Genomic DNA, 41,452 nt, shown 5'->3' with positions numbered 1-41,452 from the left:
CCATTTCGCTTGTTTTAAAACGATTGTATCTTATTTAAAAAGAACTGACTATAGTTTATCAGATATCGCAGTATTAGTTAGAACTAATAGAAGCTTGGATTATTTAACTAGACACCTTAAACTGCCCTTCCGAGTTTATAAAGATGATATTCTAAGTTCCATAAACTCGAAGTACACTAGATTATATTCGGATTTATTAAAGTACTATTTCGATTCAAGCGTCTTAATAAGTGATATTTTAGAGTTTTCGAATAGTAGGGATTCATTAACTAAATCTAAATTAAACTTAGTTAGAAAAAAAATTATAGAGTTACGCAGTACTTATGTAAACGACTTGATTTTAGCAATTCAGGAAATTAGTTTCATTCTTATAGGTGAAGTTAGTGGCGAAAAGGATATAGAAGCACTGTATCAAATATTATCTAATGAAGAAGAGTTAAAGCAATATAAGCCAAAGATAAGTAACGAGTTGCAAGTAATGACTCTTCATAAATCTAAAGGGCTAGAGTTCGAGATTGTAATACATTTAGATTTATGTGAGTGGATATTCCCACTAAGAAGACCCTCCGACGACTTTAATAAACCTCATTATATAGACTGGGACCAGGATTTAAACTTGCATTACGTTGGCATCACTAGAGCTAAAAAGGCATGTATTCTAGCTTACAGTTCAAGAAGGTTGAATTCATCAGGTTATAATAAACTCGGAGAACCTTCTTCACTTTTAAAACTTGAAGGTCTAAGTGGTTTATATCTTCAGTAATTAGGTACTCTTAACCCATTGCTCTATAAAAGTGTATTCTTGAGCTTAATACCAATGAATGAGCCATCAATGTACGGTTTGGAAGGTATCACTCAAAAGCTGAAAGATGATAGAAATCTCAAATTCGAATGTGACCTCTCACAAAAAAATCAAATTTATTAAGTCAAATGTTGAATGGGTCTGTTTGCTCACGACATCTTCGATTACTTTCAAAACTTTAAACAGCAGTACTCAAAAAGTCAATTGGCTTGTGATTTCAAAGTCTCTGCGATACGCTATGGAAATATTCTAGAAAAGGGGTACCCATGGTTGCTATATCACCATCTTATACTAAAGAATGGCATCATACCGTCGATAGGGAATCAGAAGACATCGCCCACAATGGTGGCAAGCCAGTTTTACAACTAGGAACTGAGGTGATGAAGAGTTATACCAAACCGTTATAGAATTCTTTAGCTAGGATGATGGCTCTGACATCATAAATGTGGTAGGTAAATTGCTAACGGTTTTTGATGGGCTCAAGAGTAACATACTGGATATCGAACAGCCATCAAAGCTACATAATCTGATTAAAGTAATTGCGCGGGTGGAATTTCTTTACGAGAATAAACACTGTAATATCGAAACTGCGAAAGTATCCACAACTCTGTGGATACCAATTACAAGCAGCTACCAAGTATGTATAACACACTTTATGCTATCTTCTCATTTATAAAAAGCGAGTAAGATATACAAGGATTAAGGCAAATATTAACGCCAAAGATGTAAGAATTTGATGGCAGAGTCGTCCTGACTAAGCCCAAGCACATGGTGACTTCTATACCGCTTTAACGACATTTTTTAATGCTATGAAAAACACTCTATAATAGGTATCCTCCTGCGAAGATAAATCACTCGATAGTAAGACTAATTTTTATAAGCAGTATTTAAAAGAATTAAATAGGATTCTCCATGATTACAAAAATTAAAGTTAATAACTTCAAATCTTTAGTAGATTTTGAGATAGGTCTAAGTGAGTTCAATTGTCTTGTTGGATTAAATGGTTCTGGCAAATCCACTGTATTACAGTTTTTAGACTTTTTATCTCAACTTATGATTGGTAATGTTGGAAGTTGGTTGGAAACTAGACAATGGAAAGCTGCAGATCTCAACTCGAAGGTTAGTAAGAAAAGCAATATCGATTTTGAGGTTATAGTACAAATTAATAGCAGTAACGTAGTATGGAGTGGTAGTTTTAATAGAACATCCTTGAGCTGTACGCAAGAATCTATTTATGTAGACGGTCAGCTGTTGCTTAACGTTGAAGATGGGAAGTTTACGATAGATGGCATCAGTTACGATATTATATTCAAGCACCAAGGTTCTTTGCTTTCAGCTTTAAAAGATAGAGAAACATATAAAGTGTTAGCTATATTGAAAGATATTGTTATAGATATTCGTTCTTTAGAGTTGCTCAGCCCAGAGCTATTGAGAAGTAAAAGCAGGTCTTCTGATGGAAGACTTGGAATAGGAGGAGAAAAACTCTCTGCCTTAATACATGAGTCAGGCTCTCATGTTACAAGTAATTTAGTAACCAATTTGAAAAAGATATACCCACAGCTTGAAGATATCAAAACTAAATCCATACGTTCAGGATGGAAGCAGCTTGAAATAATTGAAAATTTTGATGGTAAAAAAATAACCTCCGTTGCTCGCCATATGAATGATGGAATGCTTAGATTAATGGCTATTTTATTACAAATAGAAACAAGTGAGTCTTTTCTACTATTCGATGAAATTGAGAATGGAATTAATCCTGAATTAATTGAGTATCTAGTAGACATGTTGGTTAGGTGCGAAAATCAAATTATGGTAACAACCCATAGTCCAATGATTTTAAATTACTTAGAAGATGAAGTAGCTAGAAAAGGTGTAATTTATTTATATAAGAATAGTAAAGGAGCCACTCAGTCAATACGTTTGTTTGATATACCTTCAATGGCAAAAAAACTAAAATTCATGGGCCCTGGGGAAGTGTTTGTTGACACAGATCTCACAACCTTATTTAAAGAAATAAGTAGTGACAGTCTGGAAGTTAAATAAGGATAATAATGTGTATCTGATTTTAAGTGGTGAAGGTAAAAGCGATATAGGCTATTGTAATAATTCAACGGGATGTTGTGAAGCTACTGAATTTTCACCTAGAGCGATGGCAATAGTTGTTGACCAAATTATAGATTTGTGGTTAGAAAAAAATCGTGGGTATGAATTTTCTTGTCTGGACAATCAACAAGTTACATATATTTCAGAATCTCACCTTGGAGATATAAAGCCATCAAAAGAAAAAAAAATTTCTTTACCTGGTAAACGGCGTTCTCAAGAGACTAAATATTTTTACGAAAATGCTAGAAGCTTAGCTAACTTTGCAAATGAAAAGAAGGCAGTGTTGAGTACTGATGCTCACCAAGCTGAAGTTGTTGCAATTCTATTTCGAGATGCAGATGGTACTGCTTCTAAAGGACGTGGTGAGTATTCTGCTAAACGTATTTCAATGAAAAATGGTTTTGAGAAAGAAGGTTTTTCCTACGGTGTTGCTATGATACCAAAGCCTAAATCTGAAGCGTGGTTGCTCTGTGCAACACAAGATAACCCTTATATAAGTTGCTCACGTTTAGAGAATGCTTCAGGTAACGATAAGAGCCCGAATTCACTAAAGACTCAGCTTGATGATGCTATGAGTAATTTACCAGACGGAACTACTATCGAAGATTTACTTATCAATAAAAAGATTGATATAAATAAAATAAATATGCCTTCTTTTAATGAGTTTAGAAATGAATTAGAACATGTTTTAAGTACACTTTAAAGCAGATGAAATATACATTGCAGTAAAAAAGCCAAATGCAGTGGCTTTTTTAATTATATTTAATGAGCTCTAGCCCTTATCTTATTATTCAACCACTCTGCAATCTCACTCTCTACCCATCCTACACGTCCTTTTGATAGCTTGACCTGAATAGGAAAGGTGGAATCATAGCGGTTTGATTTTTTATCTAGCATATCGTAAATCGTTGTACTGCTAAGTCCTGTGTAGTGTATGACTTGCTTTAGCGGTAGTATGCGAGGTATTTGTGGCATGCTTGGTATTGAAGTGTTGTTCTGAGTACTTGTATTTAAATTTTCCATGACTAGCTCCTTATGAGTGAATGAGAGCATTTCCTCTCATACAGTTACGGAGTCCCATATTTTTTTACGGCGTCCTATACAGGCCGCGCGCACTCCTTATCAATCACATAAAAAAAGGAGCTGAATAATCAGCTCCTTTTTTATGCCGTATATCCTTACCACTGCTTCAACTTATAGCTGTCACACTCTCCCTTAGGCCTCTTTCAATATTACCGACATTGTAGGGAGCAATACCATTTTGCGACCCTCCTTGATGATGCCTACTAGCCTCATCCGTCTCTACTGGATAAAACTCTTCTGCCACATCCAATAGATTATCGTCATCAACCTCAAAGCAAGAATTGACATAGCCTTGCTTTGCAGCCACTTCTAGAGCTGCTTGGTCAAAACCGTGTTCACTTAACTCTGCATCAATGGCACCAGCATCTTGTACCGCCTGTTTGAGTGTCACATCATCACGTAGCGTCAAATCCACAAAGTAGATTGGAGTACGATAGCTCTGCGTGGTGCTTTTGCCACGTAACGTTAATTGGAGTGGTAGACAGGACAGCTTATTGCCTGATACCGCTGCAAAGTAACTAAGCCTTGCTGACAAGGTACGAATGCTATTGAAACCTGTCGTACGAAAGATAAACGTGCCAAGCTCATCGTCTTCACTCAGATTAACGTAAAGCCTACCATAGGGCTTACAAGCACCGCCTTGGGCTAGTGGACAGCGATCTGGCGATGGGCATGGCAGCTGCTCAACACCGTTACTCGTTCGACGCTGGCAATATTCACCATCGCCTACGCAAAGTGGGCGTCCAGTTTGCCTATCAAATAGCGTGTATTCTGCTCGTAAATTCAGCTCAGGGTCATTGAATAGCAGTCGCACTGGTATTTGTCTGAGCTTACCCTCACTACGTGCGCGGAGCTTTTCATCAAGTGGGTGATTGATCCAGCCATCCTTGTTCTGAACTTGGCTAGTAATCGTGAATTGATCGTCTTTAGCAGGCAGACGTTTGCCATCTTTTACGATAATGCGTCCGATGCTGATGCGACCTAGAACTGGTGGGGTAATCGTTAGACCTTTAATCATGAGGGTATTCCTTATGTGTTTTGATTAGCCATAAAAAAGCCCACCTGTGATAGGTGGGCTTTATGCGCTTAAAATGGTTGTTTGTTGTATGTTGATGGTTAAGTGATTGATGGCTTAGTCATCTAAGATAACGAAGCGACGACTGCCTTGCTTTGTTTTACCAAACTGTGTGAGTAAGTCAGGATGTGCCTTGATAACCGCTTTACTATCAAGGCCGATACTGTCTTTCGAGCGTTTCCATGAAATAGCGCCTTTATCAAACACGGCGACTTCATTATTGGCAATTAGCGTTTGCAGTTGGTGCTTCACTTGATCATGACGCTGCTCTAGCTCTTGCATACAGTCACGATAGCTCAGCAGTTGCTCAAACAGTTTGTTAGCGCCAGCATCTTCGCGCAAATCGACCTTGGTTGATGGCTTAGCGGTTGGATAAAGCAATTTTAATGCTCGCGCAGCGGATTCACTATGATCAGGGGTTGGCGGTGTATCTGTATCTACGTATTGCCAGAATAGACGCTCGTGCTCAGTGATAGACTCTATTAAGCGCTCATCGCGCTCAACCTTATAGATTTTGGCTTCGTGTCCGCATAGCAGCACGCATATATGCGCTGCTTGCTTACCCGTGACTGCCAGTTGATGCTGTACTTGGCAGGTGACATAGAGCGGTACGCCATGCTTCCATAGCTTGGCACCATGTTCCCCTGCTGTTTTGCACTCTAAAATCTGTACCTCATCACTACCTGTAATGGCATAGTCTAAATTCGCCAGCATAAAGTGCTTGTCAGGATGCTGCAAGACGGCATTCACCCGACGAACCTTATTACCAGTGTGTTCTTGATAATATTTAGCCACCATTGGCTCAAGCGTATTGCCCCAATACAGTGGAGAGTAACCCTCAATATCGTTATTACTACTGGCATCAATGTTTGAGGTCATGCGTCCCGTCTTAATCATCCATAGCTCAAGCATGGAAAGGTAAGGATGGATACCGCAAGCCGCAGCCGCATCAGAGCTACCAATACCTTGTCTGCGAACGGCTAACCAGTCCTCACGGCTCAAGTTTTTGGTACTGATAAGACGTTTAGCGTTGGTTGATTGAGCCTTTGACACCAAAGGCGTTGAGTGCCGAGTATTGGCTTTCATGTTTGAAGGTAGGCGCGTTGTTTTGGCTTTGACAGTTGAACGCTTCGCGCGTCTTGGCTGAGTTGTCGTGTTTAATGCGATGGTTTCCATGATACATTCCTTATAAATGGCTTCATAAATTAATGCGGCTCGTTAAATAACGGGCATAAAAAAACCACGAGCTAAGGCGTGGTTGATCGTTTGACAGACATTGAACATCGCTGATTAAGCAAGCATCAGTAATGATTCCTCTAAGCCTTTTTGCTTCAGCTTAGCCCCAGCACCGAACCATGCTGAATTAAGACGATTATCAGTACTCATGGCTCGACGTTCATGGTCAACGTATTCTGTGATAGAGCATAGCAGTCCATAGGCTGTGTCACGGGCAGCATCTAAATCAGCACCGCGCCCTTGACCGTTAAACATCTGCATCACCTGATTCATCGCTTTAGCATTAGGAACGGCCTCTTTTTGTTTTTTAGCAGGGTTAAACAGAATGAGGTCATTGTCCTGATCATTGAACACACGGCTTAAATAATTGGCCGCTTCTGCTTGAGTGACTCGGCGCTCTGATAATTGCTTCATCTCATAGCTATGCTCCTCCCACTGCTTCACCGACACGCCTAATTGCTGCTTGACGCTATCAGCATCAAAGGAGGTGCTATGCGGCACTTTGACCACACCGCCACTTCCGTTGGCTAAGCTAACAGCAAGCGTGTTATTACAGACCACACGAATATTAGTGAACTGTGCTGTGGTCGCAAGCGTCCCATCACAAGCCGTTGCTAGTAATAGATAGCCGTTACTAACATCACCGCCACGAAGCGTTGCTGACTGGCCTGTACGGGCGAGTGCCCATAGCTTACGACCGCCCTTTAGTACACCAGCCGTTTCCAGCTCGAAATCCGACTGTTCTGTGAGATCACGGTAGAACTCTAGAATCTCACGCGGTTGTACTTCTTGGTAGCGTTGACTGACGACTGATAACGGCTCTAAGTTGTCACTGCGATAGAGCACCTTGTTCTCAGCAAAGGGCATGATGAGGTTATGCCCTTTGTCATTGCTTGACATGTAGCTGACGTCCGATGACTCAATACGCCAATCAAGACCTGCCTCTTTTGCCCAAACCTCTAATGGCTGCTTAGGTGATAGCTCATTGCCAAGACCATGCCAAGGGGTTTCGCCGACGTACGCCATACTTTCGATTAAATGTGCCATGATGATTTTCCTTTTTATTGATAATTAAGTGAAGTGGGTTAAATGGATTAATGAAAAGTGGTGAAGACATGCGTGCAGTCATCACAGCGATATTGCTGATTGACTAGCATCGGTAGCGCTTGATGAGACTGAGTCATCTCAATAAGCGCTGCGACTGTTGTGCCTGCAACCACGCCTATAGCAGGATGAACCTTAAGCGTCTTACACAGACTAACGCCAAGACTGACGAGAACCGCAGGAGACAACAGCTGGTCAATCAAATTGATACTGATGCCATCAGTCATCTCATAGACCGCAGCTGACTGACAACATGGACAGATGGTTTTCATAAACACTCCTTTTATTTTAGGCATAAAAAAGGCCTGCATGAGGCAGACCTTTAACGGATAAAGTAGGATAAGCATTAGGACGGTAATGCTCAATCTCATGAGGGTAGTATGTATCTGAAATTATTTTGATATAGGTGGCAGACTACGACGCTTCTTAACGCGGTAAATACCATGACCAAAGGTGCGCATGCTAGGTACCCATAGTTTTAAGTGCTGGTTTCTCTTGTCAGGTTTGGTTAAGTATAGAGAGGTACAAACGGCATTCTCTACTTGCTTTGGTTTATCACGATGGATCATACCAATTCCTAATTTACCATTCTTCTCGTAGCCCTGTTTACGCTCAGTGTCATGGTAACTGTAGTAAGCCCCTATACCACCAGTAATACTCTGCCATTTTTCACCCACTTCTTTAGCCAGATGGTAATCCTTTTGGCGTTTGGAACCATCATAGATTAGCAATAAGTGACAATGAAGACCGCCGTTCTCATCCCCTTGCTCTAATGCCCAAGCATTGCCTTGCAAATACTTAAAGCATGTTTTTTTGTTTCCAATGAACTCTCTAAGCTTATTCATGTGTGTATTGAAATCTTCGATTGTTACCAAGTGACTACTTTCTTTCAGATATTTTAAGTCAATCCTAATGAAGACCAATCTTGAATAGTGATTGATTAAGTTTTTGACATAGCGCTCAAGGTTTTGTTTATTTTGGCACTCTTGATGATATCGTGCATTGTCTTCGAGTTTGATATCGTTTTCATAGCAAGATATGATTTTGATAAACTGCTGTGTCTTCTCATGATCCCAAATAACATTAGATGGGTCTACGTCACCGACAACCGCATAAGTACTGTAAACAAATGAATCGATAGTTTGAGAATAGAATAGATCAGGATCAAAGCTGTCCATGAAGGAATGATAAGACTCATTCAAACGGTCTTTGATATCTTCAAAACGGATAGGGTGAAATACGACGTCTCTTACGAGCTTATCGATGTTAGCGATGAGTTGTGATTGGTTAACGAGTGACTGTGACATGGTGATGCTCCATTGATTTTTATGTTTGAGGTTGGCGTACATAATCATCAATGAAACGTGTTGTTCTTTACTGACAGCTATTAAGTAGTAGTTAATAATATAAATAACCCATCAAGCAGACGACGTGACAACGGAGTCTGCTTTTCATTGTTTATCGTTTGGAGGCGAGTGAGACTAGAGATAAGGGAAATGTATAAAGAATGGAGTTAGCTATCCAGATATACTTAGAAAGCTTCGTTTAAAAATAAAATCTGATATCGTCTTATTATAATAGTGAAAGTTTACAATAGCGTATAATAACAAGTAAAAAGCACTATACTTATACTATCAATAGACTATTTATTCACTAAATTATTTCTACTATCAAACCAATGTTTCTTATAGAAAAATATTGTTTTAGTATCAAAAAACTATATTCTATCTCCTTATTCTTTATTAAATACTAAAATTTTTATGAAAAAAATACGTAATAAAGTAAAGCTATCTGATCTTTATCTAAGAGATAACAAATTGGTGAACTGTAGTAAGATCGTTGATAGGCTCACTGTTGATGAAGCTAGAGTTCTTCTATATATTAAATATAAACTTAATAATAATTTAAGTAGATACATATTGCATGATCAGGAAGATGTACATGATTTATTGCTTGCTAAACTACTCGAGAATCAAGTGAGCCCTGATTATAATCTAGATGTTTTAATGGTTAGGAAAGCGAGCAGTACTATTCCTTCTATTTATTTTGAATGGGTCGTAAATGATTTAAGAAAGGCAATATATGTGGGGGAGTTGATTATAAAATCAGTCATTCCAATACCTTCTTCAAGTAAGAATAATTATTTAGAATTTATTAGGTTGATGCTTAAGTTTAACTTTCCTAATCCAAATGATGATAACAGCCCAATTCAAGAAATTGATCCAAATCATGCACTTGATATTAAAGAAGTACAACGACAGTTTCTTGGTTTGAGAGAGCATTATTATCAAACTAAAGTGAGGCAAGTATCTGTTAAATGGATAGATGAAAATAATGGAGATCAGATTAATTGGTTATATAACTATCTAATTGAAGCAGATAAGATGTGTCTTAGAGATGTTTTTATACCAAGCAATTCTGCAGAACAGTATGTGCAAATTTTGGCATCGCTCGATATTTTGCCTGTTACGCCAAATACTGTAGAATTTAATGTTCTTCCTTTGAAAGATGGGAAAGTGAGGCTAGCAAAAAGTATAAGAGGATACTATATCAAGACCATGAAAAATGCATGGTATGCTAAAGTCTTTCACAAAGATAAAGCCGTTGAAAAAAGCAAACGCCAAATCACTACCACACAAGATAATTTTACTAGGCTCAATGCACTAGCTAAACGTTATGACAAATCACCTAATAAAATCATTAATGAGCTAATAGCTAATGAGTATAACGAATTGGAATGGGACGTTGACATAGAGGATTAGTTTAATATGAAAGTAATCTCAAAATATGTATCTTAGTTTTTAGTTTTGAGAAATTTCTGTATATCCTCAGGTCTGAGACCTTTATTTATCAAAGCCTGTATTAAGGCATCACTATCTATGTCTGATAGTGATGCTTGATGCTGCTTAGTCAACGATTTTTCAATCTGCTGTCGCGCTGTCTGAAAATCTACAACCTCACCTTTGTCTCTGAGCAAGTCTAAAAAGTCTGCCCAGACTTGCATGATCTTGCGGCGCTCCTCCAAATGCTGCGCGTGATTATAAACCGCGCGGATGCTGCTTTTCTTATCATGTGCCATCTGTTTTTCAATCGCATCGCCCATGTAGCCAAGCTCGTTCAGATTGGTTGAAGCGATGTGGCGAAAGCCGTGTCCTGTCTGTTTACCAGCATATCCTAGTATATCTAGCGCGTTATTGATGAATTCTTCGCTATACGGCTGATGCATGCCCGTATGATAGAACACGTATTCATATTGCCCTGTGATGGCTTTCATCTCTTCTAGCACTGCGAGCATTTGATCTGATAGTGGTACGACATGCTTACGCGCAATTTTAAGATTGTCGATATCAACACGCCATAGACGGTTAGCAAAATCAATGTGTGACCATTTCATCATACGTAGCTCAATAGTGCGACAAAATGAATAGGCTAAGAATTTCATACCCAATCTAGTTTGGTCGTGACCATGATAATCTTCGATAGCTTGTAGTAGGGCAGGAAGATCACTGATATCGACATGCTTCATGTGCTGACTTTTGGCTTTAGGGTAGAGTTCCTTTAGATCATCGATTGGGTTTTGCTCAATGAGACGTTCACGTTTGGCACGCCTTAAAACATTAGCAACCAGATCGATAGTGCGTCTGGTAACCTCACGCGGTGGCTCACCGTTTTTGTTCACACGCTTTTCGATCTCATCTGCCATTGCTCGGCAATCCTCAAAGCTCACATCTTTTAGTGCAATGCCATCAAAGTGTGACAACACGTCTTTATGCATACGATTATAGTCTTGCTGATAGGTACGCGGCTTGACGTTACGCTGACGTTCAGCAAGCCAGTCTAATGCGTATTCATTGAATTTTTGCGCGTGGATATTGGCAAGCTTGTCTTGACGCTTTTTATTTTTTGGATCGATACCATCTGCTAGTAGCGTTTTAATCTCAGTATTGGCTTGTCTGGCTTCCGCGAGCGACATGATTGGATAAGTACCAAGTGTGAGGCGTGTTTGCTTACCATCAAAGCGATAGGCGCTTATCCATGTCTTTGTGCATGTATTGCGTACCAAAAGCTGTAGTCCTTGTTGGTCACTGTATTTATCAGGACGTGAAGGCGTGCATTTTTCACTGGGTTTGAGCTTGCGAATCTTACTATCGCTTAACATGTTGGTCTATTCCCTATGGCTACAAGCTATATGAATCAAGCAATACAACAAAAACGTTGGTCTAAAGCTGAATCATAGAGCTTAAATGTTGGTCTTTTTGAGGTCTAATGAAATCATAGACCAACAGATAGACCAACACAAGCCACGGGATAGGTGGGTCACGTTGGGTTGAATTGGGAAAACAGCAGGCATAAAAAAAACGCTAGACGCGTTATTTATAAAGGATTACAGAGGTATATGGGAGTGTTTGGGACAAGGTGGGAAAACTAGCATTTGATAAGATTGGCGGTGAAGGAGGGATTCGAACCCTCGATACGCTATTAACGCATACACACTTTCCAGGCGTGCGGTTTCAGCCACTCACCCACTTCACCGTTTTTAGACGGCTCAGTATAGCGGATACTGTCTAGAATGTCACGACTTGCACCTTATCTTTCTTTATTTACAAACGCCTGCTACGATAGCGTATACGTAATGACAAGCATAGATGGTTGAAAGTTGAATGATAAGTTTCGGTAGGCTCAATGCCCGTTTGAAAAACAGTATTACAATGACCGTGATGGCGGTGGTCGTAAGTATAACTTCAGCGCATGCTGATGACTTTACTCAGTGTAGCGAGTCCTTTTATGGCGGTGTCTATCCTGAGTTTATCAATACCAAGCTAAGCAACAAAACCCAAGCTTTATGTATGGATGGTTTTGCCGTTATGTATTCTGGCGTGTCGCGTACACCGCTTTGGTCGGCAGAATATTTGGATCGCAAGCGTTTACAACAAGCCAAAGAAATCGATCGTGAAGACAGCTTTCATGAAGAAAGTAGGTTACCAAAATCCGCACGCGCCTCATTGTCCGACTATTCAGGCTCTGGCTATGATCGCGGGCATTTAGCGCCCAATGCCGATATGGCGAATCGCAGTCAACAATATGATAGCTTTAGCCTTGCCAATATCGCCCCGCAGTCACCGCGCAACAATCGCTATATCTGGCGTAATATTGAATCAGCCACTCGCTATTTGACCCAGCAATATGGAGAAGTTTATAGCATTACAGGAGTAGCCTTTACTGGCAAAACAACCAAGCAACTGGCAGATCGTGTACTGGTGCCCAGTCATTTTTTTAAAGCCGTCTATATACCAGCGATTAATCAAGCAGGGGTCTATTATGCACCCAATGATGAGTCGGAGCGCATAGAGGTTATTAGTGTTGATGAACTCTCGACTAGAATTGGTATCGATGTGCTGCCCGTCTTGGATGCCAAAACCAAAACACAGGCATTTGATCTGCCATTAAAGGCGGGTGAAAGCTCCGAGTTGCCCGATGAGCCAACAGAAGAGCCGGCTTGGATGCTGTTTGTTTGGGCGATTCTTGAGTGGGTAATCGCCCAATTGCAAGCATAATGCCTTTGTGACACGAGTCTATATATAATAAAAGGCACAAAAAATCCAAAAATTACGCAAGATATTGTTAATAAAAAGGAGAATCAAATGATTGATCCATTTGCCAATGACCACCAAAGTATGCAAATCGGTGAGCTTATCATCGAAAACCAAACAGATAAAATTATTATATATGGCGATATTGATTTGACTCTTGATGCTACTGGATATGAGCAAGCGCAACAGTTACATGAACTAACAAGCAAGATTCTTCAGGCGTTTGAAAATAATTCCATTTACAATAATAGTCAGCATAAGTCAAAAGAAAAAGATGACCGGTTGGATAAAAATATCGACAATCCTTTTTTATAACTATTTGATATAGTTCAATTTTTATAGAAATAATAAACTATAAAAAAATTACTAGGCAAAAGCTTAAAATTGCTTATAATGAGTCAAGACATCGCTTATGTCGTATAAAATTTTGATGAGCAGTTTTTTTAGATGCGATAACCACTCCCAAAGAGTAGAAAGTCGCATAGCTGTTAATAGGAATTTTAGCGAAGGATAAGCCTAGGAGATCAGAAACATAACGTTTCGAGTAATCATTGTATGAAGGGAATCAGTCTATGAAATTATTTACCAAAACCACTCTAGCTGTTGCAGGTATCAGTTTAGCAAGCATGGCATTCGCCGCTGATCCTTTGGCCAATACCACGTGGCAGACATTTGATGAAGGTAAGCCAAAAGGTACCGTAAAGATTACTGAGTCAAACGGTGTACTAACAGGTACGCTTATCGCTACCAACTCAGCCAAAGGCAAAAAGCACGTTGGTACGACCATTATTAAAGGTTTAAAGTCTGATGGTGGTGGCAAATATAGTGGTGGTACGATTACTGATCCTGAAAAGGGCAAAGACTATCGTATGACCGCAAACTTGAGTGGCAACACCTTAAATCTAAAAGGTTATATCGGTCCATTCTCACGCAGTCAAACGTGGAAAAAGAAATAAACCTATCGTTTATTTTTAGTATTAGACCTAATATTGATAAATAAAAATCCCGCAATACCTTTTGGTAATGCGGGATTTTTAGTACATATATTTTAATATTGGCTTCAGAGCTTATCTCACAAACTCAGGATATGCTTCCATACCACACTCTGCTATATCCGCACCTTCATACTCATCTTCTTCAGATATACGCAGACCAATCACTAATTTGATAACCGCCCAAGTGATTAAGCTGGCGATGAATACCCAAGTAAAGATAGTGGCTGCACCAGCAATCTGACCTACGAACGATGCTGCTGGGTTGGTAATTGGTACGATAAGCAGACCGAACAGACCGACTACACCATGAACTGAGATAGCACCCACTGGATCATCTATTTTTATTTTATCCAATGCTAAGATAGATAGCACAACGATAACGCCAGCGATCAAACCAAACAGTGTTGCTTGTAATGCAGATGGGGTTGAGGGTTCTGCCGTGATAGCGACTAATCCTGCGAGTGCACCATTTAAGAGCATGGTTAAGTCAGCTTTGCCAAAGATGATGCGTGCTATTATTAAAGCACCAATTGCACCGCCGGCCGCTGCTGCATTGGTATTCAAAAAGACCATAGCAACCGAGTTGGCGCTGGCAATATCACCCAGTTTTAGCACCGAGCCGCCATTGAAACCGAACCAACCCATCCAGAGAATAAGTGTTCCAAGCGCTGCCAGTGGTAAGTTAGCACCTGGAATGGCGCGTATTTCACCATTAGGGCCATACTTGCCTTTACGTGCACCTAATAATAATACCCCTGCTAATGCAGCCGCAGCACCCGCCATATGGACGATACCAGAACCTGCAAAATCAGAAAAACCCATGTCGCCTAAATTGAACATACCAAATACATCATTGCCACCCCACGTCCAGCTACCCTCTAATGGATAAATGACACCAGTCATCACCACAGCAAATAATAAGAACGACCACAGCTTCATGCGCTCAGCCACCGCTCCTGAAACGATCGACATACAGGTTGCAACAAACACCACTTGGAAGAAAAAATCAGACGCAGCGGAGTAAACAGAATCACCATCAAAGCCGTTTTCAGCGGAGGCTGCTAGGGCATCTGCTACCAGCGTTTCATTACCCGCGATACCGCTCAAGAATAGGTTGCCACCATACATAATGGCATAGCCGCATATCATGTACATGGTACAAGCGGTGGCAAAAAGTGCGATATTTTTGGTTAAAATCTCAACGGTGTTTTTTGAGCGGACAAGTCCAGCTTCTAACATAGTGAAGCCTGCTGCCATCCACATGACGAGCGCCCCGCACATTAAAAAGTAAAACGTGTCAAGTGCGTACTGGAGCTCGAAGATTTGATTTTGCATGTTAATTCCCCCTTGAATTGATGCAATACAGCTATCGGTATGATCTATAAATCTGTGTCTATATGGCCTTGAGCGTTAGATAGCGTCAGGGCCTGTCTCGCCCGTACGAATACGAATGACTTGCTCGAGTGCAGTGACGAAGATTTTTCCATCACCAATCTTGCCCGTGCTAGCGATGCGAGTGATGGCTTCGATAGCAGGTTCGACCATCTCATCAATAACAGCCACTTCGACTTTTACTTTAGGTAAGAAGTCCACCACGTATTCTGCGCCGCGATAGAGTTCTGTGTGACCTTTTTGGCGACCGAAACCTTTGACTTCAGTAACAGTGACACCTTTAACACCGATGTCAGAAAGCGCTTCACGTACATCATCGAGCTTAAACGGTTTTAAGATCGCAGTGATTAGCTTCATAAAATATTCCTTATTTGTGTGATGCCGCAGGTTGATAGAAGCATTGTGGTGCATTGTATCGCTGCCATGCTTACTATTAGTCATTCAAGAACTGTGCCAATTTACTCAAGGGGGATAGGTAAGATTGGATTTGTTTGTTCAAAAACAGCCATAGTTATGGCAAAAAATACTGGTTATGCTGCAATGGTATAAACCACCGTTATGAGCATAGAGAATGCGAATTAACCTTTAGCGTTGAACTGACGAAAACTTTATTATAACCAACTTTTTAGGTGCTTGGGGAGACCATCCATCTATTTCCTGTGATGATTTGCTAACCTAGTTTGGTATATGAAACGAATCACTTGAGGAGAAAGTAGGGAAAATTGTGTAATACGGTAAGCGGCAGAGCTTAACATGGATGTATAGGCTCTGCGCTCAAAGAGAGAGGAGTGGCTGTGTAGATCGGCTAAAGCCTATACCTTTGGGAAGAGTAGGTAGGGGGTTTTGGTGCTACCGAGCAGCTTTTTTGTGTCGCTACCTTTTAGAAGTTCACGCAGACGAGATTGGCCAAAGGCACCGGTCATTAGCATACCGATATTATTTTCATTTTGATAATAATTCAAAGCCGAAGTGACATCGCGGCAGTCCAGCAAGGCTTTTTTAGACTTGATGCCTGCTTGTTTGAGCCGCGCATAAGCTTCGCGTAGCGCATCGCAATTTTCAGAATTTTCTTTACCGACCATCACGATATGAACGGTTAATGCGCGCACCAGTGAGGTTTTGCAGAGCCAATTGAGCAATTTATGTGAAGTAGGACTGTTGTCAAAAGCAAATAAAGCGGTCGTAGGGTGCAAAAATGGTGCATGAGTCACCAAAATGGGGCAGTGACTGACTCTAATTAACTGGCTCAATGTCGATTTGCAGGTGACATTGTGACCTATAACGATCAATTGTGCTTTGTCATCGACGTAATCGATACTTTCATTGAGGTGTTCATGGCGATGCAGGGTATATGTTTTTAGTTTTTGTCGCTGCTGTTCGCAATAGGTGGTAGCTTGATGAAGCAAAAGCTTGCCTTGGGCTTTTAGCTCACAATTACTCAAGTGCTCCTTGGTGGTGAATTGCTCAAGCAGCATGTTTTCATCATCGATATTTAGGCAGCCTGAATAATTCACAGCCGCTTTTTGTTGTAAGCTCGGTACAGAATGCAACAGTCCAACAGGTGCTTGTAGACGAGTCGCGGCCCACATGCTGGCTTCTAACACTGCTTGCACGTGGTCTGGGCAGTCCAAGCAGGCAATCACACTATCTGGTTTCAAATTACTCATAAGACCACCACATTATTCCAATATTAAAAAGACAGAATAAAAAGACAGCTGCTTAGCTCAAGGGTGGGGCGATAATGCTTATGCCCAACCCTTTGCACCAATGCAGCTGTTTATTCAACTGTTTATTTATGAGCGGTTAATCAATATTAGCTCAATAAATAGACGTGGCTTTGTTTAATCCAATAAGCCAATATCTCGGCGATCGTGGATAGAGAAGCGATCAATCAGTGTTCGGCTCGCATTATTGAGTCCCACCACTTTGACATCAATGCCCTCACGTTGCAAGCGCATGACCAGTTTGTCCAAGGTGTCTACGGCACTGACATCCCAAAAATGCGCTTGGCTGACATCAATTTGAATACTGTCCAAAGCTTCTTTGGTATCGAAGCTGTTTAAGAACTGAGTCGTAGAAGCAAAGAATACTTGTCCTTGCACATAATAATAACGGGTATTAGTACTCTCATCATACTCACTAAATACCGTTAAGAATTGACCAATTTTATTGGCAAACGCCAGCGCCGATAGCAGCACGCCCACGCCCACGCCATAAGCTAGGTTGTGCGTAAATACTGTGGTCAAAACAGTCGCTAGCATGACAATGTTAAATGACATCGGATGCGTTTTAAATTCGCGAATAGACTGCCAGTTAAAAGTACCAATAGAGACCATAATCATCACAGCGACCAGTGCCGCCATTGGAATTTGACTGACCCATTCACTTAAGAACACTACCATAATGAGCAGTACGATACCTGCCATCAAAGTGGACAGACGCGTACGTCCGCCAGATTTGACGTTGATCATAGATTGACCAATCATGGCACAGCCTGCCATACCACCGAAGAAACCTGATACGACGTTGGCAATCCCTTGACCACGACACTCGCGGTTTTTATCGCTTGGCGTATCTGTCAAATCATCGACGATAGTCGCTGTCATCATCGATTCTAATAAACCAACGATGGCAAGTGCGATAGAGTAAGGCGCGATGATCAGTAAAGTATTTAGGTTCAAGGGAATGTCAGGTAATAAGAACATCGGTAATGAATCAGGCAAATCGCCCATACTGCCGACATTACGAATATCAAGATTCATATACATGGCGACAGCGGTCAAACCAACGATACAGATCAGCGGTGACGGAATCACGCGACCGATTTTAGGAATCAGCGGAAACAAGTAGATAATCGCTAAACCCGCCGCTGTCATGATATAAACCGTCATGCCAACGCGTTCGGTCATGGGATTCAACTCTGGTAGCTGAGCGGCAAATATCAATATCGCGAGCGCATTGACGAAGCCAATGACTACCGAGCGCGACACAAAGCGCATCAAGTTACCAAGCTTTAAAATACCCATTACAATCTGAATCCCACCGCACAATAAGGTGGCAGCTAGCAAATACTGCAAACCATGCTCGGCGACTAAGTCAACCATCACCAGTGCCATTGCCCCAGTTGCTGCCGAAATCATGCCTGGACGACCACCGACGAAACTGATCACGACCGCGATACAAAATGAGGCATACAAGCCGACTTTTGGATCAACACCCGCGATAATAGAAAAGGCAATGGCTTCAGGAATCAGCGCTAAGGCAACAACCAAACCGGATAAAACGTCGCCGCGAACATTGGAAAACCACTCGTCACGTAAGTTATCAATAAAAGATGTCATAAGTAAACTGCATAGGGTTAGAGGCAAAAAAAGTAATCATTACTCATTCATAAAATGATCGCATCGCTATAAAAGTAGCTATTCATCTTTCTTTTACGGCAACATGTGCTGTGTCATATTGCGGTATTGAGTTATTAAAGATCAGTAATAAGTAGGTCTATTGATTTACTTACTGGTATCGCTAATACGCTCACCAATAATTGATATGATGATAAATTCAGTGAGATTACCTAAAAAAATAGTTAAAATAAGGTGCTTAAAGCAGGGCGTTTATAAGAGCACCTACAGTAACGAATAGCGTCAGCAATGATATGCTGCGGTAGAGGGTAATAAATAATTTATCAAATAAAAATAGCCGCTCGACATGACCCGTCTATAGTAGTAACTTTGCCAAACAGAAGTGACAATAGCGTGCTAACTGTGACAACATGCTAAACTAAAATGCTTGGGTAAATACCCAGTCACTTACAGATTAAGGCAACTATTATAGCATTAGCCACTTAATATAAAAACAGGCGCATAATAGCACATCGTCATAAAAAACCAGTACCGAAATCTGAACGATACCGTTATGATGCGTCTCATCTTGACGGCATCATTTTGCTTCTTTATATACTAGGTTTGTTTGATGCCATTTTGCTCGTCCAACAGAAGGAATAAATATGACCACCAACGCTGCAACAGACGCCTTACTTCACAAAGGCAGTGGTCTACAAGTCGTGGTCGGTTTGGGACAATCTGGGTTATCAGTTGCGCGCTATTTGGCCAATCAAGGCTATCAGGTTGCTGTTACTGATACTCAGGTAACACCTAGCTTAGCAGATCAACTACCCGCTGAGATTAGTATTCGCCAATTTGGTGCGATTGACGCCGAGCTCTTGCAGCAAGCGGCACGTATTGTTATAAGCCCCGGTATCTCTCTTGCTACCGAAGCCGTCGCCGCTGCTCGCCAAGCGAATATTCCAGTGGTTAGTGACATTCAGCTATTTTGTGAGGCTTGTACCGTACCGATAGTGGCGATTACTGGCTCTAATGCCAAGAGCACCGTGACCACCTTGGTCGGGCAAATGGCCGCGGATGCTAGTGTCAATGTTGGTGTCGGCGGTAATATTGGCGTGCCAGCGCTGACCTTGCTTGATAATCCTGATATGGAGCTGGCAGTGCTTGAGCTGTCGAGCTTTCAGTTAGAGACGGTGACCAATTTGGGTGCGCAAGTGGCGACGGTTCTAAATATGTCACCTGACCATCTAGATCGCCATGGCGATATGCTGGGCTACCATCAAGCCAAACATCGTATCTTTCAGGGTGCTAAGTCCGTGGTTATCAATCGCGAAGACGCATTGACGCGCCCGCTCGTGGCTGATAATTTGCCCAGAGTGAGTACCGGTATACATGCTCCTGATAAAGGTCAATATGGTCTTATTACTACTCCTGAAGGCCAGATTTATCTTGCCCACGGTACAGAAAAACTACTGTCGGCAGATAAACTGTTGATTAAAGGTCGTCATAATCTGCTCAATGCACAGGCAGCCTTGGCATTAGGCGAACTTGCTGGTTTGCCATTGGGCAGTATGTTAAATACCTTACAGCAGTTTACTGGACTTGAGCATCGTTGCCAGTATGTGGCAAATGCTGCAGACATTGATTATTTTAATGATTCAAAAGGCACCAATATCGGCTCAACGATGGCAGCTATCGAAGGGCTGGGCGCAGTCTATGCACCAAAGGATGGTAAACTACTATTGATTTTGGGTGGACAAGGTAAGGGTCAACAGTTTGGTGAATTGACGCCGTTTATCAATCAGTATGTTAGCCAAGTACTGTTTATTGGTGAAGATGCGCCGCTGATTGAACAGCATCTGCGCGCGGCTAAGATAAGCGCCGATGTGGCGTTACATCAATGCCAAACTTTAGAAAATGCCTTTACAACCATTCAACAAGTCACGACAAGCAGCCTATCGCAAGTGCAAGCGGTGCTATTGTCACCTGCTTGTGCCAGCTTTGATCAATATAGTGGCTACGCAGCTCGCGGTGAGCATTTCAGTCAGTTGGTTGGTCAATTAGCAACTGAGTCGTCAGATATGATGACTGCGGAATAAAAGGTTTGGTGATTTAAGCATTTGCATGATAAGTGCTTAGCGAATATCAGCATTTAATAAAGAGCTCATGTATTTAATAAAGAATAAGGGCAATGCAATAGGGTTGCCCTGAATTGACTTTTATGATGCGCGCGCATTTTCTGTATAAATGATTGTTTTGCTTATAGATTGCTGCTACTGTCAATCATAGCCAGTCAGCAACATGAATGGTCAGCTTATTTGCTTAGTAATCTGTCTGGTACTGTCTATTTTCTATTTTTTAAACGGTGGCGTTTAATAGACGCCGTGTTTTTTCGTTCGTTAGTGTATATAAAATTATGGCGCTCTCTTCTCTTTTTCGTTCCTCGTCCCAACCGAAGCAAGCATCTGGCTCAGATGGTATTCTTTCTATGCCGTCAGCACGCGCCATTCTCCTATCGAGTGTTGGCTGTATGTTGGTGCTCAGTTTATTGATGGTGGCTTCCGCTTCTATTCCTTTTGCCCTCAGTCGCGGCATGACAGAGCTGCACTTTTTCAAAAACCAGCTGCTGTATATGATGATCGGTTTGACGGTCGCTACGGTTTCTTATTACAGCGTGTCTTTGCGAACACTATATAAGACTGAAACCCAATTTATCCTATTGGGTATCACTGGCATGCTGCTAGTGGCAACCCTATTCAGTACGCCTATTAACGGCTCCAAGCGTTGGCTGAACCTAGGGGTATTTAATTTTCAGGTGGCAGAGTTGGCCAAGTTGGTGATGATTGTCTTTGTCTCTGATTTTGTGGTGCGTCGCTCTTTTGAAGTTCGTAACGGCTTAGACGGTTTTTTACGGATTATGTTGGTGGTGGCACTCATCACCATGCTGCTATTGTCACAGCCTGATTTTGGTTCTTTTGTCGTTATTTTAGGTACCATCTTTGCGATTTTTTATATCGCTGGTGCGCCTTACAAGCACTTTTTAGCACTGGGCGCGGCTGCCATCGGTGGTGCGGTATTGATGGTGACGACAGCGCAGTACCGATTGGTACGTGTGATGTCATTTATGGATCCGTTTGATGATGTGCAAGACACGGATTATCAGCTGGCACGCAGTTTGATTGCCTTTGGTCGTGGACAATTTACAGGCGTTGGTTATGGTGAGAGCGTACAAAAACTGTCGCATTTGCCTGAGGCACATACTGATTTTCTACTAGCCATTACAGGGGAAGAGTTAGGCTTTGTTGGGGTTACTATGGTACTGGTGCTCGAAGCGCTGATTATCGGTAGCGCGATGCGTATCAGTTATAACGCGCTCAAGCGTCGGCAGATGCGTATGAGTTATACCGCCTTTGGTATCGGTGTGGTGTTCATAGCGCAGACAATTATCAATGCGGCGATGAATATGGGCGCGATTCCAACCAAAGGATTGACCATGCCATTCTTCAGTTATGGCGGCTCTTCGATGTTGATTAGTTTGGTGATGGTTGCGTTATTGCTAAAAATTTATAAAGAAAGCCCTGAAATCGAAAAAAGCCAATGCCGTTATTATTGATAGGTTGAGCATTAGTGATAGGCTCGATGCATCATGACTGGCATTATCCAAAGAAGCGTCGCTAAATAGTGGCGCTTTTTGCTAGCTGGCTTTTATCCACTGTGCATATTTAACTGTTGCTTGCCTTGTAGCGGCGTACTGTCCCATTGAGCAATGGCTTGCTTTAACATACGAGTAGGTGTGTCTCTATCAACGGCTGGTTGCTGTAATAGTTGTAAAGCATCGGCGATAAGTTTACTTGGATCTCGTGTATCAATTGGTTGTGCTAGGTTTTGCTTGGAGAGTTTTTGTCCATCAGCATGACATATCAGTGGCAAGTGATACCAGTGATTGATGGCAGGCAAGCGTGCGGCATCCATGATGCTGATTTGCGCTGTCGTCATGGTTAGGATATCTAGACCGCGCATAATATGTGTCACCTGTTGCAGTCCATCATCAAGGCTGGCAGCCAAAATATAATTGATCATACCATCTTGGCGACGCACCACCATATCACCCAATGTCTGCTGAGGATTATCCCACTGCAATCCTTGAATACCGTCGTTAAAACCAATCTTATAATTCGGTAGCTGTATGCGTAGCTTATGTTGCTCTCTATCAAGGTCAGCGCTGACGCAGCAGCGTGGATAGCGCTTCCTGTTTGGTTGCAATGGCTTAGCATCATAAGCTGGGCTCAGCTCTTCTTGCGCCCAGTATTGCTCTAAATCTTTACGCGAGCACTGACAACCATAAGTGAGCGGATGCAGGGCTGAGTGTAGATAATCATTATAAATATCAATACGCTCAGATTGATAAATGATATCACCGTCCCAGTACAATCCAAGCGCTTCCAAATCAATCAAGATTTGCTCAGTAAATTGCTGATCACAGCGTTCGGTATCAGTGTCTTCAATACGCAGTAGCCATTTACCACCAATGGATTTTATATGGCAAAAGCTGGCAAGCGCGGTCGTCAATGAGCCAAGATGCAGTTCACCAGTCGGTGAGGGAGCAAAACGACCAATTGGCTGTACTGGTATGATTGGAGTGGGCATAGGAATAAGGTTAGTTTTCAAAGTAGGAAATTATCGGTAAAAAAGGTAGAAGATAGAATAATAAGTATATCCGTAAAAAGATATTTGTGAAATGAGTCTGTTTTGTTAGCAAATCAATATAAGCAAGCTTAAAGCTCTGTATCAGCCATGATTCATTGACTAAAAACCAGCCAGCTAAAACGCAATAAGCGACCATATTTTGGTCGCTTATGCTTGCATTCTACTATTGAGATGAGTTGTAACTCGTTTAAGCGCCTTGATTTTGGCGTTCTTTAATCTCAGACAGTGTTTTACAATCGATACATTGGGTAGCTGTTGGGCGTGCTTCGAGACGACGCAAACCAATCTCTACGCCACAAGTTTCACAAAATCCATAATCATCATTTTCAATTTCTGACATAGATTTATCAATTTTGCGAATGAGCTTACGTTCACGGTCACGCGTACGCAATGCGAGGGCAAACTCTTCTTCTTGGGTGGCGCGATCATTAATATCTGGCATAGCACTGGACTCGTCTTGGATATAAGTCTTGGTGCGATCCGCTTCGCCAATCAGTTGGCTCTTCCAATCCAATAATATAGCCTTAAAGTGCTCTAACTGCGCATCAGACATGTACTCTTCGTCTTTGGCAGGCACATAAGGAGTAAACTTAGCTTCACTTGGATTCGTGGTCAGGGTGCTCATATGGGTATCCTACTTTTTTCAAATTAATTCAATAAAACGACGTATCAAAAGACAAGACGCTATCAATGTCATAAACGCTATAATTTGTCCCTTTATAAAACGTTTTACCACTTGGTAACACAAGTAACACAGCGGATCTAATAGTACAGTTATCTGATATGCTCAAAGCAATCTATCAATGGTCAGGTATATGGTTATGCATATTTTTATTTAAATAGCGTTGTCTTAATAATGCGACAAATCACTGACTGTGAAGACTTAGCTGTGATCGATTTAGCCATCCTAGCTATTATAATTCTACCTAATACCAGATACTAGGCAGTCCTCATTTCGTTTTATACGTTGTATCATTGTTTCTGACAATAATGAAGTCATTTTTCATCATCATGTCGCTTTTACCATGCCAGTCATTGTATTCTGAACTCAGAAATATCAGTCAATAGCTTGAGGTATAAGGGCTCATATCAGTATTGGTGCCAATAAATCTGGGCGTCAAGTATCCAGTCTTTCTACCCAGCTTGCAACCTTTCCATTGTTGGCTAATTGCAACCAACGGTAACCGGGCGGGACGCTTTTATCATAGGAAAAATCATTCTCATAAGGCTTGAACTGGTAGCAAGTAGATGGCGTACTATAGACCGTGACTCCTTGACGATGGCGAACCTGCTCTTGGTGCGTATGACCACTGATAATGACCTTGAGATGGTCAAATCCTAACAGATGCTGCCAAAAGGCCTCACTATTCTCTGCCATATGCGTGTCAATCCAGTCAGAGTCTACGGGAATGACATGATGATGTAGAGCAATCAGCGCAGGCTTATCACAAGCATCGAGTCTCTCGCATACCCAGTCAATATCGGTAGGCGTTATCTCGCCCTCGACTTTACCCGTGATGGATGAGTCTAATAACAGCAGCTGCCAACGATCAGTCTCAATGACATGCCGGCTTAGCAAGCGCGGGTCGGCAGGTTGAGCAATCAGTTCGCGCTCAAAGAACGGCAAGTCACTGCCTATCTCATCCGTCACATCATGATTGCCTGCGATGCAAGCAAAAGGAATATGGGTCGCTTGCAATACCTCAAAAATATGATCGTAAATAGCGGGTTTTACTTCATTGACTAAGTCGCCAGTCACGATAATCAAATCGCAGCGAATGTCGCTACTCAATGCTTGCTGTAGTACTGTCTCAAAGCACTGCTGACAGACAGTGGCTTCGCTATTGTTAGTATCGCTATCAACACTAGAAGAAACGGGCGTTGATAAATGCAAATCTGTGATTTGTAGTATGTTTACCTGTTCATCTGGTGTGCTAATGTTATTAACAGGATAGCTTAGCATTGGGTCAGTCCCTCATCGAATCGAAACAAGTGATGCTGTTAAAACGAATGATAGATAAATGGATGTCCTGCATCGAGTAGACTAATGAATTTTGGTCTGACCAATATGTTTTTTGGCTTGACGCCGCTAGTATGTCGATGATATTAGGGCAAGTTTATAACATAAAGTCAATGAAAGCTCTATCATATTGATGAAATAAAGTTGGATAAGAGGATAAAAAACCAGCGACTTTATGTGTACTATAATGTGTCTAGCGGCGCGCTGACCAAATTTTTGCAGTGCTGAGCTTTGAGAAAATCAGCGCGATAAAAAATAAAATGGCTAATATTAATACGATAGCAAGTCCTGTCTGAATATCTAGCCAGATGCTTCCCCAAACGCCTAGCGTCACGCCAAGCTGTGCGATCAGTAGCGATATAACGACCATTTGTTTTGGCGATGATGACCATAAACGTGCCGTCAATGCTGGTAATACCAATAAACCGCTGATTAGTAAACTACCAACCGCTTGCAGGGCAATCGCACAAAATCCCGCCAATACGCCCATAAAGAACAGCCGCTGGCGTGTCGGATTAACACCTTGAATACGCGCCAGTGCTTCATGAGTGGCAAGCTTAATTTGTGCAGGCCATATATACATAAGTAGACCGAGCCCTACCAGCACACTACCAGCAAGTAAGGGTAAGTCTGCCCAATCAAGCTCTAGCAAATTACCAAACAAAAACCCCAGTACGTTTGCTTGTTGGTCAGTCAACTGGGTCAAAGCCAATAAACCTAAGCATAATAATGACACCGCCACGACCGCCAAAACCGCATCGACAGGCAGGCGCTCATCATCGATTAATACTAGCCCTAGCACCACCATGACGCTGACCAAGGCAATGCCAATGCCCATAGGTAATTGCCACCATACTGCTAAAGCCACGCCAAGCAAGGTACCATGTGCTAAAGCATCAGCAAAAAAGGCCATGCGTCGCCACAAGACTAAGCACCCTAAAGGCGCTGATAGTAGCGCTAAAATACTGCCAGCGATCCAAGCAGGGGCAATGATGGCTAACCAAGCAGTCATAATAAATATCCGTAAAAGTTTTTATAAAGCTCAACGCTCGATATGTGTTTGATGTATCAAGCTTCGATATATTTCATATTTGTGAATGTTCAACGCGCCTTAATGATTATAGTTCGCTTGGGGCGTGATGCTCACAGGCATGCGGTTGATGCACATAAGGCTGCTCATAATGATGCCCAAATAGCTTTTGAAACTCACTACTAATGGCAAGCTCGCTTGGTTGTCCCTCACAGCAAATATGCTTATTAAGACAAATCACGCGTCGACTGCCTTTCATGACCCAATGCAGATCATGCGATACCACCAGCATGGCACAACGCAAAAACTCCGGCAGCTCATCAATAAATTGATAGAGCCAAACCTCAGTATCAGGGTCCAGTCCTTGCATCGGCTCATCTAAAATCAATAAGTTGGGTTTGTCTAACAATGCTCGCGCGAGCAAGACCCTTTGTGTCTCACCACCCGACAGGTGCAGCATTTGTCGCGATAATAAGTGCGTCAATGACAAGTTATCAAAGATAAATTGACGCTGCTCAGACGTTAAGCGCCTTTTATCCGCTTGTGCCAATAAATCGCAGACTCGTAATGGCAATATCGGCGGTACAGCAAAGCGCTGCGGTACATAGCCAAGCTGTAACTTTTGATGAGAGTTAATGTGCCCTTTAGTTGGCTCAATCAATCCCAAAATAAGTTTGACCAACGTTGACTTACCAGCGCCATTAGGTCCAATAAGACTGACTGTTTCATTAACCGCAATGTCAATATCAATATGTGAGAGTAAGCGTTGATGCCCAATGTCGTAGCTGACATCGCTTAGGCTCAGCAGTTTACTCGCAGTGTTAATGGTGTTGCCATCAACAGCGGAAAAGTTCGGTTGATTAGACGGTGAGGTAGACAGGCTCATAGTATGACAACCAATAAGTGAATAAGTAATACAAATAAAAAACGGATGACAAAGACTTACGCTTCAGTGGTTAGGGTGTGTTACTGGCACGCTTGGCAACGACCACTCAGCTCAATCACACTGCGTTCCACAATAAAGCCAACGTCTTGCTCAGCAAAACTCATCATTTCCTGTACGGGCACACTGCTACATTCTTGTACACGCTGACATTGACCACAGATTAAAAATGCTGCGGTATGCTGGGCGCGTGGGTGACAGCAGGGCACATAAGCATTGATAGAGGTCAATTGATGTATCAAGCCTTCACTCAATAAAAACTCCAGACTGCGATAGACAGTGGGTGGCGCGACATTTTTTGGCGCTTGTTTTTTAGAGCTAATTTCTTTAGATGCTGCTTTCATTGGGTGCTGTTGCGAGCTAAGCGCTTCGCTGCTGTCATCATTGTTATTAGGCTCTGATAAGCGCATTTGCTGCAATTGCGTGATCAAATCATATGCACCGATAGGTTTATTGGCTGCCAATACCAATTGATATATTTGCTGGCGCAATGGGGTAAAGCGTGCACCATTCAGGCGACATTGTTCTTTTGCTGCCATTAGGCGCTCGGTCACGTCATGCGGCGTAAAGTCCTGCACATCATGTAAATGTTCGCAGACTGATAAACTGGTGGACATGGTGCAAGCTCCTACGAAAAAAAATGGCACTGTTATTATAGTAATTTATAATGTTATAGTATAACATACTAAAAATAAGAGCAGATAAATGATCTTGGCTTATTTATTGATACCTTGATGATCACTCAGATACAACGGCAATAACGTCTAAATGTTTCCACTTATATTTTATCTTTCATACATTAAAGAATCTATTATGAACTCAGTTTTCAAATATTTTTTAAGCTCAATCATTATACTACAGCGATGGCTCATTACGGGCATAGTTGCATTAGGCGTCTTTACTGTGAGTGCACAAGCGGCAACAGTCAGCGTGAGTAATTATCCACTGTTTTTATTGAGTCAAGCAGTGACTGAAGGTTCACCGCCCGCCAAGCAGTTATTGCAGGCAGGGGAGGTAGGTCATCATGGCAGTATCAGCCCAGGCGATATTAAAGCCATTCAGGACAGTAAATTTGTCGTGTGGTTTGGTGAGCCATTAGAAAATAACTTGGCGGCAAGCCTTAATACCGCACCCAATGCGATTGCCTTATTTGAATTCGATGCCTTTAATCGTCATCCGCTACGTGACGTCAAAGGCAAGCCTGTTGCTGGCACCTTGGATCCACATATATGGTTAGATTCTGAAAATGCCAAAGCCATGACTCGTGCCCTTGCCGTGATTCATAGCCATGCCAATCCGCAATATAAAGCACTTTATCACGCCAATGCACAAAAATTTGCTCAGCGAATGGATAGGGGAGTGGCATCTTTCGTAAAACAAGCTAAAGGCAAGCAGCAAACCGAGCCTTATTGGGCCTATCATGATGCTTATCAATACATCGAATCCAGCACAAACCTAAAGCTTGTTGGCAGTTTAAGCACTGATCACCATCTAGCACCACGAGCAAGCCAAATACGCTGGCTAAATGAGAAGCGTCCAGCCAAGCAAATGTGTCTGGTTAGCCCAAGTCAACCAGCCAAAGGTTTACTCGCTAAGTTACAGCCTGTAAAAACCACTGTGCAACCTGAAGATATGAGCAATAGTAAAGACTTTGTGAGTGGTTGGCAGACGATGGCACAGCAAATCTATCAATGTATATCGTAGGATAACTGATTAACCATAGTGGCTTGCAACGCTTGAGAAGCCATTATGTAGTCATACTTTGGGTGTTATCCATTGGTCAGTAACTATGATGTCTATGAGTGATTCAGCTAGGTCACTGATAAAAGGTATATTTTTCTTGCTTAACGGTGGTATGCCCCTTATAATAAGTGGCGTTTTATTTTGGTTAAAAGGTAACACCTGTAGAGTGAGCCGTTCACGGATAAAAGTGTCGCGACAATGTTATATTGCCACCTTATCCCAATGCTGTAAGGCTATAGGATTGCATTACCGATGACCAAGCCTGCCAAACGCACACAAAAAGATAAAATTGGCATCTATATCAAACGCCAAGCGTGGATATTATTTATCCTTATTATTATTGCTTGGGCTTTAGATACCAGTTGGCTACATAGTGAGCTTACTGTCGCAAAAAGCGCCGCTATTGGTGCGCTACTCAGTTTTGCAACCCAAGCTGTATTTGCTTTTTTTATCTTTTGGTACACTGGATATCGCGCGCGCCAACATATTGTTAGCCAGCTATATCGAGGTCAAATGGCCAAATGGCTATTGACTGTGTTTGGTTTCGCACTAATTTTTATTACCGTACAACCCCTATCTGCGCCTGCGCTGTTTATCGGTTTTATGGTAATGCAAATTAGTCACAGTTGGATGTTGTGGCATATACGCTAGCATTAATAGACGATAACTATATTAATAGTTGAGTACTTAATAGTGCTAGGCAAGTCACCCTGCCGTCCAGCTTCTCTATGACTGATTTTATAAGAAAGTCAAAACATACAAAACTGTCTAAAGACAGCGCCAATGATCATAAAGACTGTGATATGAGCGTTTAAATGAGTATAGCGTGTGATAATGGAGTCGATAGCCAATTATTAGCTATCAGTATTGCCTCTAATTAAATTCTTACAATTTAATTAATCACGCAAAGCTATGTTAGTAAACGTTAATAGTAGCTAACTTATTCATACAGTGCATAAAAAAGTCATAATTGACTTTACACGAATACAACGCTGCATTAATATAGGCAGCTAAATATTTTGCTTATGAACGCTGTATTAAGCGTCGATCGTGGAAAAGCGGCAGTAAGTAAACACAGATATAATAATTTCGCGTACATATACAAGGGCTATTACTGAATCATCATAAGCCCTTTTTTGATAGCTAAAATTTATCTTAAGTTATCAAATTGCGCACTAGTAATAGAACTATGGGTTGGATGTTATTGATTACATGAGCGCTTTAGCATGGTTCATTTGCCTGCTTTGTTGCAAGGCAGATAGACATACTACAATCTCATCAGATGACAACCATATTTTTGGTAGTTGATTAAATCGTTGATTAATAAGAAGCTGACATTATGGCAGGCGAGCAAACAACAACAGACTATATCTCTCACCACTTAACGAACTGGACGTACGGCTATCTGCCGGGCGAAGGCTGGAAAGTTGCCTATACTGCTGAAGAAGCTAGTGCAATGGGCTTTAAAGCCATCCACCTTGATTCTATGCTTTGGTCAATTGGTCTAGGCATTGTTTTCTGCGCCATCTTCTGGATGGTCGCTAGAAAAGTCACTTCAGGCGTGCCGGGTAAAACTCAGGCCGCGGTTGAGATGATCGTTGAGTTCGTTGATAACAACGTTCGTGATTCGTATAGTGGTACCTCAAAGCTGATTGCGCCTTTGGCGTTGACTATCTTTGTATGGATATTCTTAATGAACTTGATGGATTTACTACCCGTCGACTTTATTCCTATGATTGCTGGCCAAATCGGCGCAATGATGGGACATGATCCACATCATGTGTTCTTTAAGATCGTTCCAACGACGGATCCTAATATTACGCTTGGCATGTCTTTTTCTGTCTTTATACTGATTCTGTTCTATAGTATCAAAGAAAAAGGTTTGGGCGGCTTTGTTGGCGAGCTAACACTGCATCCGTTTAGTGCCAAAAACCCTATCGTACAAATTATTTTAATACCCATCAACTTTATCTTAGAGTTTGTTACTTTGATAGCGAAACCTATCTCTTTAGGTCTGCGTCTATTCGGTAACATGTATGCTGGTGAGTTGATTTTCATACTGATTGCTCTAATGCCATTTTGGATTCAATGGGCGTTATCAGTACCGTGGGCTATTTTCCACATCTTAATTATTACACTTCAAGCGTTCGTATTTATGATGCTGACGATAGTTTATATGTCACTTGCATCATCAACTGAACATTAATTAGACATTCAATAGGTAAATGAGGATACATCCATGGATCCAGTATTAGGTGGTTACACAGTTATCGCAGTAGCACTACTTATCGGTTTAGGTGCACTAGGTACAGGTATTGGTTTTGCTATTCTAGGTGGTAAATTCCTAGAAGGCGTTGCGCGTCAGCCAGAACTTGGTTCACAGCTGCAAACTCGTATGTTCATCGTAGCAGGTCTTCTTGATGCTATTCCGATGATCGGTGTTGGTATTGCTATGCTATTGTTGTTCGCTAACCCTCTAGCAGGTTAATCAGAAAGCTCAGTTGTAAATGTTTGGTAGTCAAAGTTTGTATCTTAACCATAGCCAAAGTTTGGCTATCAAATATGATCAATGAAACTGATTTTTCATTAACAAAGAGGTGATCACGTGAATATCAATTCTACCCTCATCGGTCAAGCCATTGCTTTTGCAATCTTTGTGATGTTCTGCATGAAATTCGTGTGGCCACCACTTATTGGTGCCATCAATGAGCGTCAGCGTAAAATTGCTGAAGGCCTGAATGCCGCAGAAAAAGCAAAAGCAGATCTGGCAACCGCTGAGCAAGACGTCCAGCAGGAGCTTGATCTTGCAAAGACCAAAGCTGCTGCTTTAATCGAGCAAGCGAACAAGAGTGCCAACCAGCTTGTCGAAGATGCAAAAATGCAGGCCCAAGTGGAAGGCGAGCGCATTCGTCAACAAGCGCAAGCGTCTATCGACCAAGAAATCAATCAAGCGCGTGAATCATTACGTGCCCAAGTTGCTGAACTGGCTGTACTTGGTGCAGAAAAGATTTTGCAAGACAAAGTCGATGTGCAAAAACATGCCAGTATGTTAGACCAACTGGCGGCAAAGCTGTAACTGTGAGGATATAATGGCTGACTTATCAACCTTAGCACGACCCTACGCTAAAGCCGCGTTTGACTATGCCAACGAAAACGGGGCCGTAAACGAGTGGGAAAATTTCTTGTTTGTCGCCAGTGCAATTGTCAATGACAAAGCGTTCCGTACATGGCTAGAAAATCCAGCCGTTACGGCTGAGCATAAGTCAGCTGCTTTGGTTGATCTTTATGACTCACAAGTGGCTGGTGATAGCGACTCTGCTTTTAAACAGCTACTAGGCGAGAGCAAAGGCTCTCGTTATGGTAATAGTATTAGCTATCCTAAAGTGTCACCAGCGCTCAATAATTTTATTAAGCAGTTGGCGCAGCAAGAGCGTCTGGCGCTGCTTCCTGAAGTTTATGAGCATTATCGCCGCCACAAGGCAATAAGCTTAAAGCAGCTTGATGCTTACGTGACCTCTGCCTATCCATTGACTGACGCTCAGCGTGAAATGCTTCAAACGCGCCTTGCTGCATCGTTAAATGCTAGTGTGGTGATTCATGAGTCGGTCGATCCAAGTCTATTGGCAGGCGCTACCATCAAAGTCGGTGACAAAATCATTGATGATTCGATGCGCGGCAAGTTACAACAGTTAAAAACACAGCTAACTGCCTAATGCCATTTACCAGCGCAGTCATCTATAATCTGCGTGAAAGTAAGAGCATTTAAGTCAGTGGGCGGGTTATCATAAATTAAAGGAAACAAGGCAATGCAACAATTGAATCCAGCGGAAATCAGTAACCTGATTAAGCAGCGTATTCAAGACCTTGATGCGGGTGCAACTGCAAAGAATGAAGGCACGATTGTCAAAGTATCTGACGGTATCGTGCAGATTCATGGTCTTGAAGATGCCATGTACGGCGAAATGATTGAGTTTGAAGGCGAAATCTATGGAATGGCGCTTAACTTAGAGCGTGATTCTGTCGGCGCGGTAGTACTTGGTGATTACCTAAAGCTGCAAGAAGGTCAAAAAGCCTATTGTACTGGTCGTATTCTTGAAGTACCAGTAGGTCCTGAGCTGCTAGGCCGTGTTGTTGACGCCTTGGGAAATCCTATTGATGGCAAAGGTCCTATCGATGCCAAAATGACTGATAAAGTCGAAAAAATCGCCCCAGGCGTTATTGATCGTCAGTCAGTAGATCAACCAGTAATGACGGGTTATAAAGCCGTTGATACTATGATTCCAATTGGTCGTGGTCAGCGTGAGCTTATCATTGGTGACCGTCAGACGGGTAAAACCGCGATGGCTATCGATGCGATCATCGCGCAGAAATCATCTGGTATCAAGTGTGTATACGTCGCAATCGGTCAGAAACGTTCTACCATTGCAAACGTCGTACGCAAGCTTGAGCAAACTGGTGCCCTTGAATATACGACTGTCGTCGTCGCTTCAGCGTCAGAACCAGCAGCACTACAGTATATCGCACCGTATTCAGGTTGTACGATGGGCGAATACTTCCGTGACCGCGGTGAAGACGCACTGATTGTATTTGATGACTTATCAAAACAAGCCGTTGCTTATCGTCAAATTTCACTATTGCTACGTCGTCCGCCGGGTCGTGAAGCGTATCCTGGTGATGTATTCTATTTACATTCACGTTTACTTGAGCGTGCATCACGCGTAAACGCGGCGTACGTAGAAAAGTTCACTAATGGTGAAGTAGTTGGTAAAACCGGTTCTTTAACCGCACTGCCAATTATTGAAACCCAAGCTGGTGACGTATCTGCATTCGTACCGACTAACGTGATTTCAATCACCGATGGTCAGATTTTCTTAGAATCAAGCCTATTCAACTCAGGTATCCGTCCAGCGGTTAACGCTGGTATCTCGGTATCTCGTGTGGGCGGGGCAGCTCAGACTAAGATCATCAAGAAGCTATCTGGTGGTATCCGTACTGCACTAGCTCAGTATCGTGAATTGGCTGCCTTTGCTCAGTTTGCCTCAGATCTTGATGACGCAACTCGCGAACAGCTTGATCATGGTGAGCGTGTGACTGAATTGATGAAGCAGAAGCAGTATCAGCCAATGTCAATCTCTGAGCAAGCTGCAGTTATCTATGCATCGAATGAAGGCTTTTTAGCGGACGTTCCTGTCGAAAAAATCGGTTCTTTTGAAGAAGCTTACTTACGCTATATGCATGATGAGCAAAGTGAATTGATGCGTGAGATTGATGATACTGCGAATTATAATGATGATATCGCAGGTCGTTTGAAGTCATCTTTAGAGACCTTTAAACAAAATCACAGTTATTAATTTAACGGGTTAAGCCGAATTGGTTATGGCTGTCTTTGATGGCTAATAAAGTGGCGCATTGTCTTGTATTTTTTTATTAAGACAGTAGCGCCACTGTTCTAACCATTGACGGTATTAGATCGCGTCATGCACAAAATATATAACATTAATCTGTTAGATCGATGTTATATAATAAATAATTGTCGCATGCGCCAATGCTTTTTAACCCTCTTATATTGGAATCATTATGGCAAGCTTAAAAGAGATACGTGCCAAAGTCACCAGTATTAAAAGCACCCAAAAAATTACTCGTGCTATGCAAATGGTTGCGGCAAGTAAAATGCGCCGTGCCCAAGAGCGCATGGAAGTGGGTCGCCCGTATGCTGATAGTATGCGCCGGGTTATTTCACATTTGGTGCATGCCTCATCAGACTATAAACATCCGTATATGGTCTCGCGTCCAGTCAATAAGGTTGGCTATATTGTCATTACCTCTGATCGCGGTCTGGCGGGTGGTTTGAATATTAACTTATTCAAAGCTTTATCTAAGAGTATCCAGCAGTATCAAGATCAATCTGTACAAACTGAGTTTGCAGTCATTGGCGCTAAAGGTGTGAGTTTTTTCAAAAACTTTGGTGGTAAAGTGACCTCGGCAGTAACCGATTATGGTGATAAGCCAACGTTTGAGCAGATAAACGCACCGGTTCAAGCCATGCTTGACGATTATACTAACGGTAAAATAGACCGCATCTATGTGGTTTATAATAAGTTTGTTAATGCGATGACCCAAAAGCCGACTGTCAATCAGTTGGTACCTTTACCAGACAGTGCGTTTGGTGAAGAAGAGAGCGGCATTCAAACAGAACTGAGCTGGGATTATATCTACGAGCCTGATATCAAAACATTGATTGATGAGTTGCTTGGCCGCTATATTGAGTCGATTGTGTATCAAGCGGTAATGGAAAACATTGCCTCTGAGCAGTCCTCACGTATGGTTGCGATGAAAGCGGCGACAGATAATGCTGGTGACCTAATTAACGATTTACAGTTGGTTTATAACAAGCTGCGTCAAGCGGCGATTACCCGAGAAATCTCGGAAATCGTTGGCGGTGCTGCTGCTGTTTCATAATTGAAACCCCTTATGAAACCCACTATATACAGAAGTTCAAGGAGAACGCAATGAGTAGCGGTCGTATTGTACAGATTATTGGCGCGGTTCTTGACGTTGAGTTCAACCGTAGTGAAGTTCCTCAGATTTATGATGCCTTGCAAGTAGATGGTACCGAAACCACCCTAGAAGTACAGCAACAACTAGGTGATGGCATCGTCCGTACTATCGCAATGGGTTCAACTGAAGGCCTAAAGCGTAACTTAACAGTCACTAACACTGGTGCGCCTATTGCTGTGCCTGTTGGTATTGGTACGCTTGGCCGTATCATGGATGTTCTTGGTCGTCCTATCGATGAAGAAGGTCCTGTAGAGGCTGATGAAAAATGGTCTATCCACCGTGAAGCGCCAAGCTACGCGGATCAGTCAAACAGCACTGAGCTGTTAGAAACTGGTATTAAAGTTATTGATCTACTTTGCCCGTTTGCTAAAGGTGGTAAAGTTGGTCTGTTTGGTGGTGCTGGTGTTGGTAAAACCGTTAACATGATGGAGCTGATCAATAACATCGCTCTAAAACATGAAGGTTTGTCAGTATTTGCTGGTGTTGGTGAGCGTACACGTGAAGGTAACGATTTCTATCACGAAATGCAAGAAGCGGGCGTTGTAAACACTGAAGACTTTAGCAAATCTAAAGTTGCGATGGTATACGGCCAGATGAATGAGCCACCGGGTAACCGCTTGCGTGTTGCGTTGTCTGGTTTGACCATGGCTGAATACTTCCGTGATACGAAAGATCCTGCCACTGGCAAAGGTCGTGACGTATTGCTGTTTGTTGATAACATCTACCGTTATACACTAGCCGGTACTGAAGTATCAGCACTACTTGGTCGTATGCCATCTGCGGTTGGTTATCAGCCAACACTTGCTGAAGAGATGGGTATGCTACAAGAGCGTATTACTTCAACTCAGTCAGGTTCTATTACTTCTGTGCAAGCAGTATATGTTCCTGCCGATGATTTGACGGATCCATCACCAGCAACGACGTTTGCGCATTTGGATGCAACGGTTGTATTGAGTCGTGATATTGCTTCACAAGGTATCTATCCTGCGGTTGATCCGCTAGATTCAACCTCGCGTCAGCTAGATCCATTAGTCATTGGCGAAGAGCATTATAACGTTGCTCGTGGCGTGCAAGAGATTTTGCAGCGCTATCGTGAGCTAAAAGACATCATCGCTATCTTGGGTATGGATGAGTTATCAGAAGAAGATAAACTAGTCGTTTATCGTTCGCGTAAGATTCAGCGCTTCTTGTCACAGCCATTCCACGTTGCTGAAGTCTTTACTGGCGCACCTGGTAAATATGTACCACTACGCGATACCATTGCTAGCTTTAAAGCAATCATCGCTGGTGAATACGATGACCTACCAGAGCAAGCGTTCTATATGGCTGGTGGCATCGACGAAGTTGTTGCTAAAGCAGAAAAAATGAAATCTACTGCAGCGTAAGTTGTGTTAGCATTTGCTAAAGGGCAGATAGGCTATAAAAAGTCTATTTGCCAGTTAGTAACGCCTCGCAGTTTTGATTGTGTTTTGATCGTAAGGAGTTAAGTATGGCAACGTTACAATGTCGCGTCGTAAGTGCTCGTGAAGAGTTGTATTCAGGCGAAATTAGCATGTTAATAGCTACTGGTACCGAAGGCGAGATTGGTGTATTGCCAGGTCACACACCGCTTATTACTTTGTTAAAACCGGGTGCGATGCGAGTGCAAACACCAAACGGTGAAGAAGAAGTGATTTATGTATCAGGCGGTGTTTTAGAAGTACAGCCGAAGATGGTTACCGTATTGGCTGATACAGCGATGCGTGCACATAACCTTGATGAAAGCAAAATTGTCGAAGCACGTAAAAAGGCTGAGCAGATGCTGGTTAATCAATCGGATACTGTACAAACTAATGCAGCTTTAGCATCATTAGCAGAGTCTGTGGCACAGCTACAGACTATCCGTAAGTACAAAAACCGCGCTTAATTTTTTGTGGAAAATTTTAGAGTTTCCTTTTGACTCTTACCACAGATATAAAAAAACAGTCCATCATGGGCTGTTTTTTTTATGTTTATTATTTAATATTCTATGCTTGTTGATCGAGGATAAATATACGATTTATGATGCAATTTTGAGCTCAACAGCCAGTTTTTTAAATATGAGTGTTAACTAACTATGTATCCACTAACCATGTATTTACTAATTATTTATCGAAGGATAATAGGCAGTACTGGGATAATAGATGAAAAAGTCACTGGCAGCAAAGGTGATATGTCGCTATATTAGACGTAACAGGAATACAAGTATCGGTATCAATCAAGTATCCTATCGCTGTGCGCTACATTAAGATTGGCTACTTATAGAAATTCAGGTGAGAAAAGGGTCGTAAAAAAACATTTCACTTGCTATTATTTGTATAAAGCTCATAATTTTTGGACGTAAACTAAAGTTTTAATGGGTGTAGTTTATAGGTTTTGTTAACGACTATAAGCTATAGTATAGGAAGCTGTATGTTTAATAGTATACTGTGCTACCAAGTTTGTAACAGCTATACCAACATCAATTGTGCCACTTAATGGTGCTATTAATTTTACCGCTCTTACTTTTACTGCTTTTAAATGAGATGTATTAGAGGATATAACAATGACAACGAATGAAGAAGACAACACCCCCCGAATTTTGATTGTTGAGGATGATGAGCGTCTGGCCATGTTGACTCAAGATTACTTGGTCAAAAATGGTTTAGAAGTCGCTATCGAAACCGATGGTAATCGTGCTATTCGTCGCATCGTCAGTGAACAACCAGATTTGGTCGTACTTGATGTCATGCTTCCTGGTAGCGATGGACTGACGGTATGTCGTGAAGTACGCCCGCATTATCAGAATCCTATTTTGATGCTGACTGCGCGTACTGAAGATATGGATCAGGTACTGGGTCTTGAGATGGGTGCTGATGATTATGTCGCTAAACCTGCTCAGCCACGTGTCTTGCTAGCACGTATTCGTGCGTTATTACGTCGTTCAGAAAATGCCCCATCAGAAGATGTGCCACAGCGCCTAGAATTTGGTGAACTGGTCATCGACAATGGCGGTCGTTCTGTGAATTTAGGTGATGAGTTGGTTGATTTCACCAGTGCTGAATATGACTTATTATGGTTGCTTGCTTCTAATGCGGGTCGAATTCTTTCGCGTGAAGATATCTTTGAGCGTCTACGTGGTATCGAATATGACGGTCAAGATCGTTCAATTGACGTTCGTATCTCACGCATTCGTCCAAAAATCGGTGATGATCCAGAAAATCCAAAACGTATCAAAACCGTTCGTAGTAAAGGGTATTTGTTCGTTAAAGAAGGCAACTAAGTCAATTTTGCTCCGGCAACGGCTTATTGCTCATTAGCATGACCAAAGAAACCAGCAACTAGGCTGGTTTTTTTGTGGCTAAATTTTAATTTTTGAACTTAAATACAGCGTTATGTGGTTTAATTAAGCAATTATTGTGGGTGCTGCCTAAATGTACATGAGGTAAATGGATTTTAGGTGATGCTCAGTTATAAATTAAAATACAGCAGCCAGAATGGTTTTTTATTCAACAGTGTTTGATATCATTTATCACGCAGCGCTTGTTTGCTGAATGATGTCGGCAGTTTTTATTCATTAAGTTGGTTACGGCACGTATGTCATTAGTCTCTTCTTTAAAACACAGTATCTTTGTTCGTATTTATGCTGGGCTACTCATAGTCTGTTTGTGTGTGGCATTGTTTGCTCAACTGTTGATGGATACCATCAACAAAGAGCGCGTCCAATCCTACCGTGAAAACATGGCAACAGGGGCTTTTCATCTGGTGAGTGAAGGTATCGCTCATCAAGAAAGTGAAGAGCAGCGTGAATATTGGTTGTCTGATGCCAGTAGTTTATTTGGCTCAGAATTCAAAGTTTTGCCTATTGATGAAGTGGACTTTAATGCCAGTGAACTGCGGCGTTTTGAAAATGGCAATACGGTCGTTCGTTATACCGAGCAACCTGTCTATGCCGATGTGTATTATCGTCTACCAGACAATCAAAGTGTTTTGACCGCCAGAATATCGCAAGTGACTGAGCAGCAAGTACGGGCAATCGCTGTGTTTTTATTGGATGATTTGTCTTACTATGTGACGTTATCTGACAAGCGTGCCCGTTTGGCTGAACTGGAAAAAAAGTTTTCCTTTCCTTTAGAGTTTAAAGCCGTCAATACACTGGATTTAGATACCGATCAGCTTGCACGATTACGCCGAGATGAAGTGGTTATTTCCTTACAAGATACCAATAGCAGTAAAAGTAATTCGGCTATTAGAGTAGTGGTGCCTTCTGAAATCAATGACATGGCGATATTGATTGGTCCGGTGCCATTATTCAACTGGTTCCCACTTAATCTGATTATTAGTATGATTCTTATCAGCATGTTTTTGATCAGCTTAGGCGTGTATGCGTTGATTTTTCCACTTGAGCGTAAGTTGCAGTTGATTCAGGTTGGCGTCAATGAAGTGAGTAAAGGTAATCTTGAAAGTCAAGTTCAAGTCATTGGGCAGGATGAAATTGCCCGTTTAGCCGCGACTTTTAATGCCATGACCTCGCATATCAAGCGCCTTATTGAGTCGCAGCGAGAATTAACGCGAGCGGTATCACATGAGCTTCGTACACCGGTGGCTCGTATCCGTTTTGCCGTTGATATGCTGGCTGATACGGATGACGAAGACTCGCGTTTTATGCAGCGTGATTTTATTGATGAAGATATCGAAGCGCTTAATGGCTTGATTGATGAGATTTTGACTTACGCCAAGCTCGAAGAAGGCTCACCAAAGCTGGATTTAGAACCAGTCAATCTTAGAGAGTTATTGGAGCAGATTGAGCGTGAAACCAATGCCTTGGGTAAGCCTATCAAAATAGTGACCAAGCTGCCGAATGCTAAAGTAACCGCTGTCGCAGATAGGCGTTATTTACACCGTGTGATTCAAAATTTGGCGGGCAATGCCTTACGTTATGCAGAGACCACGATTATCATTAGTGCTGGCGTCAGAAAGGGCAATGCTTTTGTTAGTGTTGAGGACGATGGTCATGGTATTCCAGAAGCAGATCGCGAAAAGGTCTTTATTCCATTTTCACGCTTAGATGACAGTCGCACACGCGCTTCAGGCGGCTATGGCTTAGGCTTGTCTATCGTATCGCGCATTGCCTTTTGGTTTAATGGTAGTATGAAAGTCGATGAGAGCCGAGAGCTTGGCGGTGCACGATTTGTCATGACGTGGCCTATCAAACCACTGACACAAATTTTGGCTGCTGATGAACTGACGCAAGAAAAAAGCGAGCGTGGTTTTGAAGATAAATAATGCCACTGCAAAGAATTGTCGTTATTTTCTAGTATGAAAATAGCGGCATCAATTAAGCAGTGTGTGACAAATAAACTTGCTCAATTTCTAAGGAGTGTTCTCAATTTCATGTTTAGAATGGATATACACCTTAGATAGAATTGTCGGTTAATTTTTATTATTAACGGTTTGAAGATAGCTTTAAATCAGAGGAGGGCAAAGGATGCCATATTTATTTGGTGGTTTGGTGGTACTAAATGCAATAACGTTGGGCTACTACTTATTCTTGCAGCAGCCATCGACGACGCAAACGTTGACAGCAGCGCAAGAAAATATTACTCAGCCATTAGCGTTTACCAATAGCGCCAAATATATTCCACCTATCATTGGAAACAAAGACTAGGTGTTATAAAACTAAATAGTCGCAGCGAATTGTTTTGAGCATTTATTAGCTTTAGTGATGAACA

At 42.0% G+C, this 41,452-nt stretch carries 40 protein-coding genes and 1 tRNA gene; 23 read left to right on the top strand and 18 right to left on the bottom strand.

Translation table 11 applies throughout. The annotated features are described in order from the left end of the window. The 4 genes from I3257_RS10420 to I3257_RS10405 form a co-directional block, all read left to right on the top strand. A partial coding sequence (locus I3257_RS10420; RefSeq protein ID WP_275950091.1) for a 3'-5' exonuclease occupies window positions 1–763 on the top strand: 763 nt, incomplete at its 5' end. Between the two features lie 305 nt (window positions 764–1,068). Further along, entirely contained in the window at window positions 1,069–1,209 is a 141-nt protein-coding gene (locus I3257_RS10415) for a hypothetical protein (protein ID WP_238049688.1), read from the top strand. 505 nt (window positions 1,210–1,714) lie between these two features. Further along, window positions 1,715–2,845 carry an ATP-binding protein gene (locus tag I3257_RS10410; RefSeq protein WP_238049687.1) on the top strand — a complete coding sequence of 377 codons (1,131 nt, stop codon included), beginning with the start codon at window positions 1,715–1,717 and terminating at the stop codon, window positions 2,843–2,845. Between the two features lie 10 nt (window positions 2,846–2,855). Then, window positions 2,856–3,608: a hypothetical protein gene (locus I3257_RS10405; protein ID WP_238049686.1), complete on the top strand. Its 753-nt coding sequence runs from the start codon at window positions 2,856–2,858 to the stop codon at window positions 3,606–3,608. Window positions 3,609–3,667: 59 nt separating this feature from the next. Here I3257_RS10405 and I3257_RS10400 read toward each other — a convergent pair whose 3' ends face one another. The 6 genes from I3257_RS10400 to I3257_RS10375 all read right to left on the bottom strand — a co-directional run bounded on the left by I3257_RS10400 (window position 3,668) and on the right by I3257_RS10375 (window position 8,710). Next, the gene (locus I3257_RS10400) at window positions 3,668–3,928 is read right to left on the bottom strand and encodes an AlpA family phage regulatory protein (protein WP_275950090.1); all 261 of its coding nucleotides are present in this window, start codon (window positions 3,926–3,928) and stop codon (window positions 3,668–3,670) included. Between the two features lie 166 nt (window positions 3,929–4,094). Then, window positions 4,095–5,006, bottom strand: a complete 912-nt coding sequence (locus tag I3257_RS10395; RefSeq protein WP_238049685.1) for a hydrolase or metal-binding protein — start codon at window positions 5,004–5,006, stop codon at window positions 4,095–4,097. 114 nt (window positions 5,007–5,120) lie between these two features. Further along, window positions 5,121–6,149: a lambda-exonuclease family protein gene (locus I3257_RS10390; protein WP_238049689.1), complete on the bottom strand. Its 1,029-nt coding sequence runs from the start codon at window positions 6,147–6,149 to the stop codon at window positions 5,121–5,123. Between the two features lie 204 nt (window positions 6,150–6,353). Further along, window positions 6,354–7,346, bottom strand: coding sequence for a DUF932 domain-containing protein (locus I3257_RS10385; protein WP_238049684.1), 993 nt, complete (start codon window positions 7,344–7,346; stop codon window positions 6,354–6,356). 47 nt (window positions 7,347–7,393) lie between these two features. Next, window positions 7,394–7,675 (bottom strand): hypothetical protein, encoded by a 282-nt coding sequence (locus tag I3257_RS10380; RefSeq protein ID WP_238049683.1) that lies wholly within the window; start codon window positions 7,673–7,675, stop codon window positions 7,394–7,396. Window positions 7,676–7,795: 120 nt separating this feature from the next. Next, window positions 7,796–8,710: an inovirus-type Gp2 protein gene (locus I3257_RS10375; RefSeq protein WP_238049682.1), complete on the bottom strand. Its 915-nt coding sequence runs from the start codon at window positions 8,708–8,710 to the stop codon at window positions 7,796–7,798. 453 nt (window positions 8,711–9,163) lie between these two features. Between I3257_RS10375 and I3257_RS10370 the strand changes: the two genes are divergently transcribed. Continuing rightward, entirely contained in the window at window positions 9,164–10,165 is a 1,002-nt protein-coding gene (locus tag I3257_RS10370; protein WP_238049681.1) for a hypothetical protein, read from the top strand. Window positions 10,166–10,197: 32 nt separating this feature from the next. On the opposite strand, the gene I3257_RS10365 is transcribed toward I3257_RS10370, so the two are convergent. Together I3257_RS10365 and I3257_RS10360 are read right to left on the bottom strand one after the other, a co-directional pair. Then, window positions 10,198–11,562, bottom strand: a complete 1,365-nt coding sequence (locus I3257_RS10365) for an integrase arm-type DNA-binding domain-containing protein (RefSeq protein ID WP_238049680.1) — start codon at window positions 11,560–11,562, stop codon at window positions 10,198–10,200. 283 nt (window positions 11,563–11,845) lie between these two features. After that, a tRNA-Ser gene (locus tag I3257_RS10360) sits at window positions 11,846–11,936 on the bottom strand. Window positions 11,937–12,064: 128 nt separating this feature from the next. Here I3257_RS10360 and I3257_RS10355 point away from each other — a divergent pair. From I3257_RS10355 to I3257_RS10345, 3 genes are all read left to right on the top strand, one after another. Beyond that, window positions 12,065–12,958, top strand: a complete 894-nt coding sequence (locus I3257_RS10355; protein WP_227678975.1) for a DNA/RNA non-specific endonuclease — start codon at window positions 12,065–12,067, stop codon at window positions 12,956–12,958. Window positions 12,959–13,045: 87 nt separating this feature from the next. Next, window positions 13,046–13,309, top strand: coding sequence for a hypothetical protein (locus I3257_RS10350; protein WP_201502855.1), 264 nt, complete (start codon window positions 13,046–13,048; stop codon window positions 13,307–13,309). Between the two features lie 257 nt (window positions 13,310–13,566). Beyond that, window positions 13,567–13,950 (top strand): DUF2147 domain-containing protein, encoded by a 384-nt coding sequence (locus tag I3257_RS10345; protein ID WP_045445845.1) that lies wholly within the window; start codon window positions 13,567–13,569, stop codon window positions 13,948–13,950. Window positions 13,951–14,061: 111 nt separating this feature from the next. Here I3257_RS10345 and I3257_RS10340 read toward each other — a convergent pair whose 3' ends face one another. The 4 genes from I3257_RS10340 to I3257_RS10325 all read right to left on the bottom strand — a co-directional run bounded on the left by I3257_RS10340 (window position 14,062) and on the right by I3257_RS10325 (window position 18,722). Next, window positions 14,062–15,324 (bottom strand): ammonium transporter, encoded by a 1,263-nt coding sequence (locus I3257_RS10340; RefSeq protein WP_045452414.1) that lies wholly within the window; start codon window positions 15,322–15,324, stop codon window positions 14,062–14,064. A gap of 75 nt (window positions 15,325–15,399) precedes the next feature. Next, entirely contained in the window at window positions 15,400–15,738 is a 339-nt protein-coding gene (locus I3257_RS10335) for a P-II family nitrogen regulator (protein WP_010197981.1), read from the bottom strand. A 455-nt stretch (window positions 15,739–16,193) separates the two neighbouring features. After that, on the bottom strand, window positions 16,194–17,048 hold the full coding sequence (locus I3257_RS10330) for a universal stress protein (protein WP_201560613.1): 855 nt from the start codon (window positions 17,046–17,048) through the stop codon (window positions 16,194–16,196). A 174-nt stretch (window positions 17,049–17,222) separates the two neighbouring features. Then, window positions 17,223–18,722, bottom strand: a complete 1,500-nt coding sequence (locus tag I3257_RS10325) for a SulP family inorganic anion transporter (RefSeq protein ID WP_087813692.1) — start codon at window positions 18,720–18,722, stop codon at window positions 17,223–17,225. Window positions 18,723–19,384: 662 nt separating this feature from the next. Between I3257_RS10325 and murD the strand changes: the two genes are divergently transcribed. Together murD and ftsW are read left to right on the top strand one after the other, a co-directional pair. Beyond that, entirely contained in the window at window positions 19,385–20,821 is a 1,437-nt protein-coding gene (gene murD / locus I3257_RS10320) for a UDP-N-acetylmuramoyl-L-alanine--D-glutamate ligase (protein WP_109591962.1), read from the top strand. Between the two features lie 317 nt (window positions 20,822–21,138). Next, window positions 21,139–22,335 (top strand): putative lipid II flippase FtsW, encoded by a 1,197-nt coding sequence (gene ftsW, locus I3257_RS10315; RefSeq protein ID WP_226950337.1) that lies wholly within the window; start codon window positions 21,139–21,141, stop codon window positions 22,333–22,335. 92 nt (window positions 22,336–22,427) lie between these two features. Here the strand turns inward: ftsW and gluQRS are convergent, their stop codons facing one another. From gluQRS to I3257_RS10285, 6 genes are all read right to left on the bottom strand, one after another. Continuing rightward, window positions 22,428–23,369, bottom strand: a complete 942-nt coding sequence (gene gluQRS / locus I3257_RS10310) for a tRNA glutamyl-Q(34) synthetase GluQRS (RefSeq protein WP_109591960.1) — start codon at window positions 23,367–23,369, stop codon at window positions 22,428–22,430. A 247-nt stretch (window positions 23,370–23,616) separates the two neighbouring features. Further along, a complete protein-coding gene (gene dksA / locus I3257_RS10305) occupies window positions 23,617–24,054 on the bottom strand; it encodes an RNA polymerase-binding protein DksA (RefSeq protein ID WP_045445865.1) in 438 nt (145 codons plus the stop codon). Between the two features lie 492 nt (window positions 24,055–24,546). After that, window positions 24,547–25,392 (bottom strand): metallophosphoesterase, encoded by an 846-nt coding sequence (locus I3257_RS10300; RefSeq protein ID WP_238049679.1) that lies wholly within the window; start codon window positions 25,390–25,392, stop codon window positions 24,547–24,549. Window positions 25,393–25,642: 250 nt separating this feature from the next. Then, window positions 25,643–26,461: a metal ABC transporter permease gene (locus I3257_RS10295; RefSeq protein WP_055125361.1), complete on the bottom strand. Its 819-nt coding sequence runs from the start codon at window positions 26,459–26,461 to the stop codon at window positions 25,643–25,645. A 106-nt stretch (window positions 26,462–26,567) separates the two neighbouring features. Beyond that, entirely contained in the window at window positions 26,568–27,365 is a 798-nt protein-coding gene (locus tag I3257_RS10290; RefSeq protein ID WP_201555165.1) for a metal ABC transporter ATP-binding protein, read from the bottom strand. An 80-nt stretch (window positions 27,366–27,445) separates the two neighbouring features. Then, window positions 27,446–28,039, bottom strand: coding sequence for a Fur family transcriptional regulator (locus tag I3257_RS10285; protein WP_238049678.1), 594 nt, complete (start codon window positions 28,037–28,039; stop codon window positions 27,446–27,448). A gap of 286 nt (window positions 28,040–28,325) precedes the next feature. Between I3257_RS10285 and I3257_RS10280 the strand changes: the two genes are divergently transcribed. The 13 genes from I3257_RS10280 to I3257_RS10220 all read left to right on the top strand — a co-directional run bounded on the left by I3257_RS10280 (window position 28,326) and on the right by I3257_RS10220 (window position 41,388). Next, a complete protein-coding gene (locus I3257_RS10280; protein ID WP_238049677.1) occupies window positions 28,326–29,126 on the top strand; it encodes a zinc ABC transporter substrate-binding protein in 801 nt (266 codons plus the stop codon). 291 nt (window positions 29,127–29,417) lie between these two features. Further along, complete coding sequence (locus tag I3257_RS10275) at window positions 29,418–29,816, top strand: ATP synthase subunit I (RefSeq protein ID WP_045452420.1); 399 nt, start codon at window positions 29,418–29,420, stop codon at window positions 29,814–29,816. A 688-nt stretch (window positions 29,817–30,504) separates the two neighbouring features. Beyond that, entirely contained in the window at window positions 30,505–31,371 is an 867-nt protein-coding gene (gene atpB / locus I3257_RS10270) for a F0F1 ATP synthase subunit A (protein WP_055125357.1), read from the top strand. A 33-nt stretch (window positions 31,372–31,404) separates the two neighbouring features. Then, on the top strand, window positions 31,405–31,653 hold the full coding sequence (gene atpE / locus I3257_RS10265; RefSeq protein ID WP_010197960.1) for a F0F1 ATP synthase subunit C: 249 nt from the start codon (window positions 31,405–31,407) through the stop codon (window positions 31,651–31,653). 117 nt (window positions 31,654–31,770) lie between these two features. After that, complete coding sequence (locus I3257_RS10260) at window positions 31,771–32,241, top strand: F0F1 ATP synthase subunit B (protein ID WP_045452424.1); 471 nt, start codon at window positions 31,771–31,773, stop codon at window positions 32,239–32,241. 13 nt (window positions 32,242–32,254) lie between these two features. Next, complete coding sequence (locus I3257_RS10255; RefSeq protein WP_045445877.1) at window positions 32,255–32,878, top strand: F0F1 ATP synthase subunit delta; 624 nt, start codon at window positions 32,255–32,257, stop codon at window positions 32,876–32,878. A gap of 93 nt (window positions 32,879–32,971) precedes the next feature. After that, window positions 32,972–34,516, top strand: coding sequence for a F0F1 ATP synthase subunit alpha (gene atpA / locus I3257_RS10250; protein WP_045445880.1), 1,545 nt, complete (start codon window positions 32,972–32,974; stop codon window positions 34,514–34,516). 226 nt (window positions 34,517–34,742) lie between these two features. Continuing rightward, complete coding sequence (gene atpG / locus I3257_RS10245) at window positions 34,743–35,624, top strand: F0F1 ATP synthase subunit gamma (protein WP_045445883.1); 882 nt, start codon at window positions 34,743–34,745, stop codon at window positions 35,622–35,624. Window positions 35,625–35,674: 50 nt separating this feature from the next. After that, complete coding sequence (gene atpD / locus I3257_RS10240; RefSeq protein WP_045452427.1) at window positions 35,675–37,108, top strand: F0F1 ATP synthase subunit beta; 1,434 nt, start codon at window positions 35,675–35,677, stop codon at window positions 37,106–37,108. 104 nt (window positions 37,109–37,212) lie between these two features. After that, the gene (locus I3257_RS10235; RefSeq protein ID WP_021812807.1) at window positions 37,213–37,629 is read left to right on the top strand and encodes a F0F1 ATP synthase subunit epsilon; all 417 of its coding nucleotides are present in this window, start codon (window positions 37,213–37,215) and stop codon (window positions 37,627–37,629) included. 657 nt (window positions 37,630–38,286) lie between these two features. Continuing rightward, window positions 38,287–39,003: a response regulator gene (locus I3257_RS10230; protein ID WP_045445894.1), complete on the top strand. Its 717-nt coding sequence runs from the start codon at window positions 38,287–38,289 to the stop codon at window positions 39,001–39,003. Between the two features lie 314 nt (window positions 39,004–39,317). Continuing rightward, window positions 39,318–41,006 carry an ATP-binding protein gene (locus I3257_RS10225; RefSeq protein ID WP_045445985.1) on the top strand — a complete coding sequence of 563 codons (1,689 nt, stop codon included), beginning with the start codon at window positions 39,318–39,320 and terminating at the stop codon, window positions 41,004–41,006. A 202-nt stretch (window positions 41,007–41,208) separates the two neighbouring features. Then, on the top strand, window positions 41,209–41,388 hold the full coding sequence (locus I3257_RS10220) for a hypothetical protein (protein WP_045445897.1): 180 nt from the start codon (window positions 41,209–41,211) through the stop codon (window positions 41,386–41,388). Window positions 41,389–41,452 lie beyond the last annotated feature (64 nt).

The sequence above is a fragment of the Psychrobacter sp. Ps7 genome (assembly GCF_022129225.1).
Lineage (GTDB): Bacteria > Pseudomonadota > Gammaproteobacteria > Pseudomonadales > Moraxellaceae > Psychrobacter > Psychrobacter immobilis_A.
This window is presented reverse-complemented; position numbering and strand designations above follow the sequence as displayed.

Coding starts and splice junctions, on each gene's coding strand:
- I3257_RS10355 (WP_227678975.1), top strand. CDS start 12,065: ATGATAAGTTTCGGTAGGCTCAATGCCCGTTTGAAAAACAGTATTACA.
- I3257_RS10230 (WP_045445894.1), top strand. CDS start 38,287: ATGACAACGAATGAAGAAGACAACACCCCCCGAATTTTGATTGTTGAG.
- I3257_RS10275 (WP_045452420.1), top strand. CDS start 29,418: ATGACCAAGCCTGCCAAACGCACACAAAAAGATAAAATTGGCATCTAT.
- I3257_RS10375 (WP_238049682.1), bottom strand. CDS start 8,710: ATGTCACAGTCACTCGTTAACCAATCACAACTCATCGCTAACATCGAT.
- I3257_RS10285 (WP_238049678.1), bottom strand. CDS start 28,039: ATGTCCACCAGTTTATCAGTCTGCGAACATTTACATGATGTGCAGGAC.
- I3257_RS10410 (WP_238049687.1), top strand. CDS start 1,715: ATGATTACAAAAATTAAAGTTAATAACTTCAAATCTTTAGTAGATTTT.
- I3257_RS10300 (WP_238049679.1), bottom strand. CDS start 25,392: ATGCTAAGCTATCCTGTTAATAACATTAGCACACCAGATGAACAGGTA.
- I3257_RS10295 (WP_055125361.1), bottom strand. CDS start 26,461: ATGACTGCTTGGTTAGCCATCATTGCCCCTGCTTGGATCGCTGGCAGT.
- I3257_RS10290 (WP_201555165.1), bottom strand. CDS start 27,365: ATGAGCCTGTCTACCTCACCGTCTAATCAACCGAACTTTTCCGCTGTT.
- I3257_RS10380 (WP_238049683.1), bottom strand. CDS start 7,675: ATGAAAACCATCTGTCCATGTTGTCAGTCAGCTGCGGTCTATGAGATG.
- dksA (WP_045445865.1), bottom strand. CDS start 24,054: ATGAGCACCCTGACCACGAATCCAAGTGAAGCTAAGTTTACTCCTTAT.
- murD (WP_109591962.1), top strand. CDS start 19,385: ATGACCACCAACGCTGCAACAGACGCCTTACTTCACAAAGGCAGTGGT.
- I3257_RS10330 (WP_201560613.1), bottom strand. CDS start 17,048: ATGAGTAATTTGAAACCAGATAGTGTGATTGCCTGCTTGGACTGCCCA.
- ftsW (WP_226950337.1), top strand. CDS start 21,139: ATGGCGCTCTCTTCTCTTTTTCGTTCCTCGTCCCAACCGAAGCAAGCA.
- I3257_RS10345 (WP_045445845.1), top strand. CDS start 13,567: ATGAAATTATTTACCAAAACCACTCTAGCTGTTGCAGGTATCAGTTTA.
- I3257_RS10335 (WP_010197981.1), bottom strand. CDS start 15,738: ATGAAGCTAATCACTGCGATCTTAAAACCGTTTAAGCTCGATGATGTA.
- I3257_RS10255 (WP_045445877.1), top strand. CDS start 32,255: ATGGCTGACTTATCAACCTTAGCACGACCCTACGCTAAAGCCGCGTTT.
- I3257_RS10370 (WP_238049681.1), top strand. CDS start 9,164: ATGAAAAAAATACGTAATAAAGTAAAGCTATCTGATCTTTATCTAAGA.
- atpA (WP_045445880.1), top strand. CDS start 32,972: ATGCAACAATTGAATCCAGCGGAAATCAGTAACCTGATTAAGCAGCGT.
- atpG (WP_045445883.1), top strand. CDS start 34,743: ATGGCAAGCTTAAAAGAGATACGTGCCAAAGTCACCAGTATTAAAAGC.
- atpD (WP_045452427.1), top strand. CDS start 35,675: ATGAGTAGCGGTCGTATTGTACAGATTATTGGCGCGGTTCTTGACGTT.
- I3257_RS10395 (WP_238049685.1), bottom strand. CDS start 5,006: ATGATTAAAGGTCTAACGATTACCCCACCAGTTCTAGGTCGCATCAGC.
- atpE (WP_010197960.1), top strand. CDS start 31,405: ATGGATCCAGTATTAGGTGGTTACACAGTTATCGCAGTAGCACTACTT.
- I3257_RS10415 (WP_238049688.1), top strand. CDS start 1,069: ATGGTTGCTATATCACCATCTTATACTAAAGAATGGCATCATACCGTC.
- I3257_RS10385 (WP_238049684.1), bottom strand. CDS start 7,346: ATGGCACATTTAATCGAAAGTATGGCGTACGTCGGCGAAACCCCTTGG.
- I3257_RS10400 (WP_275950090.1), bottom strand. CDS start 3,928: ATGGAAAATTTAAATACAAGTACTCAGAACAACACTTCAATACCAAGC.
- gluQRS (WP_109591960.1), bottom strand. CDS start 23,369: ATGCCCACTCCAATCATACCAGTACAGCCAATTGGTCGTTTTGCTCCC.
- I3257_RS10340 (WP_045452414.1), bottom strand. CDS start 15,324: ATGCAAAATCAAATCTTCGAGCTCCAGTACGCACTTGACACGTTTTAC.
- atpB (WP_055125357.1), top strand. CDS start 30,505: ATGGCAGGCGAGCAAACAACAACAGACTATATCTCTCACCACTTAACG.
- I3257_RS10225 (WP_045445985.1), top strand. CDS start 39,318: ATGTCATTAGTCTCTTCTTTAAAACACAGTATCTTTGTTCGTATTTAT.
- I3257_RS10365 (WP_238049680.1), bottom strand. CDS start 11,562: ATGTTAAGCGATAGTAAGATTCGCAAGCTCAAACCCAGTGAAAAATGC.
- I3257_RS10325 (WP_087813692.1), bottom strand. CDS start 18,722: ATGACATCTTTTATTGATAACTTACGTGACGAGTGGTTTTCCAATGTT.
- I3257_RS10350 (WP_201502855.1), top strand. CDS start 13,046: ATGATTGATCCATTTGCCAATGACCACCAAAGTATGCAAATCGGTGAG.
- I3257_RS10390 (WP_238049689.1), bottom strand. CDS start 6,149: ATGAAAGCCAATACTCGGCACTCAACGCCTTTGGTGTCAAAGGCTCAA.
- I3257_RS10220 (WP_045445897.1), top strand. CDS start 41,209: ATGCCATATTTATTTGGTGGTTTGGTGGTACTAAATGCAATAACGTTG.
- I3257_RS10235 (WP_021812807.1), top strand. CDS start 37,213: ATGGCAACGTTACAATGTCGCGTCGTAAGTGCTCGTGAAGAGTTGTAT.